Annotated in this window: 45 protein-coding genes and 3 pseudogenes; 28 read left to right on the top strand and 20 right to left on the bottom strand. The window is 59.5% G+C overall.

Annotation, left to right across the window (positions count from 1 at the left end; translation table 11 throughout):
* Window positions 1-70: 70 nt before the first annotated feature.
* From DDA93_RS13685 to DDA93_RS13665, 5 genes and pseudogenes are all read right to left on the bottom strand, one after another.
* On the bottom strand, window positions 71-1,087 hold the full coding sequence (locus DDA93_RS13685; RefSeq protein WP_019483015.1) for a putative sulfate exporter family transporter: 1,017 nt from the start codon (window positions 1,085-1,087) through the stop codon (window positions 71-73).
* An 86-nt stretch (window positions 1,088-1,173) separates the two neighbouring features.
* On the bottom strand, window positions 1,174-2,109 hold the full coding sequence (locus tag DDA93_RS13680) for an ABC transporter substrate-binding protein (RefSeq protein ID WP_116779078.1): 936 nt from the start codon (window positions 2,107-2,109) through the stop codon (window positions 1,174-1,176).
* A 31-nt stretch (window positions 2,110-2,140) separates the two neighbouring features.
* Window positions 2,141-2,866, bottom strand: a complete 726-nt coding sequence (locus DDA93_RS13675) for an ABC transporter permease (RefSeq protein WP_116779077.1) — start codon at window positions 2,864-2,866, stop codon at window positions 2,141-2,143.
* Window positions 2,867-3,086: 220 nt separating this feature from the next.
* Window positions 3,087-3,512 (bottom strand): annotated as a pseudogene (locus DDA93_RS13670) (ABC transporter permease subunit); the annotation flags it as partial.
* Window positions 3,509-4,570: an ATP-binding cassette domain-containing protein gene (locus DDA93_RS13665; RefSeq protein WP_116779076.1), complete on the bottom strand. Its 1,062-nt coding sequence runs from the start codon at window positions 4,568-4,570 to the stop codon at window positions 3,509-3,511. The gene DDA93_RS13665 and the pseudogene DDA93_RS13670, both read right to left, overlap by 4 nt.
* A 141-nt stretch (window positions 4,571-4,711) precedes the next feature.
* On the opposite strand from DDA93_RS13665, the gene DDA93_RS13660 reads away from it, so the two are divergent.
* A complete protein-coding gene (locus DDA93_RS13660) occupies window positions 4,712-6,178 on the top strand; it encodes an aromatic amino acid lyase (RefSeq protein WP_116779075.1) in 1,467 nt (488 codons plus the stop codon).
* Between the two features lie 19 nt (window positions 6,179-6,197).
* Here DDA93_RS13660 and DDA93_RS13655 read toward each other — a convergent pair whose 3' ends face one another.
* Window positions 6,198-6,785, bottom strand: coding sequence for a cysteine dioxygenase family protein (locus DDA93_RS13655; RefSeq protein ID WP_116779074.1), 588 nt, complete (start codon window positions 6,783-6,785; stop codon window positions 6,198-6,200).
* Complete coding sequence (locus DDA93_RS13650) at window positions 6,782-7,675, bottom strand: amidohydrolase (RefSeq protein ID WP_116779073.1); 894 nt, start codon at window positions 7,673-7,675, stop codon at window positions 6,782-6,784. Before DDA93_RS13650 ends, DDA93_RS13655 begins: the two co-directional genes overlap by 4 nt.
* 169 nt (window positions 7,676-7,844) lie before the next feature.
* Here DDA93_RS13650 and DDA93_RS13645 point away from each other — a divergent pair, with 169 nt between their 5' ends.
* The gene (locus DDA93_RS13645) at window positions 7,845-8,864 is read left to right on the top strand and encodes a LacI family DNA-binding transcriptional regulator (protein ID WP_116779072.1); all 1,020 of its coding nucleotides are present in this window, start codon (window positions 7,845-7,847) and stop codon (window positions 8,862-8,864) included.
* Here the strand turns inward: DDA93_RS13645 and DDA93_RS13640 are convergent.
* Together DDA93_RS13640 and DDA93_RS13635 are read right to left on the bottom strand one after the other, a co-directional pair.
* Window positions 8,809-10,344: an aromatic amino acid lyase gene (locus tag DDA93_RS13640; RefSeq protein ID WP_019483006.1), complete on the bottom strand. Its 1,536-nt coding sequence runs from the start codon at window positions 10,342-10,344 to the stop codon at window positions 8,809-8,811. The two genes, DDA93_RS13645 and DDA93_RS13640, sit on opposite strands and share 56 nt — an antisense overlap.
* 5 nt (window positions 10,345-10,349) lie before the next feature.
* The gene (locus tag DDA93_RS13635; RefSeq protein WP_019483005.1) at window positions 10,350-11,375 is read right to left on the bottom strand and encodes an ornithine cyclodeaminase family protein; all 1,026 of its coding nucleotides are present in this window, start codon (window positions 11,373-11,375) and stop codon (window positions 10,350-10,352) included.
* Window positions 11,376-11,486: 111 nt separating this feature from the next.
* On the opposite strand from DDA93_RS13635, the gene DDA93_RS13630 reads away from it, so the two are divergent.
* From DDA93_RS13630 to DDA93_RS13615, 4 genes are all read left to right on the top strand, one after another.
* Window positions 11,487-12,338, top strand: a complete 852-nt coding sequence (locus tag DDA93_RS13630; RefSeq protein WP_019483004.1) for a MurR/RpiR family transcriptional regulator — start codon at window positions 11,487-11,489, stop codon at window positions 12,336-12,338.
* Window positions 12,335-12,922, top strand: a complete 588-nt coding sequence (locus DDA93_RS13625) for a HutD family protein (protein WP_019483003.1) — start codon at window positions 12,335-12,337, stop codon at window positions 12,920-12,922. Before DDA93_RS13630 ends, DDA93_RS13625 begins: the two co-directional genes overlap by 4 nt.
* A gap of 378 nt (window positions 12,923-13,300) precedes the next feature.
* Complete coding sequence (heR, locus tag DDA93_RS13620; protein WP_026041102.1) at window positions 13,301-14,104, top strand: heliorhodopsin HeR; 804 nt, start codon at window positions 13,301-13,303, stop codon at window positions 14,102-14,104.
* A 23-nt stretch (window positions 14,105-14,127) separates the two neighbouring features.
* Entirely contained in the window at window positions 14,128-15,246 is a 1,119-nt protein-coding gene (locus DDA93_RS13615; RefSeq protein WP_019483000.1) for a winged helix DNA-binding domain-containing protein, read from the top strand.
* Here DDA93_RS13615 and DDA93_RS13610 read toward each other — a convergent pair.
* A complete protein-coding gene (locus DDA93_RS13610; RefSeq protein ID WP_019482999.1) occupies window positions 15,191-15,571 on the bottom strand; it encodes a hypothetical protein in 381 nt (126 codons plus the stop codon). The genes DDA93_RS13615 and DDA93_RS13610 overlap by 56 nt on opposite strands.
* Before the next feature lie 288 nt (window positions 15,572-15,859).
* Between DDA93_RS13610 and ribA the strand changes: the two genes are divergently transcribed.
* Window positions 15,860-17,272, top strand: a complete 1,413-nt coding sequence (ribA, locus tag DDA93_RS16870; RefSeq protein WP_019482998.1) for a GTP cyclohydrolase II — start codon at window positions 15,860-15,862, stop codon at window positions 17,270-17,272.
* A gap of 336 nt (window positions 17,273-17,608) precedes the next feature.
* On the opposite strand, the pseudogene DDA93_RS17145 reads toward ribA, so the two are convergent.
* From DDA93_RS17145 to DDA93_RS13580, 5 genes and pseudogenes are all read right to left on the bottom strand, one after another.
* Window positions 17,609-18,079, bottom strand: a pseudogene (locus tag DDA93_RS17145) (lysylphosphatidylglycerol synthase domain-containing protein); the annotation flags it as partial.
* An 80-nt stretch (window positions 18,080-18,159) separates the two neighbouring features.
* The gene (locus tag DDA93_RS13595) at window positions 18,160-19,032 is read right to left on the bottom strand and encodes an SAM-dependent methyltransferase (RefSeq protein WP_116779070.1); all 873 of its coding nucleotides are present in this window, start codon (window positions 19,030-19,032) and stop codon (window positions 18,160-18,162) included.
* Window positions 19,029-20,081 (bottom strand): glycosyltransferase family 4 protein, encoded by a 1,053-nt coding sequence (locus tag DDA93_RS13590; protein WP_165802643.1) that lies wholly within the window; start codon window positions 20,079-20,081, stop codon window positions 19,029-19,031. Before DDA93_RS13590 ends, DDA93_RS13595 begins: the two co-directional genes overlap by 4 nt.
* A 7-nt stretch (window positions 20,082-20,088) precedes the next feature.
* Window positions 20,089-20,487 (bottom strand): 6-carboxytetrahydropterin synthase, encoded by a 399-nt coding sequence (locus DDA93_RS13585; RefSeq protein ID WP_116779068.1) that lies wholly within the window; start codon window positions 20,485-20,487, stop codon window positions 20,089-20,091.
* Between the two features lie 77 nt (window positions 20,488-20,564).
* Window positions 20,565-21,572: a zinc-binding alcohol dehydrogenase gene (locus tag DDA93_RS13580; protein WP_116779067.1), complete on the bottom strand. Its 1,008-nt coding sequence runs from the start codon at window positions 21,570-21,572 to the stop codon at window positions 20,565-20,567.
* A 71-nt stretch (window positions 21,573-21,643) separates the two neighbouring features.
* Between DDA93_RS13580 and DDA93_RS13575 the strand changes: the two genes are divergently transcribed.
* From DDA93_RS13575 to DDA93_RS13565, 3 genes are all read left to right on the top strand, one after another.
* Complete coding sequence (locus tag DDA93_RS13575) at window positions 21,644-22,078, top strand: SRPBCC family protein (RefSeq protein ID WP_116779066.1); 435 nt, start codon at window positions 21,644-21,646, stop codon at window positions 22,076-22,078.
* 17 nt (window positions 22,079-22,095) lie between these two features.
* Window positions 22,096-22,812, top strand: coding sequence for a CDP-alcohol phosphatidyltransferase family protein (locus DDA93_RS13570; RefSeq protein ID WP_116779065.1), 717 nt, complete (start codon window positions 22,096-22,098; stop codon window positions 22,810-22,812).
* Between the two features lie 146 nt (window positions 22,813-22,958).
* A complete protein-coding gene (locus DDA93_RS13565; protein WP_116779064.1) occupies window positions 22,959-24,005 on the top strand; it encodes a BTAD domain-containing putative transcriptional regulator in 1,047 nt (348 codons plus the stop codon).
* A 4-nt stretch (window positions 24,006-24,009) separates the two neighbouring features.
* On the opposite strand, the gene DDA93_RS13560 is transcribed toward DDA93_RS13565, so the two are convergent.
* Together DDA93_RS13560 and DDA93_RS13555 are read right to left on the bottom strand one after the other, a co-directional pair.
* Window positions 24,010-24,948: an aldose 1-epimerase family protein gene (locus DDA93_RS13560; RefSeq protein WP_116779063.1), complete on the bottom strand. Its 939-nt coding sequence runs from the start codon at window positions 24,946-24,948 to the stop codon at window positions 24,010-24,012.
* Complete coding sequence (locus tag DDA93_RS13555) at window positions 24,948-25,424, bottom strand: DUF3515 family protein (protein ID WP_116779062.1); 477 nt, start codon at window positions 25,422-25,424, stop codon at window positions 24,948-24,950. The genes DDA93_RS13560 and DDA93_RS13555 overlap by 1 nt, the downstream gene beginning before the upstream one ends.
* A 116-nt stretch (window positions 25,425-25,540) precedes the next feature.
* Here DDA93_RS13555 and DDA93_RS13550 point away from each other — a divergent pair, with 116 nt between their 5' ends.
* Complete coding sequence (locus DDA93_RS13550; protein WP_116779061.1) at window positions 25,541-26,575, top strand: LCP family protein; 1,035 nt, start codon at window positions 25,541-25,543, stop codon at window positions 26,573-26,575.
* A 117-nt stretch (window positions 26,576-26,692) separates the two neighbouring features.
* Here DDA93_RS13550 and DDA93_RS16500 read toward each other — a convergent pair whose 3' ends face one another.
* Window positions 26,693-26,851 carry a hypothetical protein gene (locus DDA93_RS16500; protein ID WP_207771349.1) on the bottom strand — a complete coding sequence of 53 codons (159 nt, stop codon included), beginning with the start codon at window positions 26,849-26,851 and terminating at the stop codon, window positions 26,693-26,695.
* Window positions 26,852-26,871: 20 nt separating this feature from the next.
* Here DDA93_RS16500 and DDA93_RS16360 point away from each other — a divergent pair, with 20 nt between their 5' ends.
* The 12 genes from DDA93_RS16360 (at window position 26,872) to DDA93_RS13490 (ending at window position 43,537) form a co-directional block, all read left to right on the top strand.
* Complete coding sequence (locus tag DDA93_RS16360; RefSeq protein ID WP_165802640.1) at window positions 26,872-27,303, top strand: hypothetical protein; 432 nt, start codon at window positions 26,872-26,874, stop codon at window positions 27,301-27,303.
* A 116-nt stretch (window positions 27,304-27,419) separates the two neighbouring features.
* Window positions 27,420-28,544 carry an S-layer homology domain-containing protein gene (locus tag DDA93_RS13540; protein ID WP_116779060.1) on the top strand — a complete coding sequence of 375 codons (1,125 nt, stop codon included), beginning with the start codon at window positions 27,420-27,422 and terminating at the stop codon, window positions 28,542-28,544.
* Window positions 28,545-28,653: 109 nt separating this feature from the next.
* Complete coding sequence (locus DDA93_RS13535; protein WP_116779059.1) at window positions 28,654-29,853, top strand: glycosyltransferase family 4 protein; 1,200 nt, start codon at window positions 28,654-28,656, stop codon at window positions 29,851-29,853.
* Between the two features lie 391 nt (window positions 29,854-30,244).
* Window positions 30,245-31,600 carry a glycosyltransferase family 4 protein gene (locus DDA93_RS13530; protein ID WP_243400639.1) on the top strand — a complete coding sequence of 452 codons (1,356 nt, stop codon included), beginning with the start codon at window positions 30,245-30,247 and terminating at the stop codon, window positions 31,598-31,600.
* The gene (locus DDA93_RS13525; protein ID WP_116779058.1) at window positions 31,600-32,487 is read left to right on the top strand and encodes an ABC transporter permease; all 888 of its coding nucleotides are present in this window, start codon (window positions 31,600-31,602) and stop codon (window positions 32,485-32,487) included. Before DDA93_RS13530 ends, DDA93_RS13525 begins: the two co-directional genes overlap by 1 nt.
* Window positions 32,474-33,352, top strand: a complete 879-nt coding sequence (locus DDA93_RS13520; protein WP_243400638.1) for an ATP-binding cassette domain-containing protein — start codon at window positions 32,474-32,476, stop codon at window positions 33,350-33,352. Before DDA93_RS13525 ends, DDA93_RS13520 begins: the two co-directional genes overlap by 14 nt.
* Before the next feature lie 221 nt (window positions 33,353-33,573).
* Window positions 33,574-35,262 carry a glycosyltransferase gene (locus DDA93_RS13515; RefSeq protein WP_347693772.1) on the top strand — a complete coding sequence of 563 codons (1,689 nt, stop codon included), beginning with the start codon at window positions 33,574-33,576 and terminating at the stop codon, window positions 35,260-35,262.
* A 10-nt stretch (window positions 35,263-35,272) separates the two neighbouring features.
* Complete coding sequence (gene wecC, locus DDA93_RS13510) at window positions 35,273-36,556, top strand: UDP-N-acetyl-D-mannosamine dehydrogenase (protein WP_116779056.1); 1,284 nt, start codon at window positions 35,273-35,275, stop codon at window positions 36,554-36,556.
* A 7-nt stretch (window positions 36,557-36,563) separates the two neighbouring features.
* Complete coding sequence (locus tag DDA93_RS13505; RefSeq protein WP_116779055.1) at window positions 36,564-36,971, top strand: hypothetical protein; 408 nt, start codon at window positions 36,564-36,566, stop codon at window positions 36,969-36,971.
* A 1-nt stretch (window position 36,972) separates the two neighbouring features.
* Complete coding sequence (locus DDA93_RS13500) at window positions 36,973-39,600, top strand: glycosyltransferase (protein WP_116779054.1); 2,628 nt, start codon at window positions 36,973-36,975, stop codon at window positions 39,598-39,600.
* 338 nt (window positions 39,601-39,938) lie between these two features.
* A complete protein-coding gene (locus DDA93_RS13495; protein WP_165802642.1) occupies window positions 39,939-42,446 on the top strand; it encodes a heparinase II/III family protein in 2,508 nt (835 codons plus the stop codon).
* Window positions 42,447-42,469: 23 nt separating this feature from the next.
* Window positions 42,470-43,537 (top strand): glycosyltransferase family 4 protein, encoded by a 1,068-nt coding sequence (locus tag DDA93_RS13490; RefSeq protein WP_165802641.1) that lies wholly within the window; start codon window positions 42,470-42,472, stop codon window positions 43,535-43,537.
* Window positions 43,538-43,632: 95 nt separating this feature from the next.
* Here DDA93_RS13490 and DDA93_RS16210 read toward each other — a convergent pair whose 3' ends face one another.
* Both DDA93_RS16210 and wecB read right to left on the bottom strand, forming a co-directional pair.
* The gene (locus tag DDA93_RS16210) at window positions 43,633-44,958 is read right to left on the bottom strand and encodes a hypothetical protein (RefSeq protein WP_207771348.1); all 1,326 of its coding nucleotides are present in this window, start codon (window positions 44,956-44,958) and stop codon (window positions 43,633-43,635) included.
* 262 nt (window positions 44,959-45,220) lie between these two features.
* Window positions 45,221-46,378 (bottom strand): UDP-N-acetylglucosamine 2-epimerase (non-hydrolyzing), encoded by a 1,158-nt coding sequence (gene wecB / locus DDA93_RS13480; protein ID WP_116779050.1) that lies wholly within the window; start codon window positions 46,376-46,378, stop codon window positions 45,221-45,223.
* Window positions 46,379-47,146: 768 nt separating this feature from the next.
* On the opposite strand from wecB, the gene thiL reads away from it, so the two are divergent.
* The 5 genes and pseudogenes from thiL to DDA93_RS13455 form a co-directional block, all read left to right on the top strand.
* Window positions 47,147-48,151, top strand: coding sequence for a thiamine-phosphate kinase (gene thiL, locus DDA93_RS13475; protein ID WP_116779049.1), 1,005 nt, complete (start codon window positions 47,147-47,149; stop codon window positions 48,149-48,151).
* A gap of 132 nt (window positions 48,152-48,283) precedes the next feature.
* Window positions 48,284-49,306 carry a glycosyltransferase gene (locus DDA93_RS13470; RefSeq protein ID WP_116779048.1) on the top strand — a complete coding sequence of 341 codons (1,023 nt, stop codon included), beginning with the start codon at window positions 48,284-48,286 and terminating at the stop codon, window positions 49,304-49,306.
* A gap of 308 nt (window positions 49,307-49,614) precedes the next feature.
* On the top strand, window positions 49,615-49,875 hold the full coding sequence (locus DDA93_RS13465) for a hypothetical protein (protein ID WP_116779047.1): 261 nt from the start codon (window positions 49,615-49,617) through the stop codon (window positions 49,873-49,875).
* Between the two features lie 10 nt (window positions 49,876-49,885).
* On the top strand, window positions 49,886-50,926 hold the full coding sequence (locus tag DDA93_RS13460; RefSeq protein ID WP_116779046.1) for a DAK2 domain-containing protein: 1,041 nt from the start codon (window positions 49,886-49,888) through the stop codon (window positions 50,924-50,926).
* Window positions 50,916-51,203 (top strand): annotated as a pseudogene (locus tag DDA93_RS13455) (ATP-dependent DNA helicase RecG); the annotation flags it as partial. The gene DDA93_RS13460 and the pseudogene DDA93_RS13455, both read left to right, overlap by 11 nt.

Here is a 51,203-nt window from a genome sequence, read left to right as displayed (position 1 = left end):
ATCTTGGCCTCCGATGTCCAGGTTCCTCACCAAAGCCGAGGTGGGACCCAGGAACGGACCAGACCAGAACCTAGGCGGTGACGAGTACTGCGCCGGCGAGGGTGATGCCGCCAAGGAACACGGTCGAGATGCCGCCCAGCGCAAGGTTTTTCCCGCCGGTGCGTGCCAGGTGTGGAATGTCGATCCCGGTGCCGAGGCCAAACATCGCGGCGGCCAGCAGCAGGGTGGCCGTCAGGGAGGCGGCGTCCAGAACGGGCTCGGGGACCACCCCGGTGGAGCGCAGGAGCACCAGGGCCAGGAATCCGACCACGAACAGCGGCACGATCGGTGCCACCCGCCCCGGAACTGACGGCTGGGCGCCCTCGGCCCGCCGGATACCGATGGAGACAAACGCAGCGACGGGGGCCAGCAGCACCACCCGGCCAAGTTTCACCACGGTCGCGACGGCGAGCGCCACAGCCCCCGCCGTGCTGGCGGTCGCCACCACCTGGGCCACCTCGTGGACGGCGAGCCCGGACCAGATACCAAACGTTTCGGGGGAGAGCCCCAGCAGGTTGCTGATGAGTGGCAGCCCCAGGATCACGGCCGACCCATACAGGGTGACCATGGCGATGGCGCTGGCCACTTCGTCGTCGTCGGCGTTCACAATGCTCTGCATGCCAGCGATCGCCGACGCGCCACAAATGGAGAACCCGGCCGCCATCAGGGTCGACGCGGCCCGGCTGAGTCCCAGCCGTTCACCGATGTACCGCGTGAACAGGAAGCTGATAAACACTGACGCAATGATCAGGGCGAGGACGGGGAACCCGAGGCCCAGGATCTCGGGAAGGGAGAGTTGCAGGCCCAGGACGACGACGCCGAGCCGCAGGAACCGTTTGGTGGCCCGTTGAATGCCGGGCCGGATCCGCGGATGGAACAGCCCGGTGTTGCGGACCAGCAGGCCGAGGGCGAGGGCAACCACCAGGGCGCCGATGAAGCCCTGGAGGCTGGCAATGAAGAGGGAGAGGGCGACGGCGGCGGCCATGACCAGTACTCCGGGGAGCAGGTTGATGACTGCCGCGGTGGCGGCCGAGCGCTGTGTGGTCACTGGTTTACTTTCAGGGCGCTCGGGTGAAAGGGCTGACAGAAAGAGCAAGGCCCATCCCGGCCGAAGCCGGGATGGGCAATCGCTACCTACAGCAGGTCGTACTCTTCAAGGAAGGCCGTGGCGACAGTCGCGCTGGACTCCTTGTCGACCTGAACCCGTGCGAGGTACTCGGTAAGGTTCTCGGTGGTGAGGGCAGCCGACACCGCGTTGAGCGATTCAGTTACCGCGTCGGTCACCTTGGCTTCGCGCACGATCGGCACGATGTTCTCCGACAGGAACAGATTCTGGGTGTCCTCGAGGACCACCAGAGACTCGGTCTCAATCGTCGAGTCGGTGCTGAAGATGTTGGCTACATCAACTTCGCCGCTCAGCAGCGCTTCGCGGGTCAGCGGTCCACCGGCGTCCAGGGGACGGAACTCGGAGAACACGATGCCGTAGACCTCTTCGAGGCCGATCAGGCCCTGGAAGCGCTCGGAGAATTCAGGACCGGCCGCGAGCGTCAGCTCACCAGCAATGTCGGTCAGGTCGTCCATGGTTTCCAGGCCGAACTCCTCGGCGGTCTCCGGGAGAACCGCAAGGGTGTCCTTGTCCTCAGCCTCGGACTGTTCCAGTGCGATGATGCCCTCGGGCAGCACCTCAACCATGGCGTCGTACACTTCTTCGGGGCCGGTCACACCCTCGGGGGCGCCACCCTCCACGAGGGACGAGTACAGTGCACCGTTGTACTCGGGGAGCAGGTCGATTGACCCGTCCTCGAGCGCAGCCAGGTACAGGTCGCGTGCACCGATGTTGAAGCTACGCTCCACCTCGATGCCTTCGGCTTCCAGCACCTGCGCATACATCTCGGCGAGGAGTTCGCTTTCGGGGAAGTTTGCTGAGCCAATTGCGATGGTCTCTGCGTCAACTGACTCTCCGCCGGCGTCGGACTCAAGCGGATCGCCGCCACAAGCGGACAGAGCGAGGGCCGCTGCTCCGAAGAGCGCAACGCTACTCATCAGTTTGGTTGAGCGTTTCTTAATCATGGGTCGTGCCTTTCGGTCAGGTTTTACAAGCTTATCCCGCAGGCGCTGGTGACGTCTCCGCGGGGGTGGTCGAGGGTTTGTTGGTGGATCGGGTCAGTGCGCGCCCGGATACGCCGGGGGATACCACCAGCCGCTGCAGACCGGAAGCGATCAGGTCCAGGATGATGGCCAAGAGGGCGACGACGACGGCGCCGGCAATCACCCGGTCGTACTGATTCAGTGCCAGACCGTCAACCAGCAGCCGGCCCAGTCCGCCGAGGCCAACATAGGAGGCGACGGTGGCGGTCGAGACTACCTGCAGGGTGGCGCTGCGCAGACCGCTGAGGATCAGCGGCAACGCCATCGGAATTTCGACCCGGAACAGGATCTGGATGGGCCGCATGCCCATCCCCTTCGCGGCGTCCACCGACGCGGGGTTGATCGCCCGGAGCCCCGCGTAGGTTGATGTGAGGATGGGCGGGATGGCGAGGATCACCAGGGCAATCACCACCGGCAGTAGCCCGAAGCCGATCACCGTCACCAGCAGGATGATCAGGCCCAGGGTCGGCAGTGACCGGCCGGCGTTCCCCGCGTTGATCGCCACAAACGAGAACCTGCCGGTGTGGCCGATGTACAGCCCCACCGGGATGGCGATCAGTGCGGCAATGACGAGCGTCAGGACCGTGTAATAGAGGTGTTCGCCGACGAGTGACGGGATGTTCCCGTTCATGGCGAGATCCCAGTGCTCGGGATCCAGCAGATATTCGAGGTAGTCCATCAGGCTCGTCCTCCCGCACGCACCCATGGCGTGAATCGTCGTTGAACCAGCACAATGATGATGTCGCAGGTGGCCGCCAGCAGCACTGACAGGATGATTCCCACCCATATCGGCGCCAGGTAATCGAGCTGCAGCCCGCGGAGGAACAGGGCACCCAGCCACCGACGCCGATGAGCGCACCAACGCTGACGATGCTCACGTTCGCAACCGTCGCAACCCGGAGTCCGGCCAGCATGACCGGCAGGGCGATCGGCAGTTCCACCCGTAGGAGGCGCTTGACCCGGCGGTAACCCATGGCGGTGGCGGCCTGGGTGATGGCCGGATCAACCGAGTTCAGGCCGTCGGCCACCACTCTGACCATGAGCGCAACGCTGTAGACGGTGAGGGCGATGATGATGTTCAGGGGGGAGAGGACGCCGGTACCGATAATCGGTGGCAACAGGAGAAACAGGGCCAGCGAGGGGATTGCGTAGAGAATGCTGCTGATGTTGACCAGCGGATAGTAGAGCTTCTTGTAGCGGACCGCCAGATACCCCAGCGGCAGGGAGATGATGACCGCCAGGATGACGGGGATCAACGCCAGGTACAGGTGCTCCTGGAAGGCGGTCCAGATGATGTCACGGTTGCCGGAAATGTAGTCGATCATGCGGTGGTCCCCGCGCGCAGCCGACGTCGTTCATCCAGTTGGCGGACCAGGCTCGGGTGCCGGATGACGCCGTCGGCCACGCCCGATGCGTTGACCCGGACCGCGATGCCGACGGGAGAGCTGATCGCGAGGTCGGTCACTACCCGCAGGGAATCCTCAGCGGTGAAGGTGCCAGCGACCGAGAGGGGCGAGTTTTCGTCGGCGATCCCCGGGCCGGCCCAGCCGCGGGGGCGCCCGGCGTCGTCGAGGACCAGCACTTCATTGCCCACCCGTACCGAATCCACGGGGTCCAGCTCGAGCACCTCGGAGGAGTCGAAGGACAGGCTGCGGAAGCCGCGGTCCCGGCCCACGAAATCGGCCACGAAGTCGTTGGCTGGGTTTTCCAGCAGCTCCTGCGGGGCGGCGTACTGGGCAAGATGCCCGCCTTCCCTGAAGACGGCGACCATGTCACCGAGCTTGATGGCCTCGTCGATGTCGTGCGTCACGAACGCAATCGTTTTGCCCAGCTCGCCCTGCAGCCGCAGGAATTCGGTCTGCAGGCCGGCGCGGACAATGGGGTCGACGGCGCTGAAGGGTTCGTCCATCAGCATCACGGGGGGATCGGCGGCCAGGGCGCGAGCAACTCCCACGCGCTGTTCCTGACCCCCCGAGAGCTGTACCGGGTATTTGTTGGCCATGCTCTCGGTGAGCCCCACCCGAAGCAGCAGCTCCATGGCAGTGGCCCGCGACTTCTTCTTGTCGGTTCCGATCAGATTAGGCACTGTCATGACATTTTCAATCACTGTGCGGTGCGGGAAGAGACCCGCATGCTGGATGACGTACCCGATGGATCGGCGCAGCAGGGCCGCGTCCTGCTGGGTGACGTCCTGACCATCGATCAGGATGCGGCCGCCGGTCGGCTCGATCATGCGGTTGATCATGCGCAGTGAGGTGGTTTTGCCACAGCCGGAGGGGCCCACAAAGACGGTGATCTTGCCGGTGGGCAATTCAAAGTTCAGGTTGTCGACGGCGAGGGTGCCATCCGGAAAAGTCTTGCTTACCTTGTCGAACGTAATCACGGTGGCTCTCCAGTTTCCTTGGCACCAGCCTCAATAGCAGGCAGTGAATAAGTTGATTCATAGTTTCAGCGAATGAATAGACAGTCACCCCGAGATGTGAGAAGACTTACATATCGATAGCTAAAGGACGACGGTTCACCCATGACTTCCGAGGACAACATCGACCGGGTGGTGCTGGACGGCGCCTCGCTGACACTTGACGATCTTATTACTATTTCAACTGGTTCCTCCCGGGTAAAGGTTCCCGACGGCATTATCGACGGCCTGCAGCGGTCCCGGGAACAATTGGTTCAGGCCCGCGAATCGGGGCGGGTATATGGCGCCAATACCGGCGTCGGCGCAAATCGCGCCCTGAATGTGGAGCCGGGCGGGTCGCCGTCTGAGCGGCGGGCAGCTCATGCGCGGCGCCTGTTGCTGAGCCACTGTGCGGGGGCTGGTCGGGTCGATGCGGAGACCACGGTTCGTGCTGCCATGGTCGTCCGGCTCAACCAGTTCCTCGCCGGCGGGTCCGGTATCAGCCCCGGTGTCGTGAAGGGGTTGTTGGAAGCCCTCGACAATGGATCGGTCGCCACCATTCACAGTCTGGGCGGCCTCGGCACCGGGGATCTGGCGGCCATGGCTGAGCTGGCACTGACCCTGAGTGGGGACCGGCCGTGGCAGCTGGGGGGAATCGCCCCGGTGCAGTTCGAGGACACCGATTCGCTGCCGTTCATGAGCTCCAGCGCACTGACCCTCGCCACAGCGACGCAGGGTGCCGTTGCCATGGAGCAGCTGATGAAGAGTGCGCTGGTGGTGGCGTCGCTGACCATGCTGGCGCTGGAGGGCTCACCCGAACCGTATGCCGAGGCGGTTCACCGGGCGAGGGTGCACCCGCATCAGGTGGCGGTGGCGGCGGCGATGCGGCGCCTGACCGGACCCGATACGCCGGCCGCGCCGGCCAGGTTGCAGGATCCTTTCGCCCTCAGGGCGTTGCCTCAGGTGCACGCCCCGGCGCTCGATGCCCTCCAGCGGTTGCGCTCCATCCTGGAAACCGAGCTGAACGGTGCGGGGGAGAACCCGCTGCTGACCACTGACGGCCTGTTCCATCACGGCCAATTCCATCTGGCCATGCTGGCGGCGGCGCTGGACAGCACCCGAACGGCTGTCTACCCGGTGATTTCACTGTCCGCGGCCAGGCTGTCCCACCTGTTCCGACCGGAGCTGAGCAGTCTCCCGTCTTTCCTCTCGACGGGTCCCCGGGGAAGTTCTGGCCTCATGATTGCCGAGTACGTCGCCCAGGATGTGCTGTCGATCCTGCGTACCGCGGCGACGCCGGTGAACGGGCCGGGGATCAACGTCTCGCTGGGCCTTGAGGAGCACGCCGGTTTCGCCACGCAGGGCGCTCGCCTGCTGCGCCAGTTCGCTGCGGAGGCTCCCGTGGTCGTCGCGCTCGAAGCAGTTGCTGCGGTCAGGGCGCTGCGGATGGCACCCCAGCGGCTGGGGACCGCTCCGGCGCGGGCCGCGTTTGACTATCTCGCGGCAGGGCTGGACCCGAGCCAGGAGGACCGGCCGCTGGGGGAGGACCTGGCCGCAGCGCAGGCGCTACTGCCAGGCCTCGCCGGGTTCTAGGTCAGGAAGCGATCGAACCCTAGCGCCCCAGTTCGTCGGTGACTGACTGGAGCTGCTTGTACTTCTCGATGACGCTTTCGTCGTCCATGGGCCGCAGCTCATCGGCGTAGCTCATCGACATGCGGCGGATCACCCCGTTGCGGCCGATCGCGTACTGTCCCATCCGCCACAGCGGCGGGGAGTAGGCGTGGATGGAGACGGACCCGTCCACGGACCCGCCCATCCGGTGCACGTGGTCAGGTCCGAAGGAGAAGGACCTGCCGGCCTCCACCACGCGCCGGACGGGTTCGCCATTCATCCGCGGGTTGGCTTCAGTGACGGCTCCCTGGGTGACGACGACGGCGCCGGAGGAGATGTCGTGATCGTGCCAGCCGGTGTCGTCCTGGGTATTCCAGCACAGCAGCCAGACGTCGATGTTGGAGTCCCGGTACACGGAGGCATAGTGGCGTTCGCCGCCCTCGTGGTTGATGTGGTGTTCCCACAGCTCGGGGCGGGCAGCGAGGGTGGTGACCCAGTCCTGCAGTTCCTTCTGGCTGAGGGTGCGCCCGGGCAGGGCAGGAACGTCTGATTCAGTGAGGGCGAGGCCCTGGGGAGGTGCAGTGGTCATCGTGGAGTTCCTTTCAGGAGATGCTGAGGGTTGGCGGAAAAAAGCGCGTGGGTGAAGGCATGCCCGAGGCCCGGGTCGCGTGGCTCGGCGTAGGGCCGGTCGGAGCCGTGAATGATCGGGTCGACGCCGACCACCCGGATGGTCGCATCAATCGCCCGGGTGTCGTAGGAGGAAGTTTCGTAATAGACCAGCGGGTCGACGGCGCCAAACGTGCCGCCGCGCGCAGCGAGACGTTCGTGGTGCAGTGGCGCGAGCCCGGCCAGGGCCACGAAGGCGACCCGGAGTGTGGGGTGCTGGGCGCGGCCCACCGCGTGCCAGGCCAGCCAGGAGGCGTGCAACTGGGCAACATACGGCACCAGGGCTGGCCACCAGGACGGGGTTCCGGCGGTGACCGGGGCCGGCCCGGGATGGATCAGGAGCGGCTTGTCGGCCGCCTGCACCACGTCAAGGATTGGCCGCATCCGGTGGATCGCTTCAGGATCGGCCAGTGCGGTGGCGGGCAACTGCAACCCCACCACCCGGTCATAATCCAGAATCTGGGCCAGACCGTCGAGATCGAACTCGCTCACCGGTGTCGCCGCCCAGACCAGGAATGGGTCGCCGAGTTCCAGCGCCGACCTGTGCCAGATCTCGATCAGCTCACGTGCTTCGTCGAAGGGTAGGTGCTCAATTCCCAGGGGGCTCGAGAGCGACAGCAGCACCTGGTCCTTCCCCTCGCGGGTTTCGCGGGTCCGGCGGACGTCGGTGTCATGGGCGAGGGGGTCGACGGCGTAGGGCGCCTCGCCGTCGATGAGCAGCTCCCAGCCGTTCAGCCGGGGGGTCTGGGTGCGGTTGCGGAGTGCATCGACGAACGCAGTCGGCCACAGGTGCTGGTGGCAATCGGTGCGCATGATGCCCTTTCGCGGGAGATGATCGGATGAGGTGTGAAGTGCTCAGCAAACTGATGATGTGAACCGGTTCACATCATTCATTGAACCGGTTCACACGAGCCTTTGTCAACCGAGTCCCGGGGAGAACGCCCGGGGGCACCGCGGTTCGGGTCGCACGTATGCTGGTCTGATGACCGGGGCCCAACGCAAAACACTCCAGGACATCGCCGACGCCGCCGGATTGTCGAAGGCCGCGACGTCCTATGCGCTGCGTGGCCTGCGGGGCTCGGAGGCCACGCAGGCGCGGGTGCGTGCCATTGCCGAGGAGTTCGGCTATTCGGCCGATCCCATTGCCCGGGCCCTCGCGAGTGGGCGCAGCGGCAACGTCGCCATCGTCGGATCACTCCGCGACCTGTGGCGTCAGGGGCTGGCCGTGATGCTGTCCGAGGCCCTCAGGGCGCAGGAGCTGTCGTCAATCATTGCCGACGTCGACGGCTCGCCCCAGCGCGAAGAGGAAGTGCTCCGCTCCCTGGCGGCCCAGCGCGTCGACGGGGTGATTGCGCTGCCGGTGGATCCATCGGCGAGCTACTGGGCCGATGTCCCCAGCCAAACCCGCATCGTATCGATCGGAGACGCGCTCACGGCCCGCCCTGAATCGGAAAGTGTCCTCTTCGACAACGAATACGGGGTGGGCACCGCGCTGCAGCACCTCGCCGATCTGGGGCATCGCTCAGTCGGCCTGCTCGCGCCCAGCCTGCCGTCCACTCCGGGCCGGCCCGCCGAACTGCTGGCGCAAAGTCTCGGGGATTCGATGGGCCTGACGGTCACCGTGTCGTCGTCGCCGTCGTCGGTCCACGGCGCCGCGCAGGCCGCTGCACAGCTGCTGGTGGGGGACCGCCGGCCCACCGCCCTGTTCTGCCTCGGCGATTCGATCGCTTTCGGCGCCTACCGCGCCGCCCGGGACCTCGGCCTGTCGGTGCCGGGCGACCTGTCGATTCTCGGCTTCGATGACAGCGAGCTAGCGTCGCTGGTCAGCCCCGAATTAACCACCTTCGGCTGGGACGAGCAGGCTATTGTCGACGCCGCAGTCGGCGCCCTGACCTCGCCCGAGGGCACCGGAACTGCCGGCGGCCAGATGATGTTCAGGCCGGTCTTTATCGCCCGGGCATCGACAACCCGTCCGTCGCGACCCAACGCCCCCAGCCGCTAGCCAACAGATCGTTCAGCACGGTGATGTCCTTGCCGAACGCACGGTCGTCGGTGCCGGCGGGCAGCAGCTCCGAGGCGTCCCCCACCAAAGTTCTGAGGCGGGGGTCGACGGCGGCCAACGGACGTTCGGACAGTCTCACCCCCTGGATGACGGTCAGCAATTCACAGGCAAGCACGTCGCGCAGCCCGGTGGCAGCGTGGCAGCATGCCTCCGCCGCCTCGGACGAGAAACTTTGGACATCCTCCTGGCCGAAGGACGTTTCGATGGCCCCCAGGCTCGAGGGCCGGGCGGCCGCCACCAGTTCGTGGACGACGCCGACCGTCCGTTTGTGCACAACCACCATTCCTGCGTGCAGGCCGGGCTGCCCGGAGAGCTGCCGCGGAAGTCCGGTGAACTTCTCGTCCAGGAGGCGGTGCACACGCGCCGCAGACGTCTCGGCGACGTGAATCATTGACAGCCTCAGCCCGTCCAGTGCCGCGGCAAGATCAAACCCGTCGAACCCGGCCGTCCCGATGAACCGCCCGTCCAGATAGGCCGGCGAATCGGTGACACCGTTCAACGCCCGCTCAACAGACGCCTCCACCGCGGCGATGGACCGCAGCAGTTGAGCCACCGCCGCCCCGAGCACCCTGAAGGAGAGCGGCGATTGCAGGGTACGGGGGTGCGGGTCGACGCCGGTGAGCTGACGGATAGCGGCCAGTACGGTGCCGAGCTCGACGTCGGCGCGGGCCAGCGCCGGGTCGAAGGGGTCGCGGCTGGCCCCGACCAGGCAGACCTCGGCGGCGGTGAGGGCTACAGCCTGCGCGGCGAGCAGCCGGGCGTCGTTCGCTCGAAGGATGGCGAGGGCAGTGGTGACGGGTATCCCCTGAATCAACGCCACACCTTCCTTGGTCCCCAACGAGTACGGCTTCATTCCGGCGGCCGACAGCACGTCGACGGCGTCAACGGCCGCACCGTTTACCAGGAATTCCCCCGATCCGGTGAGCGCCCCACCCAGGTGGGCGAGGGGAATGATCTCACCGGCAGCGCCGATCCGGGTGCGGGGGATGGCAGGGAGCATGTCTGCGGTCAGGAGTTCGACCAGCCGGACGCAAAGGTGCTCCGATACCCCGGCGTCCCCGGCGAGGAAGGTGCGGAGCCGCACTGCCAGGACAGCTCGGGTTTCCGGGTCAGTCAGCCAGGGTGACGACCCGACGGCGCGGCCAAGCATGAGGTTGTTTTGGTGCCGGGACTGGGCGATGTGGTCGAGGCGCACCTCGCTGGCTGCGCCCATTCCGGTGTTGACCCCGTAGACAGGATCGCCGTCGGTCAGCAGCTCAAGCACCTCCCGTCGGCGCAGTGAGACCCGGTCCAGCAGTTGTTGCTCGAGTCGGAGGGGCCTGCCAGCGGCAACTTCGGCGATGGCTACGGCGTCGAGCTCTTCGGGGTTGGCGAGCCGCAGCACCGGGAAGTGGGCGGCGTTGGTATGCGGGAGATGCATGATGGTTACCGGTACCTCAGCATGGTTCCGGTATCGGCGTGCTCCGCCTTGGTGAGGATCAGGTGCGCCACGGCGACGTCGAGGATGGACAGGCCGCGGTGCCAGAACAGGATCCGCTCGTCGTCGGATTCGCGGCCGGGCTTTTGTCCGCTGACAATGTCGCCGAGCTGCGCGTACAGCGTTTCGGGGGAGAGGCGGCCTGTGTCCACGTGTGGTCGGAGCGCGCCGAACCTGCCCGATTGCGCTTCACGCCAGTCGTCCACCACCACCTTGTCCATCACGTCCAGCAGGTCGAGTTCGACGGCGCTCACCGTGCCATAGGGAACCACGAAGGCGCCTGGCTTGACGGCAGCGGTGCGCAGCAGTGGGGTGGGTTCGTTCAGGCGGGAAGCCTCCACCAGGATGTCGGCGTCATCGAACGCCTCCTCGGCGGTGTCCACCACCCGCACCGGGGTGCTGATCTCGGCGCGTAACTGCACCGCGAATGCTTCCCGGGATTCGGGCCGCTTGCTGGTGACCCGGATTTCGTCGAAGTCGAACATGCTGTCCAGCATCGTCACGTTGGAGAACGCGGTGCCGCGGGCACCCACGTGCCCCAGAATTTTCGAATCCTTCCGGGCCAGGTGTTTGGCGCCGACGGCGGTCATCGCGCCGGTCCGGACCTCGGTCACCAGGGTGGCATCCATGACGCAGAGTGGGACTCCGGTTGTCGGGTCATACAGGGTGGCCATCGCGAGTTCGCTGGGCAGCCCCTGCAGGTAGTTGGGGACAAAGTCACCCACCACCTTGACGCCGCTGACGCCGTTTGCGCCCAGGTTGGACACGTGGCCGCGCAGCACATTGAAGTGGCCGATTCCGCCGTTGTTGGGCATCAGATGCATGCGCGGTTCGAAGACGGTTTCGCCCCTGCCATGCGCGGCGACGACGTCGTCCACTGCCTTGATGATCTCTGGGCGCGTCAGCTGCAGCGAATCAATATCCGGGCCGGAGAGGAACCTCAACCAGATTTCGCGCTGAGCCTGCTGCGACATCCAAACCTCCCCAAAATGAATTGTTTCATGCACAGGATTCGACTGTGTATCATGCTATTCATAGTGAGCGGGATCACCAAACAAGGATGTTACCGAAACCGGGGGCCGACCGTGCTGAGCGACCAATCATCGGCTGACCGCGCTCATGACTGGCTGGTGAACCTGGCCCATCAGCATCGGGTCTCACCCACCCAGCGGCGCGTGATCCAGTACATGCTTACTTCCCTGCCGGATGTGGCGTTCGCTTCGACCATCGACGTCGCCGAGGCGGCCGGAGTCAGCCAGCCCACCGTCACCCGGCTGGCCACCGCCCTCGGCTACCCCGGCTATCCCGAATTCCGCAGCGCCATTCGCGACATCGTGCGCGGCAAGTCCGCTGCGCTGAACGGCGAGGGGGTGGAGCGGCCCGCCATTCTCGAATTCGAGCAGCAGAACATCGGCGCACTGGAACGCACGGTCGTCAGCGAGCAGATGCAGCGCGCCGTCGACCTCCTGGCCGACACCCAGCCGCTCGGAATCATCGGTCTGCGGGTCTCGGCGGCGCTCGCAGAGTACCTCGGCTATTTCGCCCGCCGGGTGTTACCGGATGTCCATGTCCTGTCGGACGCGGCGTCGATGGATGACGCGATCCTGCAGCTGCACCGGAACGGCGCCACCGCGGTGCTGGCGTTCGTGATGCCCCGGTATCCCGCGGCGACGGTGCGGGCGTTGGCGCAGGCCCGGTCACTCGGCATGGCCACGGTCGCGATCGTCGACAGCCCGCTCGTCCCGTTTGCCAACGACGTCGACGCCCTCCTGGTCGCCCCGGTCGGCACCGACCTCGTCTTCGACTCCCACGCGGCCGCCGTCGTCCTCTCCAGCTCGCTGCTGGACACCCTCGCCGCCCGTGATCCGCTCCGCACCCAGGAACTGCTCGAGGCCCACGAGGGACTGGTCGAGCGCTGGGCCCACACCCAGCAATGAGCGCCCTCCTCCTGCCCGCGTCAGCGCGCCAGCGGGTGCCATGGAAGAACGGCGGCGGCCACACAGCAGAGGTGGTGGTGATGCCCGACGACGGCGCTGCCCTTGCCGCGGGCAGCTCTGCCTTTGATTGGCGGCTCAGTATCGCCACCGTTGACCGGGACGGCGGCTTTTCTTCATTTCCCGGGGTGAGCCGGTCGCTGATGGCGTTGTCTCCCCAGGGATTGGCGCTGGTCGACAACGGAAATCCGGTCACCCTTTGCCAGTACGACGTGCACCAGTTCTGGGGTGAAAACGACGTCGCGGCGGTGGACGTTACCGGTCCGACCCTTGACCTAAACCTGATGATCCGGCGTGAGGCGTTCTCCGGGGATCTGCGGTTTGGGGAGATGACCGGAGACGATCTTGTGGGCACCGCCGCGGGTCACACCGTCGTCGTCCTGTTGTCGGGTGAGCTCAGATTTGAGGGCCGGCTCCTGCAGCCGCATGATGCAGTGCTGATGGGGGACGGAGGTGCCGACGTCACCGGCTACGCCCAGGTAGCCCTCGCTTCGATCTCACCCCGTGACCCGCTGGCGACGGACTGAGCCCGCCGTCACTACGGAACAGCCTCAAAACCACCCCTCTCAGCGCCGCAGCGCGGCCCGCAGCTCGCGTTGTCTGCTCAGGGCGACGCTGGCAATGATGATAAACCCGCCCACCGGCTGGTTCCATGACGGGGATTCACCGAGCACCAAGATTCCCGCGTGTTCCACAGGTACGCCATCCCGTGCTCAACGCGCCAAGCGCCAGCATCGAAATCACCACTTGTGGGGTCGAGGTGAGGGGGGTCAGTGAAATGAACGGCGCGGCAAGGAGCACGACGACGGCGCCCATTCCCCAAGGTTATTGATCCCCGGTGAAAACCTGTAAGTGTTACCGTGATCACCACGGACGGTGAACGTCCACTGGTTGAGGAGATCCCCATGGCGCGCACAACCCGTACACCGGACGACAGGATTCGTCGTCTTCGCCCGTACAACCTGGTGGCTGGGTCTCTGCATCTTGTGCAGGCCATCGGCTTTGGGGTCATCCTTGCCATGCTGGATACCCAGGTCACCTTCGGTGTGACCGCCGATTATCTGGCTGGTCCACCGGGTTTCCCGCTACCCCCCGAGCGGGTGGATCTCTTCGCAGTGAATGTTGGTGCCGGAGTGGTCCTGTTCCTGGCGCTCTCCGCGCTGTTCCATTTTGCCGTCGCATCGCCGGTGTTCTTCCCGCGCTACGGGGCCGGGCTGAGGGCAAACCGCAACTACTTTCGATGGGTCGAGTACGCGCTCAGCTCGTCGGTGATGATCTGGCTGATTGCCCAAACGACGGGGATCTCCGACGTCGCCGCACTCATTTCCCTGTTCGCCGCCAATGCGGCGATGATCGGGTTTGGGGCCCTGCAGGAAAAATACGAGGAGCCCGGCAGCGGCAATTTCCTGCCTTTCACCCTCGGGTCCCTGGTCGGGTTGGTGCCGTGGATCGCCATCCTGATCTATTTCCTGTCTCCCGGGTCTACCAGCACAGTGGAGCCGCCCGCGTTCGTCTACGGCATCATCATCTCGCTGTTCCTTTTCTTCAACACGTTCGCGATCAACCAGTGGCTCCAGTACCGCCAGGTGGGGCCGTGGAGCGACTACCTCTTCGGCGAACGGGTGTACATCACGCTCAGCCTCATTGCCAAGACCGCTCTCGCCTGGCAGGTATTCTCGGGCGCCATCATCCCGGCGCTGACCGGCTGACCGGCTGACCGACCCTGGGTGCGATGAGCAACGTGGTGGACCGGAAGCGGCTGCTGCAGTATCGCCTGGCCGCCCAGTTGATCCGCGACGACGACGACGCCAAGCCGGATGCCCGGGACGTCGTCGAGCGTCTGCTGGCGATGCAGGCGCAGGACTTTAACCAGGCACTGTGGGCCATTGGTCTGCGGTCGCCGGGCTCAACCCGGGATGACGTCTTCTCGGCGCTCCAACGCGGCGACATTGTGCGGTCGTGGCCAATGCGCGGGACCCTGCATTTTGTGTTGCCGGCCGATCTTCGCTGGATACTCGGGCTCACCACCCACCGGCTGCTCGCTGGCGCGGCCACCCGGCATCGGGCGCTGGGGCTTGACCAAACGACGTTTGAGAACGCGCGCAATGTGGCCATGACGGTGCTGGCGGGCGGCGGGCAATTGGTCCGCAACGAGTTCCTCGCCGCGCTCAATGAGGTAGGCATCGATACGGCCAACCAACGCGGCTACCACCTGATCTGGTATCTCGCGCAGACCGGCACACTCTGCTGGGGGCCGCCTGCCGGCACCCAACAGGGGCTGGTGCTCCTCGATGAATGGGTGCCGGATACGGGCCAGCCGGAGCGCGACGAAGCGCTGGGCCGGTTTGTTCTCGGGTACTTCACCGGACACGGTCCAGCAACACTGCGGGACTTTGTCTGGTGGTCCAAGGTGACCGTTGCCGACGCGAAGATCGGGTTGGCGCTGGCCCGCGACCAGCTGACAGAGCTGACCTATGATGACACCACCTATTGGATGGCTGCGGACCGTTCAGGGGACCCACCTCCCGCTCCAGGCCTGGTCCTGCTGCCGGCCTTCGACGAGTACGTGATCGGCTATCAGGACCGCACACCGGTGCTCCGGCCTGAGTACGCGCAGGCCATCGTCCCGGGCGGCAATGGGGTATTCAAGGCAACCGTGGTGGTGAACGGCCGAGTCACCGGCACCTGGCGCCGGTCCGCGGACCGGTCCGGCGCCCTCCTCGTCGACCTGTTCGAGCCGCTGACGGCACAGGAGGAGCGCGCCCTCCTCAGAGCGGAACACTCCTACCAGAGCTTCAACTCCGCAGGCGTGCCTGGTACAGCCGGTCGTCGAGTTCTTCAAGATCCTTGACCGCCGCGCAGAGCAGCAACTGTCCAAAGCTTGGGGTTCCGAGGACGGGTGCGCTGCCAACCGCACTCGAGGCCACGGGGTCGAGCGGAGCCTCTGCGGTTCGTTCGCACAACTCGCGGGCGTCCATGACTGCCTGCACCAGCGGGTTGCGCAACGCCTCCAGCCCGGAAAGTCGCCTTTCGGGGGTCTCGTTCCGGCCACGCTGAATCCGCGAAGCCGTCGGAAAATCGGGGGCGTCAGCGCGGATCGCCAGGCTGCCTGCCTGTGCTGCGTAGGACCGTGCCAGGCGGCGTCCAGTGTCCGGTGATGGCCGTTTCGATTCCATGCTGCCTTACGTCGAGTTGAGTCAGCACCCCAGCGGGCTGACCGTCGTACATCACCGGCATGATCAGTTGTTGCCGGATGGCTTAGCTATTGGGGTCAACGTCCCGAATGCCCAGCCGGTTCCTGCCTCCGACCATAGCGAGTCCGGCAGGACCCTTCAATAGTCAGCATGCTTTCTTTATATGACTGTAACCGATCTGGGCCCGTTTGTGCTGAATCTGGAGATGGGCTCACCGGTGGATGTTGCGTCTGGGGATGACAGGTCCGCCAAGTCGCCTATTGTGGATTTATGTCGATCAATTCGGCTCCCGGCTGGGGCGCCTCACAGGTAGAACGTGTTGTCGAGACGGTGTTACCAACCCGTCACGGCGTATTCCGGATGGTCGGATATCGCGATTCCGAGAATAACGAGCATGTCGCGTTGGTGCAGGGCGACATTGCGGGGTCCGTCCCGTTGGTCCGGGTGCATTCCGAGTGCCTCACCGGCGACGCGCTCGGCTCCTATCGTTGCGACTGCGGTGAACAACTCGATGCCTCGCTTCAGCGCATCAGCGAAGAAGGCACCGGCGTCGTGATCTATGTCCGGGGCCACGAGGGCAGGGGGATCGGCCTGCTTGAGAAACTCCGCGCCTACGCCCTGCAGGACCAGGGCGCCGACACCGTTGACGCCAACACCTCGCTGGGCCTCCCGGTGGACTCGCGCGACTATCAGCAGAGCACCGAAATTCTCCTCGACCTCGGCGTCACCCGCATCCGCCTGCTCTCCTCCAATCCGGCCAAGCAGGAGGCACTCGAAAGCGGCGGGATCACCGTCATGGCACGCAGCGGGCTCAACATCGCCCAGCGCCCCGAGAACGCCGGCTATATCGCCACCAAGCGCGCCAGGATGAGGCACGACGGCGAACCGGTCCAGGATGTCTGGCGTCACCTCACCGAAGGAACAGTCCCGCAGGGGTCAGTGCACGGCCTGGCAGCTGAACTGCTCACCCGGTACGGACCGCTGGTCCAGGCAACCCGTCCCGACGGCCGGCTCGTGATCGGTCAGCTCGGCCAGAGCCTCGACGGATTCATCGCCTCGCGCACCGGAGACGCCCGCTTCGTCACGGGCACCGAAGACCGGGAGCACCTGCACCGGCTCAGGGCCCTCGTGGATGCCGTCATCATCGGTGCCTCAACGGTCACCGCCGATGACTGCCTCCTCACGGTCCGGGCAGTCGAGGGACCCAACCCCGTCCGGGTCGTCCTAGATCCGAGTGGCCGCATCCCGCAGGCATCCGCCGTCCTGACCGACGGCTCGGCACCCACCCTGTGGCTGGTCGGCCTCGAGGCCGTCGTCCCGATCGGCCTCGCCGAGCATGTGACCGTCCGGCGCCTGGCCGCTGGGGACTTTGAACCACATCGTCTCCTCGGCCTGCTGGCGGATCGCGGGTTCTCACGGGTCCTGGTGGAGGGCGGCGGGCACACCGTGTCACGCTTCCTCGAAGCCAGCGCGCTCGATCGGCTGTACCTGACCTGCGCACCGATCCTGGTCGGCGACGGCGTCCCGGGCATCCGGTTCACCGGCAGCGACGCCTTGTCAGACGCCCTCTCCGCTCCGGTGCGGCGTTTCGAGTTTGGCAGGGACATCTGCACGGAGTTCGACTTTTCGGCTGCCGTTCCCGCCCCGGTCGCCAAGGAACCCGCGGACAGCCAGCACCAGTAGCAGCGCGGCGCCCGGTAGCACCGACACCAGGGCCAGTAGTCCGTAGCCCACCGACACCTCAATCCCCAGCGGGCCCGGATAGCCAAACATCATGAACGCCAGCGCTGTGACACCCTCCCGCGGACCCCAACCGCCCAGGCTCAGGGGAATGGACATTCCGGCCAGGCTGATCGCAGCCAGCCCGACGACGTCGACCACTGCCAGGTTGGGTGCGGTCAGCGCGGCCGAGACGGCGAACAGGGCCGCAAACGAGGCCCAGCCGAGCACCGAGAGCGCCCACACCGCGGCGACGGTCCGGTTGGGCAGGCGCCGCAGTGATGGTCGGGCAGCGAGCAGCACCAGCACTGCACCCAGGGCGACGATGCCGGCAAGCCGCCAGTCAGCGGCGAGCAGCGCTGCAGCAGCAGCGAGGAGCACAACCACCGTGCCGGCGAGGCGTTCGCCCAACACCGAGCCGATGCTGCTGAGCCAGCTGGACCGGTGAGCCGCCCGTTGCCGGGCGGTGCGAATGGCGTCCCCCGCCAGACCGCCGGGGAGGATGGCGTTGAGGAATGATGCTTCGTAGCACTGGGCGAAGGCGCCGCCGCGGGGGAGGTGCATCTGGAATCCGCTGGAGACCAGCCGCCACCGTTGGGCCTGGGCTGCCGTCCCGATCAGGCCGAGGGCCAGCGCGGCGGCGACCGAGGGGACTGTCAAAGCTCCCAGCCCGGCGGTGAAGGGTCCGGTGCCGAAGACCATTACCAGGTAGTAGATCAGGGCAGCGGCGCAGAGGGCCTGGAGGAGTGCGAGCCAGCTGCGGCGTCTCACGGCACGGGCGTCATGGTCGGGGTATCACTGTTGGATCGTCACGGCTGAATCGTCACGGTCGGGGTGTCACTGTTGAATCGTCATGGTCGGGGTGGCAGGGCCAGCAGGTCCCGGTGGCCGATCGTCAGCTGCAGCGTGCCGTCGGCGGCCTGCTCGGATCGCCGTTCCAGCCACTGGCTGACGTCCCCGGCGAGGCCTGGTTCCTCCTCGAGGACGGCGTCCGCCCGGTCGTTCAGGAACCGGGTGATCAGCTCCGAGTGATCCCCGGTGAGCTCCCACGGCGTGTCGACGGTGGTGACGGTGAAGCCGGCCTTGGTCAGGAACTGCTCCGTCAGGTCAACGCCCCGTGCCCCGGCCCGGCCGCCACGGTTCTGGTGCTGGTTGAACGCGTCGTTGAGGGCGGCATCCAGCGGATCCGCAGGCTCGATCGTCATGGTGCCGGTGACGCTCAGACTGAACAGTGCTGCTGTCTGGGATTCGACCAGTGCCGAGCAGAGGGTCTCCAGCTGGTCCGGCGTCAGCAGATCCAGCAGGGCCGAGCAGGTGACAAACCGCTGCCGGGAGGCTTGGGGATCGGCGTCGAGGATTTCTCCCAGGTCTTCGATGCCGGCTACCACTGCCTCGGTGCCGACCACGCCGTCGATCGCTGGTGCACCCATTGTGAGTTCCAGCAGATCCGGGTCATGGTCGATGAGCGTCCAGTGCTGCGGCATGTGGAGGTGCGGTGCAAGCCATGCCTGGTTGGCACCGGTGCCAGCACCGAGGTCAAAGATCCGGACCGCCTGGTCGTCAGCGTCATTCACCTCTGCATCGGAGGGCGCCGTGCCCGGGGCCAGAAAAGCCTGTAACTCCGTGAGGAGGGGAAGGCTTGCCTGTCGGGCGGCTTCGTCGGCGGGACGGCGCAGGGAGAGCCAGTCGCTGGCAATCGGGCGCGGTGCGTCGGCGTCGGTCACGGGTGAATGATTTCCAGGAGCGTTGTCGCTGTGTTGGCCCATGTCGGCAGTGTATCGCGGCGGCTGAGCGCGGCGGCCCGCCAGGACTGGCGCAGCGACGAGTCGGTGAGCCAGTCCCGCAGCGTCGCAGCCAGTTCCTGCGGATCGTGGGGGTCGACGACGGCGCCCGGCAGCTGACCTGCCGTGCCACCGGTGAGGGCTTCGACGGCCCCGGTGCCCCGGCCCACCACGCCGGGGATGCCGCGGGCCAGACCCTCGGTGACTACCATCCCAAAGGTTTCCGCCAGCGACGGTAACAGCAGCAGATCAGACCGTGCCCATTCGGCGTCAAGCGCTGGTCCCTGGAGTACGCCCGGGATGGTGATGCGACCCGGCTCGAAGGCGGCGGCCTGATCGTGAAGCATGGCGACGTGGGAGCTGCCCTGCGGGCTGGCACCGCCCACCAGGGAAGCGGTCCACGGCAGGTCGGCAAGGTCGGCGAGCGCCGACAGCACCATTGAATGGTTCTTTCGGGGCGTGAGCGATCCGAGCATCACCAGGTGCAGCGGGGCGCTGCCCGTTGCAAGCCCCGCCGGTTCGGTGCCCGGAGGTACCACGTGGACCTGGTCCAACCCATAGCGCCGGATCAGGTCGTCCCGGGCCCACTGGCTGGTGCAGATCGCCCCGGAGGCGTGTCGGAGGGCCGCTTCCTCGGAGGCAGCGAAAGCCTTCATCTCCTGATCTGTCAGACCGGTCTCAGCGGGGAGCGGCAGGTGCAGCAGCACCCAGACGGTACCGCCGGCGTCGACCGCTGCCCGGATCGCCTCGGGGGCCGCCGACGCCATGAGCCCGTCGACCACCACCGGGCCGTCCGTTCTGCCGGACGTCTTCCCGAGTGCCTCGGCGAGCTTCTGGTGATCGGCCGGCGAACCATTGGGCCAGTCACCACGGATCGGTGTCATGGTGACGCGGTGCCCGGCCTCACCCAGCGCGGCGGCCAGCTGGTCGTTGTAGATGCTGCCGCCACTCGGTCCGGGCAGGCCGCCTGGAATTACCAGACCCAACTCCATACCGGAGTTAGCCCTGGACGTCGGCTGAGTCGAACTCCACCGAGTAGCCGGCCCACGCATCGGGGTGTTCGCGGAGCACCACGTCCAGCCCGGCGAAGGGCGCGGTGTCGAAGCGCGTGCTCAGCTGGTCGGCGATGTAGCGGGCCACGGCTTCGGTGGTGGAGAGGACACCGGCAAAGTCAGGGTGCTCGTCAAGGTTCTTGTACCGCAGCCCGTCCAGCACCTCGCCGAGCATCGCGGTCGCCTCGCCGATGTCGATCACGACGGCGTGTTGGGTCAGTTCCCGACGCCGCCAGGTCACCTCCACCACGAGTGTGGCGCCGTGCAGTCCCTGGGCTGGGCCAAAGAACGGGTCGGGAAGGCTGTGGGCGATCATCACGTGGTCGCGGACGGTCAGACGGTACATGGGTCTCCTGTGGTCGTGGTGGTCGTGGTGGTCGTGGTGGTCGTGGTGAGGTGAGGACAGTGCGCGGTGCGGAGGACTTAGGTGGCCGGTTCGTCGGCGCCAGGGTAGGCAATCACATGGCACAGCGCGGCCAGAGTGCCGCTGGAGAGGTCCCGCATCACGTTCGGCAGGTCCTCAAACGGCGAGGTGCCGCTGAGGAGCGCATCAAACGCCGGGTCCTTCAACGCGTCCAGGGCGGTAGCGAGCCGATCCTGATGGGTCCGGCGGGCGCGACGCGGGGCGGCGATGGTCCCCACCTGGCTTGCCCTGATGCTCAGCCGACGCGCGTGGAAATCGGCTCCCAGCGGCACCTCAGGGGAGCGGGTGCCGTACCAGGACATTTCGATCACTTCACCCTCGTCGCCGAGCAGGCCCAGCCCCAGGGACAGGCCGGCCGCTGTGGAGGAGCAGTGGAACACAATGTCGCAGTTGCCGGCCGCGTCGACGGGATGCACCCAGTCCACGCCCAGCTCCGCTGCGAGCGCGGCGCGGGAGGGATCCGGGTCCACCAGCTGGAGGCGTCCCAGCGGGAACCGGCGCAGCAGCGTCGCGAGTGCGGCGCCGATCATGCCACCGCCGACGACGGCGATCCGGTCGCCCATGCAGGGCCGTGCATCCCACAGGGCGTTGACCGCGGTCTCGACGGCGCCCGCCAGCACGGCGCGCTCGCTGGGGACGTCGTCGGGAATCACCGTCAGAGCGGACACCGGGACCACATAGCGGTCCTGGTGCGGGTAGAGGCAGAACACCCGCTGGCCCACCAGCGAGTCGGGTCCTTCCTCGACGACGCCGACCGAGAGGTAGCCATACTTCACCGGGCCTCCGAAGGTGCCCTCCTGGAAGGGGGCCTCCATGAGGGCTGCCACCCCGGGAGGGATGCGGCCGTCGTGGACCAGCGTCTCGGTGCCTCGGCTGATCCCGGAATAAAGGGTGCGAACCAGTGCCTGCTCGGTCTCCCGTTTGGGCAGGGGAGCGGTGCGGAGTTCGCCGTGTCCGGGCCGGGTGGTCCAGTACGACTGGCTGTGCTCGGAGGAGGTGCAAGACATAACTCGATTATGCCCTGCAGCCTGAAGGACGCGCCCCAGCTTGCTGCACAGCTCATCAGTAGACTGGGCAGATGATTACTGTCAAGGGAACCATCAGCACGCCCCTCTCACCCGCACGGGCTTTCGCCTTCCTGAAAGAGTTCGAGAACACCAGCGAATGGGATCCGGGCACGCCAGTGGTGGAGAAGCGCTCCATCGGCCCGGTAGCCGTGGGCCACCGGTACCATGCAGAAGCTGAATTCCGGGGCAAGCGCCAGTCCATCGGGTATGAGGTGACCGAACTGCGCGAAGGCCACATCAAGCTGCGGGGCGAAAACAAGACGCTGGTCTCGTTCGACTCGATCGACGTCGTCCCCTCCGGTTCGGGCAGCGATGTCACGTACACGGCCGAGTTTCAGCTCAACGGATTCCGGCGGATTGCCCAGCCTTTCCTGAAGCCGGCTTTCAACACGCTGCGCGACCCGGCGTTGAACGGGTTGCGCGACAAATTGAACTCGCTCGTCTAGTTCCGGCAGGTAGGCCAGTGGCTCAAGTCAGCAGGCGTGCCCTGTTCGATGCGTCAGGCGCTGTCGTGGGATCGATTGGCGTCGGCATCACGCTGCTGGCCCTGAACGATTCCCACAACGTCACCAACCTCGCGGCGGTTGTTGCCGGTCTCACGCTGGTGACCGTAGCGGCGCTCAGCGTGGTGCGCCGTCGGCCGTCCTATTCCGGCCCGGCCGACCGGGTCACGCTGTTCCGCGCGGTGCTCGCGGGCGGGTGCGCAACCATCGTGGTGCTGTCGTTGTGGGGGACTGTGCCCACCAGGTCCTGGTGGCTGGTGCTGTTGGCGGCGACCGCTGTGCTACTGGACGCCGTAGATGGAGCCGTGGCCCGGTGCACCGGCACAGCCACCAAGGCTGGCGCTCGCCTGGACATGGAAACCGACGCAATCCTGCTGCTGGTGCTGTCGATCCCGGTGGCACTGACCGTCGGCTGGTGGGCGTTGCTGATTGGGCTGATGAGGTACCTCTATGTCGCGGCGTCCTGGGTACGCCCTGCGCTCAGAAGCGAACTGGAGTTCAGCAGCTTCCGGCGGGTCGTCGCCGCCACCCAGGGTGTGGTGCTGGTAATCATCCTGGTCCCGGTGACTCCCATCGCGCTCGCGGTCCCGGTGACGGCCGCTTCCCTGCTGTTGCTGGCGGTGTCCTTTGGCCGGGACGTGGTGGCCCTCGAGCGGTCGGCTGCCCGGCACCTTTGAGACACGCTGGCAGTGGACTACTTGGGACTACTCGATAGAGGTTTCCCTCACTCCGAGTGAAAACCGAGTAGTCCGAGGGTTGATCCTGAGAAAGACGGGTATGGACCACTCGTGTAAGAACCCCAAGGAATTCATAGGTTGGATTTGTGAACATCTATACCGAATTAGGGGTTTCAATTATGGTTCAGTCAGTTGATTTCGCCGCGATTCAACCACCACTGGATGTGCCGTCCGCCCATCCGTGCCGCCTGAAAATCCAGATCATTGGAAGCTTGCAAGTCAGGCGTGGTGACGTAGTTCTGGACGCGCGGCAGCTCGGCGGACCTAAGCCTCGGCAGATCCTTGAGTTGTTACTCCTGCAACTCGGACGCCCAGTCTCGAAAGATCGGCTCATCGAGCGACTGTGGGGCGGACATCAGCCGGCTGAAGCATTATCGACCCTTGAAAGCTACGTAAGCGTTCTTCGCCGTCACATCCAGCCAGGCGCTCGGAAAGCTGGGCCCCTGCGCACCGTTACGGGCGGATACGTCATGGATAAAGAACTCGTTGATCTCGACCTTGACCATTTCGCTTCACAGATCAGTGCAGCCCACCGATGCACCGAACCGTCCGCGGCGTACGAATTGCTTTGCAGCGCACTGCTTCTGAATCATTCGCCGCTACTCGGCGACGAACTTCAGCCTACGTGGGCAGATGAGGCACGAGCGGATCATGCCGCGCGAGTTGCTGACGCATTTGTGCTCGCCGCCGAAACCGCGGCATTTCTGGGACGGGCCAATGAATCCGTGTCCTGGGCCAAGCAAGCATTAGCAGCGGATCAGCTTAATGAACGCGCATGGACTGCACTAATCCTCGGGCTGGAGCAGAATTCCCAGTTCGCTGAAGGGCTGCTGTGCTACGAACAGTGCCGTCTGACGTTCGCCCGGGAATTGGGCTGTACTCCAGGGACCGTCCTACTGGATGCCTACGCGCGGCTCCTTCGCGCCACGGCCGCGGGAGAGAATGAGTTGGGACCTCTTCTTTCCGCCTTGCTTGTCCTTCATCGGCAGCTCACCCAGCGTTCAAATCCTGAGGCTTCCGGGATGCTGCATTCCAATTTTTCGGCTCGGAGTGCTCTCCTGGACGCCGCTGACGTGACGGAAGCAACCAAAATCATACATTCGTTCCTTATTCGAGCCGTCCCTGCGGCGTAAAGGTTCAGGAATCAGCCTGGATAGCGTGGATCGTCCACTGCGTAGTGTGGCTGGCGCCCGGCTGCAGCACTAGGAGGTCGGTTCCCGAGTTGAACGCATCCGGCGGGCACGTCATCGGTTCGACGGCGAGGCCCCGTCTGCTGTCGGCCGGATCTTTGGGCAGGTCTCCGGTATGGACCTGCACCCACGGGCAGCCGCTACCAAACGAGACCGCTGCGCCGTGCCCATCCGGACCGGTCACGGAAACCGTGGCGGCGCCGTCGTCGTCGTACTGGACGTCGGTGAAGGCATGGTCGAGGAACGTGTCGTAGATCCGTCGCGGCGTAAGGAAGTCGAAGTGGCCGGACACGCCAGTCAGAGCGGTGGGGATGAGCCGGTCCTTAGTCACTTCCAGGACGGTGTCGGCGGGAATGGTCAGGGTCCATTCATCCACCAGTCCGTCACCGGCCACCAGATAGGGGTGGGGTGCCACACCGTAGGGGGCAGCGTCGGGGCCGGTATTGGTGGCGGTCACCGTGGTGGTGAGGCCGTCGTCGTCGAGTGTGTACGTGACCTCAAGGGTGAGCCGGAAGGGGTAGCCCTCCTGCGGCACCACTGTCGCGCGGAGCCGGACGGAGGAGCCGCTCTGGTCGTCTGTCTCCCAGTCCTCCCAGGCGAGGAGCCCGTGCAGGGCATGACTACGCTCGGGTTCGGTGAGGCTGAGCTGATGGGTGGCGCCGTCGAACGTGTAGGTACCATCGACCACCCGGTTTGGCCACGGGGCCAGGATTGCGCCGCGGTAGTTGGGGCGGATCTCGTCGGCGTCGTAGGAGCGGATCAGGTCGCGTCCGCCGAACCGCAGTTCACGCAGCGACGCTCCCACACTGGCGACGACGGCGCTGTAGTCACCGTGAGTCAGGTGCAGTTGGCGTCCGGACAGGGGAGTGGGGGCGGCGTGATTCATCATGAACCTTCGGGTAGTTCCAGTTCGTCGTCGACGCTGAGACATTCGGAATCCTGCTTGACCACCGAGACGGCCGTGCCCAGATCAACCAGGATGGTGCTCGACGGCACTTCGTTCGGGTTGAACAGCACTTCTACCGCCGGGTCGCGGCCGTAGGTGGTGGCTCGCCAGACCTCTTCCTCTTCCTGGATGATCCAGTCGACGCCGTTCACTGACGCGCAGGCATCCGTGGTCGGACCGGGAACGGCGACGCCGCACCGGAGGAGCACCTGCGAGGGGTCGCCCCACGCCGCGGTCGCCTGGCTGTTGGTTTCGCGCAACTCGTTCTCGGCAACCAGGTCCGGCAGCGACACCATGACCGACGCGCACTCTGGGTTGGCGGCGTCGGCGGCTGCCTCCACCCCAACGATCGGCGAACACGCCGTCAGGCCTAGAGCGACGACGATGAGCGGGGCTAAGAGACGGAAGGCACGCATGGTGCCAGTTTAGTAGTCACAACACCGGCGGCCGATCCTTCTGGTTGCGCCTCCCAGCTTCTTCCCACGGTTGATGGTTAGGATGGGGAGCTGTCTCAGGTCAGGGGAAACCAGACGTGTCAAACTATCTCGAAGAATCCGTCCAGCGGGGCGGCCGCAAGAAGCGCCCGGTACGGATTGTGCTCATCTCCGTGCTCGCTTTGGTGCTGGTAGCAGGCCTCGTTGCCGGCGCGTATTTGTTCAACCTCGCGAACACGTACAACACGCAGACCAAGACCATTGAGGAAGTCTTCCCCGAAGGCACGGATCGTCCCACTCGGACTGCAGCAGCCGAGGGAGCTCAAACCATTCTCCTCCTCGGCAGTGATGAGAACGGCGGCAGCAGCGAAACCGAGAACCTGCCCGGCGTGCCGAATGCTGGCCGCTCGGACACCATGATGCTGATGCACCTTCCCGCCAACCGCGAGGGTGTGTCCGTCATGTCGATCATGCGGGATACCTGGACTGACATTCCCGGCCACGGCGAGCACAAGATCAACGCGGCCACAGCGCTTGGGGGAGTGCCGCTGCTCGTGCAGACGCTGGAGGGCATGTTCGATGCGCCCATTGATCACGTCGCCATCTTCGATTTTGAGGGGTTCACCGGACTCACTGATGCGTTGGGCGGGGTCACGGTGAACAACGAGATCGCGTTCCAGTCGCGCGGTGCCGACGGCGAATTCTTCGACCAGGACGAGATCAATTTGCAGGGTGAGTCAGCGTTGAAGTTTGTCCGTGAGCGGTATGCGTTTACCGACGGCGATTTTCAGCGGGTGAAGAATCAGCAGCTGTTCATCAAGGCCATCATGGGCAAGTTCCTCACCGCTGAGACTTTGACGAATCCGCTCAAGATCAATGAGATTGTCCATCAGGCATCGCCGTACCTGAGTGTTGACGAGGGTCTGGACGCCACGACCGCCGGCGGATTGGCGCTGTCGTTGCGGAATATCCGTGGTGATGATGTGCAATTCTTCACGTTGCCGAACCTGGGAATCGGCACCTCCGCGGATGGTCAGTCGATTATTCTGAAGGACGACGCCGCAATCGCGGACATTGCCGAAGCGCTGGACAACGACACCCTGGGTGACTATCTCCAGACCGCTGCATCGTAGAATTAGGACCCATGGGATTATTGATGCGCCGTGCTCTCGCCGGTCTAGCCGCGGCCTCGCTCTGTGTCGGAGCGGGTGTTGGGGTCGCGCACGCTACTGAAGAGCCGCCATTGCCGGTCACTCCGACCACCGAGCCGGCTCCACCGCCGGCGCCAGCACCTGCCCCGCAGCCCGCACCTGCACCGGCGCCGGCACCAGCGCCTGCCCCCGCACCGCAGCAGCCCGCGCCCGAACCAGCTCCTGAGGAAGATCCCGCTCCAACTGTCGATCCTGCAACTGGTTTCACTGTCGACCCAGTGACCGGATACCTCATCCACCCGCCCACGGGTTATCTGATTGAACCGGGCACCGGAAATCTCATCGATCCATCGAATTATTTCTATACAAATTTCCGCTGGATTGCGGAGACCGGCGCCGTGGTTGACCTGAACGAGGAGACCGAGGAACCGGAAGAGACACCCGCACCCGAGGAATCCGAGTCGGCTGAGCCTGAAGAGTCCGAGTCGCCTGAACCGACGCCGACGCCCACCCGCTCAGCAACGCCGTCGCCCTCTCCTTCCACAAGCGAGGCGGCCGTTGTCGATGCCAGCGCCGCCTCCGAAGAGACCTCAATTGGCTCCAGCCCGATTACCAGGGGCCTGGTAATCATTGGTCTTGTTGGCCTGGGCGTCCTCTATTACGCGAAGCTTCGAGGCGGGAATACCGCTCGTCCAAAACCGGGTAAATAGTCCGTTTCGCGAGTGACGTTTTGATTACGCTTCGCCTCAATAGCCCCTTACGTCCCATTTAGCCGGAATCTCACCCATACGATGAATCGATCATTCGTATCTGTAGGGGAGACAGTATGACCAGTGTCGAACCGGCGCGTCCAGGCAATCAGGCATCAATTCAACGAAGCGCCAGTCGGCGAACCACCGCCGTTTTCTCGGGCCTCGTCGTCTCAAGCCTGATGATGGGTGTGGGGGTTTCTCCGGTTTCTGCAGCTGACGATTTCGGTCAGGTCACCGGGACGGTGCTTGGTTTGGGGTCGGACGATCAGCTCTGTGTTTATGCGCTTCCCGCTCCTGTTACAAACTCGGAGCCTGGTGTCTCGCCGTCCACCGGGCAGCTGCAACCTATCGTGCCGCCTTCCACCGAAGGACCATGCGCTGATACGCCCCTCGCGGTGGAGTCGCAACTGGTAGTTGACGGTACTTACACCTTTGAAGCGCTTGAACCTGGTGCCTACCGGCTCTACCTTGATGATCCTCGACCTGATGAATCAACGGTTACGGGTGCGTCTCAGTGGGTTCCCGGCAAGGTCCTCAAAACTTCGGCTCAGATAGTGACTGTCGAAGCTGGCGCATCGGTTGTCGCGCCGAGCACCACCGCATTCCCTGCCCGGTATTTTAATGATGTTCCGCCGACGCTGCAGTTCTCCAAGGAGATCTCATGGTTAGCGTCGACTGGCATCAGTACAGGCTGGACTGGGCGCGACGGGACATCAACCTTTCGACCGGTGACACCCATCGCGAGGGACGCGATGGCAGTGTTCATCTATCGACTGGCTGGATCCCCGGAGTACACGCCACCGACAATCTCACCGTTCGCCGATGTGCCGACGGACAACGTGTACTACAAAGAGATCGCCTGGCTAGCTGCCGAAAAAATCAGCACTGGCTGGCCCCAGGATGATGGTTCCCGAATCTTCCGGCCGCTGAGCCCGGTGGCTCGGGACGCTATGGCCGTCTTCCTTTACCGGTTTGCCGATCGGGGGGCGCTTGAGGACACCGCGGCTGCGCCGTTTGAAGACGTACCAACTGACAATGTCTACTTCAAACAGATCTCCTGGCTCGCTTCGACCGGCATCAGTCGAGGGTGGACCTCCGCTGACGGTACGAGCATCTTCAAGCCTTATGCCGCGATCAATCGTGACGCCATGGCCGCCTTCATGAAGCGGTATGCCCTAATGACTAACACGCAGTCGTAAGCGAAGACCATGCCAAAAGACTGCGGAGCAGGGGCATGGTTGCCTGAGGTCTACACTTGATCCTGATCCTGATTGACACAAGGCAACCTGAACACTTTGGGGGTGTACGTTGCGCATTTTATTGCTGACGCATTCTTATGCCCCGGAGCACAGCCCGCCGCAAAGAAGATGGACTCAGTTCATTCGTTCCTTCCGTGCCGCCGGATGGGATGTCGATGTAGTTGCTCCGGTGGCGCATGCGCCTCACGGCCGACGAACTCTGCCCCGCAGTGTCGCAGGAAGGCCATTCCTTTGTTCCTTGGGGGAATATGGCGAACGTATCCGTAGGGTTCCGTTTCTTTGGCATCGCAACACTCGCCTGGGCCGGTTGGGCAACCACTTGTTTTCGGCGGCCTGCACTGTGCCAGCCGCGTTGATGGCCAAGCGGCCCGACGTCGTTGTCGTCACTGTGCCCAGCCTCCCTATCCTTGGGGCCGGCTATGTTGTCTCTCGGATCCTGAAACGACCGCTCGTTGTCGATATGCGGGATGCCTGGCCGGACATTGCCCGGGATGCGCGACTCATTCAGGGCAGCGCGAAAGGCGTTGTGGAGCGCATTATCATGACGATCCAGGACCGAGCCGAACTCGTGGTGACCGTAACCCATGGATTCGCTCGGACGTTGCGTGAGCGTGGCCTGAAGAACGTCGCCACTGTGAGCAACGGAGTTGACCTGCACACCCTGGACAAACTTCCGCCACGTCCGATCAAATCGGACCGGCTTGAAGTGCTCTACCTCGGAAACCATGGTGAGAGCCAGCGCCTGGATGTACCGATCAGGGCCGCTGCGCTGGTGGGCAAGCAGATGCGACTCACCATGGTGGGCAACGGAGTGCAGCGGTCCGACCTGATGCTCCTGGCCGAGGAACTGAACGCACCCGTCGACTTCCACCCACCCGTTCATGGTCCCGAAGTGATGGGGTTTTACGATCGATCCGATAGCTGCATCGTGTCTCTACGGGACGACTGGAAATCCTTTGAGACCACCATTCCCTCCAAAACCTACGAGGTTTTGTCGCTAGGTCGGCACATCACGGGGATCGTGCTGGGCGAGGCGAGGAAGATTCTCGAGGACGCAGAATCAGGTCATGTCGTCCGATCCTCGCCCGAAGAACTCGCTGGAATGTGGAAGGCGCTTCAGGCCGATCGATCGCTGCTTCAGGTGAACGGTGCCGGGCGTGCCTGGGTGGAAAACAACGCAGATGTAGAGGCTTTAGGGCAGAGCTATATCGACCTGTTGGCTGAGGTTGCCGGCGGTCCTCACCGGTGAGGCCACTAGCGGTATTGCGCAATGCTCGGTTGTTGGGTGCCACAGTAATCCGTCATCTGGGAGACGACCCCTTCCTGCTTTTCTTGCAGGTTTCGCGGAGACTGCCCAGCGGTGTCGTTGATCGCGCGGCGGGATTGGCCTCGGTCGTCGGTCGTGGCCCCTTGGTGCAGGCCGTAACGTCCTACCTCCAAGGGGACAGGGCGCGCACCGAGCAGGTGCTCACAGCGGTGCTTGAGGCCGGTGAGCCACCGTCCCGGCCCGCGTTGCTGGCTGAGGTAGCTTGGCAGCTGGATACACCGCCTTGGCAGACAAGTTCATTACTCTGGCACAGGTTCCTGGTGCCCGGGATGTTAGCCGAACGGTTGCCCGACGGCGTTGGTACGACGGCGACATGAGCGGTGCCATTGAATCGCTTCAGGCTGCTGACCGATTCAGCGCCGCGGAGCGTCTAGCCTCCGAGCGCAGGGTTTTTGAGGGGTGGACGCCCACGCTCACCCTGGTGAATGGGTATGCTCCCCTTCCACGCACCGTGCTGCATGTGCTGACCAACTCCTTGCCCCATACCGGTAGCGGCTACGCTCAACGGTCGCATTCAATCCTTATGGCTCAGCGTGATGCACGCTGGTCCGTACACGCTGCCACACGGGTCGGCTACCCGGTACAGGTGGGCAAATTGTTCGCCGCAGACGTCGATGTCATCGATGGTGTCGTCTACCACCGATTGCTTCCTGGGCGACTTGCGAAGGGTTTTGATGCCAGGATTCAGCAGCAGGCGGAGCAACTGCTAGCTCTTGCATTACGGGTCCGTCCCGCGGTGTTACACACCACAACTCACTTTGTTAACGGGGTGGTCGTGCGCGAAGTCGCGCGGGTCCTCGGGATCCCCTGGGTCTACGAGGTGCGGGGCCAGCTTGCTGACACCTGGGCGTCGAGCCGGCCGGATGCGGCAAAGCAGAGCGAGCGCTATAAGCTTTTCAACGAAAGTGAAGCGCAGGTTATGCAGAGTGCCAGCCTGGTGGTGACGTTGGGTGAGGCTATGAAGCAGGACATCGTCAGTAAGGGAGTGGAGCCTGACAGCATCCTGCTGTGTCCCAACGGTGTAAGTGACGAGTACCTCGACGAGCCTATAGAGCCAGCCGAAGCACGGAAGATGCTGGGTTTACCGCATGAAGGAGTATACATAGGTACCGTTAGCAGCATCGTTGACTACGAGGGACTGGAATATCTACTCCGTGCGTTCGCAGGTCTGGTGCCCCGCTATCCCGGCCTAAGGTGCCTAATAGTCGGCGATGGGGTAACGCTGCCTTCCTTGAAAACCCTGGCTCAGCATCTGGAAGTGTCCGGGCTCGTTACGTTCACAGGAAGAATACCTCGAGAACAAGCCAGGCTCCACCATATGGCGCTAGATATTTTTATGCTTCCGAGAAAAAATTCAGATGTCACGCGGGCAGTCACGCCGTTGAAGCCCGTTGAATCCATGGCATGTGCCCGACCGGTTATAGCAAGTGCCTTACCGGCGTTACGTGAAATTATTGTTGATGGGTTGACCGGAACCTTGGTGCCCCCCGAAAAGATTGAGCCGATGATTAAAGCGTTGTGTAATTTGATTGATGAAAGCCAGGCGAGAAGCTCATTTCAGGGTCGCGAAATGGGGCTTGCCGGCCGTCGAAGGGTTCTGGCGCAACGCACCTGGTCTCGGTCAACAGTTGCTGTCATCGAGGCATATGATCAGCTGGCGGTATCCTAATGACCGGCAAAAGGACGGATTTGCCTGGCCCTGCTCAGACAATTTCACTGCCGGTGGACACCAGAGGGCTGGTCAGAGTTGGAGCCCGTCCGCCACTTCTAGAGTACTTGGTAAAGATTTGGGATCACCGAGCGTTTGTTTTTTACGATGCTAAAGCTCGTGTGCAAACTGGAAACAGGAAGGACCGACTTGGTAGCGCATGGATGATTTTAAATCCAATTTTTAATGGATTGACGTTTTATCTAATATTCGGACTGCTTTTACAGACTGGCAGGGGAATAGAGAACTTCCTTGGCTATCTCATCGTCGGAGTATTTCTATTTCAATTTAGCTCTAGAAGCATAATGGGCGGATCAAAAAGTATCCGGAGTAACCTCGCTCTAATACAGGCTTTCGAATTCCCCCGTGCGGCACTACTTCTGTCAGTAAATATACGGGAAATGATTGCTATCGTTCCTGTACTACTAACGATGCTCGTACTGGTTTTGGCGCTACCTCCCGAAGAGACCGTGTCGTGGCTTTGGTTCTTTCTTATACCGGTAGTTGCGCTTCAGGCCGTGTTCAATCTCGGGGTTGGCCTTCTCCTAGCCAGACTGGTATCCCAAATAGCAGATGTAGCCAACCTTTTGAGTTTTGCGATGCGTCTGTGGATGTATGGGTCGGCAGTCTTTTTTTCGTATGAGCGATTTATTGGGAACGAGGTTCTGTTGTCAATAGTGCAATGGAATCCAATGTTTCAAGTCCTGGATATTGCGCGTGACTGCATTCTCTATGAGACAGTTCCCGACCTTCGTTCATGGTTAATTCTATCGATTTGGGCTCTAGGGGCGCTTGTCATCGGACTTATTTATTTTTGGAGGGGTGAGGAAACCTATGGGAAGGACTAATCATCCGGCAACCGGTGAGATGGCTAATGTCACCGTAGTCATCGATCGCGTATCGATGAGTTACAAGGTGAGATCCAATAAGTCAGACCGATCGAAGTCTACTGTTTTGAAACGTGTCTTGCGCCGCACCGATAACAGGGTGGCGATCAATGCGTTGAATGAACTCTCCTTGATCGTTACTCACGGTGAGTCAGTTGGCGTAATAGGTCGTAACGGTTCGGGAAAAAGTACGCTGGTGCGACTTATCAGTGGGCAAACTCAGCCAACTAAAGGTGCGGTGTACGCATCCAACACGCCGATTATGCTCGGCGTGAATGCTGCTCTCATTCCAGAGCTCGCTGGTGAGCAAAATATAGTTCTGGGGTGTCTTGCAATGGGAATGCCGCGATCCGAAATAGATCGGAAAATGAATTCGATCGTTGAGCTGTCCGGGCTAGATAGTGCAATTTATCTGCCGATGAAGTCTTACTCTTCCGGGATGTCTTCAAGACTACGATTTGCAATTGCAGCGAGCATAGATCCCGAAATATTGCTAATTGATGAAGCCTTGAACACCGGCGATGCGCAGTTTCGAGATCGGTCGAAGGAACGAATGGATGAACTTCGCGAGAAGGCGGGCACGGTCTTTCTCGTTAGTCACAGTCTCGGGACCATCCGGGAAATGTGCTCGAGAGTCGTTTGGCTAGACAAAGGAGATCTCCTCATGGACGGCGATCCAGAGGAAGTTTGTAGTGCTTACAAGGCGTTTACTTGGCATTTAACTAAGGGCCACCACCCTTATGCAGAACGTCTGCGCTCGGAAGCAAGGGCGAAACTCGTCGCTACCGAGGTGTGGGATCGATTGCCTGGAAGGCGGAGTGCATGATGCGTAACGTTATGCTTCCCCTGCGGCGAGCGATTTGGCATTTTCGCCAAGGAGGGATGGCCCAATTACATGTTTTCAGGTCTCGCAAACTTACGACGCCAGGTGATGTTTCTGTGCCAGGGTCGCTTGGTGCTCGGGCGAGGCTGGTGCGGAATTTCGAGGGAAGATCGCTGGCATTTGACTCGACAAATCTTCCGGAGTCATTGCCTAGGAGGCATGATTTGAATGTCGGGGTAATACTCGATGAGTTTTCAAGTCTGGCTTTGAATTACGAATGGAATTCCATCGTTCTAAAGCGGGAAACTTGGCGTCAACAACTCACTTCCCAGAAAATAGACTTTATATTTGTGGAATCCGCGTGGTCGGGAAATAGTGGTAACTGGAAGTATCAGCTAACCGGCACCTCGGGTCCAAAGTCCGATTTCCTAGAGATGATTCGTTGGTGTAGAGCGCAACAAATTAAGACAGTAATTTGGAACAAAGAAGACCCGCCACATTACGAGGATTTCCTTCCTGCTGCAAGGGAGTTTGACTTCGTCTTCACATCCGACTCAAACATGATTCCTAGATATGTCGAGGACCTAGGCCACCAACGGGTCTTCCCCTTTTCTTTTGCGGCGCAACCTAGAGTGCATAATCCAGTCCGACCGTCAACTGGCTGGCATGAGCGAGAGGTCGCTTTCGCTGGGATGTACTTCGCACATAAATTTCCAGAACGCCGGGAACAGATGGATATGCTATTGCAGGGGGCTGTCAGCGCGTTGAAGGGCCAGAAAGCGGATCTGGAGATCTTCGCGCGTTCTGCCGGCAAAGATCAGCGATACCGGTTTCCCGACGGTTTGTCCGAGCATGTGGTGGGTAGTCTTCCTTATGTTCAAATGTTGACGGCCTATAAAGCTTACAAGTTGTTCTTGAATGTAAACTCGGTCGTTGACTCACCAAGCATGTGCGCACGCCGAGTGTTCGAGATCAATGCTTCCGGAACAACCGTTCTTAGTGCACCCAGCGCCGCAATCTCTTTATTGTTTAATCAAGATGAAGTTCCCACTGTGAGTTCCAAAGATTCTGCAGTGGTAATGACTAAAGCATTGCTGGAGAGCCCCGAGTTATCAGAAAGAATGGTTCACAAAACCCAGAGGAAAATCTGGGACCGCCATACTTATGCACACAGGGTCGAATCTGTGATTGAGCAGGTTCTCCCCGATAAGGTGCTTCCTGTTCGGTTACCTTCGATTTCAGTGTTGGCTTCGACCGTTCGGCCAAATCAGGTCGAACAACTCATGCGCACGGTTGCAGAACAAGACGGAGTCTCGGTCCAACTAATCTTAATGACTCATGGATTTGAACTTGGCCGAGGCGAGTTCGACCGCCTGTCTCGCTTGTATGGGCTTAAGAATGGCATTCTGCTTAATGCTTCAAGACTAGTTAGTCTCGGTCAGTGTCTGAACGAATGCGTCGCAGTTGCGGACGGTGACGTGTTGGCGAAAATGGACGATGATGATTTTTACGGAAAGAACTATTTGAAAGACCAAGTGAATGCATTAATGTTCTCGCAAGCGGATGTGGTAGGTAAGCAGGCGCATTATATGTATCTAGAGGACCGCAACGCAACTATTCTTAGGTACGCAGGTTTAGAACATAGGTTTACAGATTTTGTTATGGGACCGACTTTGACTGCCCGTCGCGAAGCATTTGTACAGTTTCCTTTCCGCGACCTAGCCGCCGGTGAAGACACAAGGTTCTTGTCAGACGCCAGATCAGGTGGAGCGTCCGTCTATTCCGCGGACAGGTTCAATTTTTTTCAACAAAGAGGATCGCAAAATCACACCTGGCAAATTAGCTCAAATGAGCTTTTGGCCTCGGGCAGGGTCGTACTATTTGGTCGTCCCGATCAGCATGTAACAGTATGAGGGAGATATCATGAATATTATTCAGAACGTGGCTGTGATAGGTCTAGGCTATATAGGGCTTCCAACGGCAGCCATCTTGGCCACAAACGGGATCAATGTTGTCGGCGTGGACGTCAGCACGAGGACGGTAGAAGCGGTGAATAGGGGGGAAGTCCCTTTTGTTGAACCGGACCTGAGCGTCCACGTCGCGGGCGCGGTGGCGCAGGGTCGGTTGAAGGCAACCAAAGAAACACCCAAAGCTGAGGCATATATTGTGGCTGTGCCCACGCCGTTCAATGCTGATAAGAGCGCGGATCTATCTTATATTGAGGCAGCCGCCCGTGGTATCGCACCTCAGCTGTCCGGTGGAGAACTGATTATCCTGGAATCTACATCGCCCCCTGGAGCAACACAGCATCTGGGCGACTACCTAGTTAGGCTACGTCCCGACCTCAGCCTTGAGCAGGGGCTCGGTCGGCCCCAGATTTTGATAGCTCATTGCCCTGAACGCGTGTTGCCCGGGCGGGTCATGATTGAGCTGGTGACCAACGACCGAATTATCGGTGGCATCACACGTGATGCGGCCCTTTCGGCGAAGGCACTTTACGAGACTTTTTGCCAGGGAGAAATCCACCTCACTGATGCGACGACAGCCGAGATGGCTAAGCTAGTAGAAAACTCCTTTAGGGACGTCAATATTGCTTTTGCAAATGAGCTTTCGATTATTAGTGACAAACTGAATATTGACGTATGGGAACTTATTGAATTGGCAAATTATCACCCACGGGTGAATATCTTGCAGCCAGGACCCGGGGTTGGGGGCCACTGCATCGCAGTCGATCCATGGTTTATTGTTGCAGCAGCGCCCGAGGAAGCCACCCTTATAAGGCAGGCGCGACTGACCAATGACGCTAAGCCGGATTGGGTAGTTGAACGCGTAGTAACTGAAGTTAAAGATCTTCCTCCCGGTGCTTCGGTTGCCGCTCTTGGTCTGTCTTTCAAAGCAAATATAGATGATCTGCGCGAGTCACCCGCAATTGATATTGTCATCAGCCTTGCTAGCCGGCTTCCGAATACGCGCATTCTGGTGTCGGAGCCACATATAAATGGCCTTCCTTCCGTGCTGGGGGATCTTTCAAACGTGTACCTAGTGGATAGTACTGAATCAGCCATCGCTGATGCCGAGGTGATACTGTTGCTCGTCAACCACGATTCTTTCGCAGATGTGGATCCTAAAGTTCTTGAGAGCAAAAGAATTATCGACACGAGAGGGATTTGGCGCAACAGTCAAGCAGTAGAAAGTCTTGAGCTGTAGGTAGGGGATGAAACAATTGTCTACTGAAACGACGGAGTCGGCTCTCGTGAGCGATTTGGCTCGGGAAGCGATCCGAGTATCGGCCGTGAGGCAACGTGAAGAAATTCATAAGCTTTCCCGCGAGCTTCTCGCGGCCTACCGAGTCGCATTAAATACAGAACCCGGATCATACTCCTCGCCGGACAACGAGTTGGAACTCAGCACGATAGCTGTGGAACGACGTGTATTTAGTTCTCAGCTTTATGCGAAGAAGAAGGAATTGAAAAAGCTTCAGAGCCGGCATGCACAGACCCTTTCCCAACTATCGGAAACGACTGGGAAGTTGTTTGCTCTTTCGAACTCTTTATTAGGTCGGACCCAGATCAAATATTGGCGCCTGCGTGCGAAAATCGCCACATCTATAAGGAAGGTCTAGAGTGTCAACGAGCGATCAGGCGAATACAGTAGAGGCTCGGATTAAAGAACTGGAGCGTAGTTGCGCCGAGTATGAAGGTGATGTGAAATTCTACTCGTCAGACTATTACGTCGACTCCGTTCTCAGCGGTTCCCCTCTTAGCCCTGCTTCAAGCAGTGAAGAGTATCTCGCTCGATCTGATCGTTTAATTACTAGAAATTATCTTGACTCCTTTGCCACCATACTTGAGGACATCCCCATCTCAATGGGTAGCCGGAGTTTGGCTCCTCATCCGGCTCGAGTAGGCATCATCGCGGATGAGTTCCTGTTCAAAAGCTTCCATCGCACTGCTGATATAGTCGCGATAACACCTGAAAACTATATGGATCTGAGTGGTTCCTTAGATCTTTTGATTATAGCGAGCACTTGGAAGGGATTAGCTGGTGAGTGGAAGGGGCTGTCGGGCGAAAGATCTCGAGCTCGGAACATTTTAATTAATCAATTGATTCCTGCTTTTAGGTTGGCGGGTGTACCTATATCGTTTTATTCAAAGGAAGACCCTCCTAACTATGAACTGTTTGTCGATATAGCTAAAAATGCCGATTTCATTTTCACTAGTGCGGCCGAGGTAATCGATAGGTATCGGGCCGACTGCCCGGGCGTGAAGGCGGTTCGCACGCTAAGGTTCGGGGTAAATCCTCACCACCATAATCCGGTGGGGTCTCGAAAGTATCGTCGTGCTGAAGTAAGCTTTGCCGGCTCCTGGCACACACATAAGTACGAGGAACGCAGAGCGGCCGCAGAGCAGATTTTCGAGGGTGTGAATTTATCGAATCGACCACTGGTGATTATTGATCGCAACAGCGAACTTCGTAATGATAGATATTTTTTCCCGGAGTATTTGCTACCGTACGTCAGCCCCTCCATAAATCATGACACCCTTCTGAAGATCCAGAAGATGACTGACTTCAGTATTAATCTAAATTCGGTATCTTCTAGTATGTCAATGTATGCGAATAGGGTTGTTGAATTGCAAGCCATGGGATCTCTAGTAATTTCAAATTACAGTCCTGGAGTTAACGATCAATTTCCAAACGTTTTTATATCGGAGAATGCACTAGAGGTCCGGGACTTCATTGACAATATCACGTCGGATGAAGCGTATCGCTCGCAAATGGATGGGCTGAGAAACGTATTCACGAATCATCTATCTTTTGATCGAATGGGCGAGATTTTGAGGACTGCAGGCTTGCCAGCAAGATCTTCTCGGCCACGAGTTGCAGCGGTGGGTGAGGATAGTGATGAGAACCGTGAAGTAGTTCAAACCCAGACTATTTCCAATGTTCCATTGCTCTCTGTTTCTGAAGCGAGGGTGAGAAAGCAAGACTTCGACATATACATCCCGATTAGTTCGGCCATGCGCTATGCCGCCACTCATTTCGAAGATATGGTGAATGCCTTCGCTTACGCGGATGTTGACTTTGTCACTAAGGGGGATCCTGAAGGTGACGGTCCTCTCGGGCACGCGCCGATCCATAATCTCTCAAATCCGCAAATTGGAGCTTTGTGGGTGAACAGTTCACCCTGCGATCTGTTCCTTAGCAATGAACAGATCGAAGGATCCGGCTATGTGATGGACCATTTCGGCTATTCAGCACGTGCGGAGACGGAAGTTCCTATTGACTACCCTCTGAGGAAGAAATTGTCCGTCATAATACCCGTTTATAACAACGGACGGTTCTTACGCGACAAGTGCTTCAGGTCATTGAAGAGGTCCTCCCTTTTTGGCGAAATGGAGATCATATTAGTAGATGATGGCTCTTCAGATTACGAGACGATTGAGGTGTTGAACTTCTTGTCGAGCAGTCATTCGAACGTAAGGCTGTATCGTTTTGAAAAGGGAGGATCTGGCAGCGCCTCTCGCCCAAGAAACAAGGGCCTTGAGCTCGCCTCGTGCGAGTGGGTCACCTATCTAGACCCGGACAACGAAGCGGTTAATGATGGTTACTCGAAGCTGGTCGCCCTAGCCTCGGAGCGCAAGTTGGAATTCGCGATTGGAGATATGGTCAAGCTTACTGATCGAACTCACCTGTCGAAGAATTCGGAACGGCTTATGGGAGCGACCGGGTTGGTTTTGGAAAATAGCGAATCGGGGAGAGCAGCTCTAACACGTATACAGTTTCACCCGATGAGCATACAGGCGATGGTCCTTGATGCGAGGTGGCTGAAGTCATTGAACTTGGTTCAGCCGGTAGGAGCACTGGGGCAGGATTCATATTTTTTCCAACAAATATTATTTCACGCGGGTCGTTTTGGTGGAATGAGTGTCCCCATACATGTTTATTACGGTGCGGTCAGTAATTCAATGGTCAATGTAGTGGGTCCAAGTTTTTTCCGGAAATATCTACCCCTAGAGAAGGCGAGAGTAGGTTGGTTGGAAGATGTCGGACTCATGGATGCATATAAGGAGAGTCGAGCACAAACTTTTATGAAGGGTTGGTATCTGAAAAAGCTTTCTGTGGTATCCCCTTCGGATCGGGAGGAGTGCGAATCGTTGGTTCGGCGGATTGCTGAGTTTTACAGTCCGATCGAATGGCGCGATAGTGAGGTACGCTCCTTTTTCCAAGCGTCCGAAAGGTTTGATAGCTAGTGGAAGTTTCTATGGAGTCGGCCAGGCGGCAATCTTTTGGTGCCCGCTACGAGGCCACTCGGCAGGACGCCGAACTGGTAAGGGCGCTCAAATCGGCGGAACTTCAGATGTCTCCCCATTCATTATGGAAACTACCTGAGTCTCTAGACTGGAGCGAGAATCCATTCAACGACGGTAACTGGCAGTTCCAGTTCCATTCACTAAGATGGTTAGATCCTCTACGTCGCGCGGCAGAACAGGGGGACTTGGAATCAGCGCAGCTTTGGGAACGGTACGCCCGGTCTTGGATTGAGACCAACCCCCCCGGTCGCTCAACGAGCAAATGGGCATGGATTGACATGGGTGATGCGTTGCGTACATTCGAGCTCACGTTTGCCTTACCTATATTTGGCGAAAAGGGCTGGCTTCTCGCTTCGTTAATCGAACACGCGGATTGGTTGTCTGATGAGGAAAATCTCGGGCACGGGAATCATGCTTTTCATCAGCATCAAGCATTGTTCGTCGTAGCTAGCGCTTTAGGACTATCGGACAAAAAGAGGTTGGCCGTTGAACGCTTGGGGGCCTTGCTCACCTCGAGCTACGACCTTGAGGGCGTGAATGAAGAGGGAAGCGTTGGGTATCAAGAGCAAAACTACCGGTGGTGGCTCGAGGCTTTGCGACGGCTCAAACTCGAGAATGTTGAGCCCCCTGAAGGGATACATCGGCTGTCGCTTGCGCCAGTCGCCCTAGCTCATGCGACACAGCCCAATGGAAAATACGTCAGAATAGGGGATATCGACGGAGGTGATGCCCGCGCCGTAGGGTCTCCCGAGACGGACTACGCTTACTCTAAGGGTTTGAAGGGCGTACCCCCCCAGGATTTAGTCAAGAAATATTCGGCCGGATATGTTTATGCACGTAGCGGCTGGGGTGAGACTGATCGGGCCTTCGAGAAAGAGACCTTTTTCTCGTTCTGTTTTGGTAGTCAGGCTAAAATCCACGGACACCAGGACGGGGGGTCGCTCACGTACTTCGCCGGCGGAGGCGCGTGGCTGATCGATACCGGGAAATACACTTACGGATCAGATCCGATGCGCTCGTATGTATTGAAGCGTAGTGGGCACAATCTTATTTTGCTCAGGAACCGTGACTATGACAGGAATACAAATGTCACGCTCACAAGGGAGGTCTCGACGCCCACCCATCTTGAATACATGATTCGTGACACCGGGTATTCTGGCGTTCTAATCAGTCGACGTGTTATCTATTCCAAGTTCGGGGAATACTTGCTTATCCTAGATGCTGTGTCCTCGAACGATAAGGTGACAGCCGAACAGCGATGGCACTTTGATCCTGAGTGCGAGTTGTCAGTCGCAGGAGCAACGGCTTATTTGACTCAAGGTGACCTATCGGCGCAAGTTCAGTGGTTTGGAAATCCCGGGAAGATTGAGGTGGTCAAGGGTCAAGATAACCCGTTAGATGGATGGACCTCGGTTGGCTGGAGAAAAAAGGAACCCGCTCCTGTCCTGCGGTCCGTTCGAAGCGGAACACAAATGAAATTTCTCACGCTAATCTCGCTGTCGACTGGCCAGACAAGCGAAATTGCATCGTACGAGGAATCCGAAGACCGAGCCTTTCGGCTCCGAGTCGAGTCTCCATTTGGAGCCGAGCACGTACTAGTTACGCCTAAATCTGTTGCGATGTCTCTTAAACCGTTTGAGAATATTTCGACATCAGGGGAGGGAATACCCGAAGTCGTTGAACTGAATTCAACTTTAGAGTTGCAGACTTTGTCTGATGATGCGATAAAACAAATCAGGCAGGAGGGCAGCAGACTACCCGATCGGTTAGAAGTACTGGATCCTAGTTCTCGGTTCATGATTCCGTTATCTAATCAAGGTAATCACGGCGGAGGGCTATTAGCAGCAGCGATTGATATCGCTGGTGACGAGTTGCAGCTCCCAAGTTATATTCGCCCGACCGGCGGCCAGCGTCGGCCAATTATAAACTGGAATCCCCTCAAGACGAAGACTAGCAGTGGGGAAGTACGGACCTATGCAAGTATCCGACAAGCGGGTCAGCATGCGTATTTTAGTGGAATGCAAACAGTGGGTATCGGCGCTCTCACCTTACCTATTTTCAGTACTCCGGGCCCGGGAAAGGTTCTACACGTGGGGTTCCATGGTGCACTGAATCGATCAAAGTACAGCCTTCCGCGATTTGAGCGCCTTACAGGATACTCAGAACGGGGCTGGGCTAGTTGTTTAATAGGAGATCCGACGCTGGACCTTTCGCCTGATCTAACTCTGGGCTGGTATCTGGGAACTCATGATACCGATCTTCATCGGGTCATCGCTGATTTTGTGATGGAACGAATGGAGGCGGGCGGGTATACGGAGGTCGTACTGGCAGGAAGTTCCGGAGGGGGTTTCGCTGCTTTGCAAATAGGGGCTCTTATCAAGGGAAGCAGGGTGGCTGCGTTCAATCCTCAGACAGATATCCGGAAGTACTATTCTAGATTCACAGATCTAGCGCTTTCTTCAGTGTTTGGAAACCCCAGATTATCCGACCTAGCGCCTATCGAGCGTTTGGATGTGGGAACTCGCATCATTAACCATAAGAGCAATACATCTATCTATTACGTGCAGAATACTGGTGATGTCTTCCATGAGACAAGGCATCGGCAGCCCTTTAGCCAACTCGTCTCCCAAACATCAGGAGTGGACGCAGCCTGGATATTAGAAGATTGGGGCGAGGGTCATCTTACGCCTTCAAACGATGTCTATTTCGCTCACCTAGAAAGGGCACTTGGCTGCAATCTAGGTGCGGCGGATGGCCCCAAAGCAGATAACGAGCCGTCGGCTTGAGTACTTCGTCTCCGAGCGTGTTGATGACGGCAGCCCCTCTGTCCTATTGGAGCGGCCTACACGAGAACGTTTACTATTCAGCCCTTGCTTTGAAAAATGGCGGATACCAGGTAACGGTTGCTTGCCCCCACGGTCAGCTTGATGATGCCCTAACGAAAATTTCAGTCGATACTATCGGTATCGATTGGGATGATTGGAAGTCATCCGTTGGAAAAGTGCGAGATAGATCATTTGATTTGGTGTATACGCATCCTTTTCGTTCGCGCAAGCTCGGCATGAATATAGCCCAGTATCAGAGTATTCCAATGGTTTCGCATTTCCATGGACGGTACCTCGATAGTATTTCCTTGTGGAAGAATAAGGTGTCAAGAGTAATATGTGTTTCCGAAGGACACGCGAAGTATATGCAAGCCGGGGCGGACGTAGCCGATCATACAGTGTCAGTGGTGAGAAATGGAGTCCTAGACAAGTTCGCTGAAGTCAAGATGGATTCGTTGGATTCGCGTACCTCGGATGGCAAAAGCGAAATTTTGGTATTATCGCGAGTTGATCCCGACAAGTATTATCTTTTGGATGCTTTGACTGAAGCAATATCGGGAGCCGTTGCTATTCGTCCAGATCTTCATTGGGTTGTGCGCCTTGCGGGGGGCGGTACTGCTGTCACTGGTTTTGAGGAACGAATAAAAGGGCTAGTCGAGGACAACGCGAACGTAACTATGGAGTCGCTGGGGTGGGTTCCACCTGCTGAAGTGCCTTCGCTGATAAGTTCCTCCAGTATGGTAGTGGCATCCGGAAGGGGCGCTGCCCTGAGCCTAGCTTTGGGAACACCAGTAATAGCCGCAGGGAGCAAAGGAATTGCGGGATTGCAGTACGGGAATAACCTTGAAGCTGGCGCATGGGGAAACTTCGGAGGAATGCCCTCCTCTATGGACCGATTTCAGAGTATTAGAGCAGATGTAAGGACTCTATTTGGTAGTCCTGATTTCTATAAAAATGTTTCGGTATCTGGCAGGGAGTATGCCAAAAAAAATCTTTTGCAGAGTATCTCAGATAATAGACTCAGGAAGGTCTGCGATGAAATTGTCAGGTAATGCTCATCCTCTGATTTATTGCTACGTTTAGATATACTAGGCCTCAATATCTCGGATACCATCTCGACTGGAAGGCACCCGTTTCGTCAAGGGTATCAGGCTGGGAAACTTTGCATTTTTCCATTCACCGGAACGTCGTAAAGTTCGGGCCAGGCTATTTGGATCAGGCGGTGATAGTGTTTCATGGACAGCCGATCTTCGGCTTTCTGTGAAAGACTCAGTCTCAGTATAAGTCTGCTATTAAAAAGCGAATGCGTATCAATAGCAATGTCACTTTCTGCGTTTATATTGCTTAGCCACGAACCGTTTCGTATTTCCCAAAAATACAAGTCAATAGGATCGTAGCCGTCAACCTCGAGAATTCCGGTTTCCTCCATGTATTGCTGAGTCGCAAGAAGGGTCTCTTGAGTATATCCGCCTCTATTTTGGGTCAGGATATCGGAAAAGTACTCAGCGGTGGACGGCTTGTCGCCAAATTTAGCGCGATAATAGAGAACGCCCACCTCGGCAATGCTTGAACGGAGGTGCACTTTTGCCCGGGAGAAACTCCTGAAATACTCAGCTGCTACTCCCCGTCCGCTATTAAACGGAGAGCTTCTCTTAAGGACATCAAATAATAGGCCGTCCTTCAGTGGTTCATTAATGTTCAGGACCGAATATTCTTGCAGCTTTGCATAGTCGGCTAGTTTTTTTGTGCCTTGAACGTCCTCGATAACGTATTTTAGTCGTGTTGAGTAATTCAGGGCATAGGTAAAATATTGGAAGTCGTTCTTGCGCGCTCCGATAGCAGCCAGGGTCGTGCGTGTATCTTGTCCCGCAGTGAGGGAAACGACGGTCGGCCCGACATCTACCAGATAAGGTACCTGCAACCGCATATAATGTAGAAGTTGTTCTGCGACCTCATCAGTGCGTAGAGTTTCCGGAGGGGCAAGAGGTATGCGACGAATTTCGAAGGTTCGCAGGGATAGTTCTGTATTCGGCGTAAGTATTCGCGCCCCTCGATAGATCGTTTCCAACCCGGGAGGAGCGAAAGCCCTATTGTTTAATTTCCATTCTTTGGACCCGAAGACTGAAAGCGGTAGATTACCTAAAGTTTCGGACAACAGATTTTGGTGAGATGCAACTACCTGGTGCTCTTTAGAATAGTAAGCGCTCAGGGTTCCTGAAGCGTCACCCTGAATCCATGTATCTTTGCCATCGGTGTCGATCACAATAAAGCGACCGACCATCGGTTCCAATGCTTGGATAAACTCTCTTCTTGATCGAGAGCGTGCCAAGTGCAGGTGAGCCGCCACTCTAACCGGATCCCAATCGTTTAGCACTAAATGCATGAATTTTCCCAGTATGACGATCGTCGTGCCTGCATCGGAATAACTGGTTATCTCGAGCAACGGATGACGGTTTATGGTCCAATCGCCCACACGCCAAGCTTCCCATTTGACATCGGGCACCTCAATTGGGTGTTTCGAAATTACATAGCCTCGGGCGAAGAGTAGGCTCTCGTATCTGGGTGGGTCAGAAATTTCTTTCTCTGAACCTATGTGTAGGTACTCTTTTGCCATTATCTTTGGATATGCTTTCCGGATTTGCTTTGATTTTAAGTGAAGGGTGCACGTTCTTGAACTGGTCCGCATTGGGCGTCAACAGTTCGCGGGACATCGGTTGAACAGGTATTGGAAACTTCTAATCTTTATTGGAATTTATTGCTGATTGATAGTCAAAGTCTGCAATGCGAGGTCCCTTGTTGAGGAGACACGCGATAGCGGCGACGGTTCGCTTGGCCGCTAGGCCATCTCCATACGGATTCACTGCGTTCGCCATCGAGTCGAAGTGTTCTTGATCATTTAGGAGCCGGCCAACTTCCGCTACAATGCGATCCTCGTGAGTTCCAATAAGGGCTACCGTGCCAGCGTGAACTGCCTCTGGCCGTTCAGTATTCTCGCGCATGACTAATACTGGCTTGCCCAGGCTAGGAGCTTCCTCTTGGACTCCGCCCGAGTCAGTAAGCACAACGTGCGACAGTGAGAGCATTCTTGTAAATTCACCATATGCGAGAGGCTCAGTCACAAATACATTCTTCTTACCATCTAACGCGGGCAAAACTGCTTCTCGGACAATGGGGTTCTTGTGAATTGGCAGAACAATTAGCAGTTCTGGCTCAGTGTCAGCAATTCGTGCCAAGGCGCGTCCTACGCCCCGCATAGCATCGCCTTGGTTCTCACGCCGGTGAGTAGTTACGAGTAATATTTTCCTGCCGTGTGAGACGAGGGTTTCAAGTGCGGAGTCCGTGAATGGGACTTTTTTCTCTACAGTCTCAAGCAGGGCGTCGATTACCGTATTCCCCGTGACGACGATGTCCCCTTCGCTGATGTTCTCGGCAAGCAGATTCGCCTTACTAGTGGAGGTTGGTGCGAGATGAAGGCTTGCAATCTGCGAGGTCATTTTCCGGTTCGCCTCCTCAGGGAACGGAGAGAACATGTTGCCCGACCGCAGCCCGGCTTCCACATGGATCACAGGGATACTGTGGTAGAACGCAGCGATTGCAGCAGCAGTCGAAGTGGTTGTGTCGCCTTGCACAATTACGGCATCTGGTTTGGCGGCGGAAAACATTCGATCTAGGCCATCGATAGTTTTCGTCATGATCGAGTTTAATGTCTGACCCTGCTGCAGAATGTTGAGGTCATAGTCGGGAACTATGCCGAAGAGGTCGTTAACTTGATCCAGCATCGCCCGGTGCTGGCCGGTAACGGTAACTACGCAATCGAAAATCTCTGATTGCTTAAGTGCCTCGACAATAGGGGCCATTTTGATGGCCTCCGGGCGAGTACCGTAGATGGGCATGATGACAGGCAAATTTTCCCCTTGGTGGTTTATGAACCATAACGCCTACATCTTAGCCCAATAGCAAGAGCAGCAGGATAAGTGACGGTATGGCTGCACAGGTTGCTACTAAGAAGGCGAGAGCGACGATCTTTTTTCGTCGATAGCTTTTGCTCCCCGTGGCGCGTTCAGCAGGCCGGAAAACCGTCTCAGGGGCTGGTCTCCTTGGAATTCTTTCGGTCCGCTGTTCGGACGGGGGTGTGCCTGGCTTCGATCCCGCCACGAGGTGGCGCGCGGCAGGCAGACCATTATCCGTTCTACCGCCCACACCGACACCATCCTGACATTCAGTTGCTCACTGCTATGAGACCCAATTTTCATTATAATCGTTGTGCTTGTGTGAGTTAATTGACGGTAGTCAGCTATGTCCATCGGTGTGCCGCTATGGTTCTCGTCAAGTAGCTGAAGGTGTTCAGGACGGCCCACGGCCCTGGTGCCCGGGGCTATGCCGATAGCAAGTAATCCGAAGGTGAGAATCCACGCGGGATCAGTCGCATCCTCAGAAGAAATTTCGCCAGCCACCTCTATCCTGCATGAACGCGCTCCACACCGCTTTCGACATGGTCCCGAGGACGGCTTTACCGATATCGAAGATTCGGATTCTGGGTGACTGGGGCGGCAGTCATGCCGGGCCAGGCAGGCTAGCACTCCCTTACCCTGCAACGGGAACGAGCTAAAAAGGAAGCTACCGGGGCGCCCCCGCTGGGATCGACAACGTACCGTGTAGCTATGTTCACTACAGTTTCAGAGGTTAGCGAAGCCGATCTCCTAAAGCGCATCTTCCCTCGACTCCCGAGGGCTTCCGGTGCACTTCTCGGACCGGGCGATGACGCAAGCGTAGTTGCAGTGCCCGACGGCAGGGTGGTGATCTCCATTGACACATTGGTCGAGGAGAAGGACTTCAGACTGGAACGACCGAATGGGCATATCACTACCGGGTATGACGTAGGTTGGAAGTCTGCCGCACAGAATCTGAGCGACATCAATGCGATGGGGGGCCGTGCTACCACGATGGTCGTTAGCCTTACCCTTCCAGGGCAGACGGAGGTGCAATGGGTTGAACAACTAGCAGACGGCCTGTGTGCGGCGATTGTTGATCTGGGAGCCGACGGGTGCGGGGTCGTAGGCGGCGACCTTGGCGGTGGACGAGAGATTGTAGTCACAGCCGCGATCACGGGATCCCTCGACGGCGGTGAACCGATCCTGCGCGCGGGCGCTCAGGTGGGGGACGTCGTCGGGCTCGCTGGAACTGTGGGATTCGCTGGGGCCGGCTTAGCTCTGATGGAATCGGACCATCCAGCCCAATCGTTGGATCCACACTTCTTGAAGTTTGTGGAGATTCAGAAGCGTCCACGGCCGCCTCTCCAAGCTGGGCCAGCCGCGGCAAGAGCGGGAGCAACGTCAATGCTCGATGTATCAGACGGATTGCTCAGAGATGTGGGCCGACTGGCGCAGGTCAGCTCGGTGAGAATCGAATTGGATCAGTATGCTTTGAACCAATTAGCCGAGCCCCTGCGCGAAGTGGGTAAGCTCCTGTGCGTTGATCCGATGGAATGGGCGCTTGGCGGGGGTGAAGACTATTCCTTGCTCGCCACCTTTTCGCCCGCCGTTACTCTCCCTGAAGGGTTCACAGCGGTAGGTTCGGTATGTGCCGGGCTACCCGGCGTGACCATAGGAACGCAGTCACCCGCCATCATGGGATGGGATCACTTTGAGGGCAAGAATTACCGGTAGCTATAGGGTTTGCGGGTGATTTTGTGCGATGGTCTTGTAGATCAGTTTGTCGTTCATGGAGAAGAAGTCGAGAGAAATCGTAATTTTGATTTGTCTCGTCGTCTATGTGAAGCCTTTCAAGAAGGGAATTGAATGACAAGCGGTCTGCACTCCTACGAAATCAAGAATAAGAAAATTCTTGTTGTTGGACATGACTTGAAGTTCGCACACGCCATCATTCATCAACTTCAGGCCGATGGATATCAAGTCGACATCGACAGATGGGAAAGTCATACTCGTCATGACGAAGTGCAAAGCATGTCTCTATTGCGCAAAGCAGATGTGATCTTCTGCGAATGGGCATTGGGCAATTCAGTTTGGTATTCAAAAAATAAGCACCCATCTCAGAGACTTGTGGTGCGAGTGCATTCGCAGGAACTGTTTCAGCCTCATCTTGGATTGTTGAACATGGCCGCGGTGGATTGCTTTATATTCGTTGGCAAATATACCGAACAACTCGCGAAACGGAAATTTGGTATTCCGCCGTCGAAGTCGCAAGTTATTCCAAACTCGGTTGATTTGGGCGAATTAGCCTATTCAAAACTAAGCAGTAGCCGCTGGAATATCGGGATGGTGGGGGCGGTTCCTCAAAATAAGCGTCTGGATAAGGCGTTGGATGTCTTAGAGGCGTTGCGGATCCGGGAACCCCGTTTCCAATTATTCGTGAAAGGTAAAAGTCCAAAAGATTTGCCTTGGATGATGACTCGGAAGAAAGAAGTGTCATTTTATGATGACCAGCGCGCGCGGGTAGAGGTCAGTCCGCTCCTACAAAACGCTGTGACCTTCGAACCTCATGGAGATGACATGTCAGATTGGTACACAAAGATTGGAGTAGTCATCTCCTTAAGTGATTTCGAATCGTTCCACCTTACATTGGCGGACGGCGCCGCGAGTGGGGCGGTCGCTACAAGCCTGAACTGGCCTGGAGCGGACCTGATTTACCCAGGATCCTGGATATCGCCCGACATTTCCAGTATGGTCGAGCAAATCTTATCGAAGACTTCAACCGAGCACGTATGGCGTGAGAGCGCCGCTCAATGCAAGCAATTCGCATCTGAGAGCTTTGACGAGCAAATAATATTCCCCATTTTCAAGAATGCGATACTTGGCGACTAGATAGGTACCCTGATGTGCAGCTAATCTCAGTTATAAAAGGACGCTCCGTTACGACTCATTTGGGAGACCGGGAGCCGCAGGCAGGTGCGGCGGGAATTTATGGCAGTATCGAGATTCCCTAGATTGCCACTTGACCCGAATACGGTCGGCAACACGGCAGCGTAGGTTAGCGGTGTCGCAACTGTCCTCGACCTCGAGTCGAAGCTGGGCCAACCGCGGCAAAAGCGGGAGCAATGTTAATGCTCGATGTGTCGGACGAATTGCTCAGAGATGCTGGACGACTGGCACAAGCCAGCTAGGTTAGCTTTGTGTTAGACCAAGACGCGCTAGAGAAGTTGGCTGAGCCGCTACGGAAACTCGGCAAATTCCTGGGCGTGGAGCCAATGGACTGGGTGCTCGGTGGGGGAGAGGACTACTCGCTGCTCGCCACGTTTCCGTCCACCGCTACTCTCCCTGAAGGGTTCACTGCGGTAGGCTCGGTATGTGCCGGATTGCCCGGCGTGACCGCAGCGCCGCAGTCACCCGCCAACGTGGGATGGGATCACTTTGCAGACAAAGATCACCGCTAACGCAGCTGCGATGAGGCGATGGTTGAGCAAGGCCGAAGAGTCCCTGGGCAACCACAGCGACCGCCTCAACGCCATCAACATTTTCCCAGTGGCAGACGGCGACACCGGCACCAACCTCTACCTCACCGTTCGCGCCGCCTCCCACGCCGCCTCGGCATCCGACACCGCCGATCTCGGCGTACTGCTCCGAATCGCCGGTCAGGCCGCGATGGAAGACGCACGGGGTAACTCAGGCACCCTCTTCGCCGTGTTCCTCGCAGCCGTGGCCGAACCGCTGCACCACCACACCAGACTTTCAGGCCCCTTGCTGGCCACCGCATTGCAGCGAGGCCAGATCCGCAGTTGGTCTGCCCTCAGCGACCCAGTGCCCGGCACCATGCTGTCCGTCCTTGAGGCGACAGCCCGCGGTGCAGCCATGGCCGACGGCGCGCAGAACGGCGACGACAGCAACCACGCCCTCGCCCTCACCCTGCAAGCCGCCGTCGAAGCCGCCCTGGAAGCCGTCATCCAGACCGAAAGCCAACTTGGCGTCCTCACCGCGGCCAAGGTGGTGGATGCCGGGGGAGTGGGATTCCTCCTGATCATGGACGCGCTACGTGCCGCCGCTCTCGGCGAGGAACTGCAGGACGAACTCCTCGACGGACTCCACGGCTACGACATCCAGGCTCCCCACATACACAACGGCGGCGATGCCGAGGGCGTCGAAGTCATGTGCACCATCAACCTCAGCCCCCTCGACGCCGCTACGTTGCGGCTCCACCTCGATGAACTCGGGGACTCAGTGATTATGAGCGCCGTCACCGAGGTCGAGGAAGGCTACCGGTGGCGTGTCCACGTCCACGTGCCCACGCCCGAACCGGCGCTGAAACTCATCCAGGAAGCCGGCCATCCAATCAACGTGTCGGTGACCCAACTGGCATCGCCCCGCCAGTCCGACTCGCCGCAATACGGCGACGTGACCCAACTCAAGGACCCCTCCGCACTTGGTGACTCCTCCCCACTCAACGAATCAGCACAGCTCAGTGAAGCCCAAGAGGCCAGTGGACAATAACAGTACTGAGGAACTCAACGTTCCCCTTGCGGGGCGAATTGGTCTCAAGAACGCCACACTGTTTGCCGAGCATCTCCACCTTCATACAATTGGCCATCTGCTCAACCATGTGCCGCGCGCCTATTTCAAGCGGGGCGAGCTGACTCCGGTCAGCAGCGTGCCGTTGGGGGAGGACGTCACCCTGATCGCCCGGGTTCAGTCCGCCAATAAGCGGAAGATGCAGACTCGCAAGGGCTTCCTGTGCGAGGTGGTCATTACCGACGACGACGGCGGACGC

Origin of the sequence: Arthrobacter sp. Bz4 (genome assembly GCF_003075455.1) — a bacterium.
Classification (GTDB): Bacteria; Actinomycetota; Actinomycetes; order Actinomycetales; family Micrococcaceae; genus Arthrobacter_D.
This window is presented reverse-complemented; position numbering and strand designations above follow the sequence as displayed.

Excerpts from the sequence above, each read along its gene's own strand:
- DDA93_RS13680 (WP_116779078.1), bottom strand. The coding sequence starts at position 2,109 with ATGATTAAGAAACGCTCAACCAAACTGATGAGTAGCGTTGCGCTCTTC.
- DDA93_RS13675 (WP_116779077.1), bottom strand. The coding sequence starts at position 2,866 with ATGGACTACCTCGAATATCTGCTGGATCCCGAGCACTGGGATCTCGCC.
- DDA93_RS13660 (WP_116779075.1), top strand. The coding sequence starts at position 4,712 with ATGACTTCCGAGGACAACATCGACCGGGTGGTGCTGGACGGCGCCTCG.
- DDA93_RS13655 (WP_116779074.1), bottom strand. The coding sequence starts at position 6,785 with ATGACCACTGCACCTCCCCAGGGCCTCGCCCTCACTGAATCAGACGTT.
- DDA93_RS13650 (WP_116779073.1), bottom strand. The coding sequence starts at position 7,675 with ATGCGCACCGATTGCCACCAGCACCTGTGGCCGACTGCGTTCGTCGAT.
- DDA93_RS13645 (WP_116779072.1), top strand. The coding sequence starts at position 7,845 with ATGACCGGGGCCCAACGCAAAACACTCCAGGACATCGCCGACGCCGCC.
- DDA93_RS13640 (WP_019483006.1), bottom strand. The coding sequence starts at position 10,344 with ATGCATCTCCCGCATACCAACGCCGCCCACTTCCCGGTGCTGCGGCTC.
- DDA93_RS13635 (WP_019483005.1), bottom strand. The coding sequence starts at position 11,375 with ATGTCGCAGCAGGCTCAGCGCGAAATCTGGTTGAGGTTCCTCTCCGGC.
- DDA93_RS13625 (WP_019483003.1), top strand. The coding sequence starts at position 12,335 with ATGAGCGCCCTCCTCCTGCCCGCGTCAGCGCGCCAGCGGGTGCCATGG.
- heR (WP_026041102.1), top strand. The coding sequence starts at position 13,301 with ATGGCGCGCACAACCCGTACACCGGACGACAGGATTCGTCGTCTTCGC.
- DDA93_RS13615 (WP_019483000.1), top strand. The coding sequence starts at position 14,128 with ATGAGCAACGTGGTGGACCGGAAGCGGCTGCTGCAGTATCGCCTGGCC.
- DDA93_RS13610 (WP_019482999.1), bottom strand. The coding sequence starts at position 15,571 with ATGGAATCGAAACGGCCATCACCGGACACTGGACGCCGCCTGGCACGG.
- ribA (WP_019482998.1), top strand. The coding sequence starts at position 15,860 with ATGTCGATCAATTCGGCTCCCGGCTGGGGCGCCTCACAGGTAGAACGT.
- DDA93_RS13590 (WP_165802643.1), bottom strand. The coding sequence starts at position 20,081 with ATGGAGTTGGGTCTGGTAATTCCAGGCGGCCTGCCCGGACCGAGTGGC.
- DDA93_RS13585 (WP_116779068.1), bottom strand. The coding sequence starts at position 20,487 with ATGTACCGTCTGACCGTCCGCGACCACGTGATGATCGCCCACAGCCTT.
- DDA93_RS13580 (WP_116779067.1), bottom strand. The coding sequence starts at position 21,572 with ATGTCTTGCACCTCCTCCGAGCACAGCCAGTCGTACTGGACCACCCGG.
- DDA93_RS13575 (WP_116779066.1), top strand. The coding sequence starts at position 21,644 with ATGATTACTGTCAAGGGAACCATCAGCACGCCCCTCTCACCCGCACGG.
- DDA93_RS13560 (WP_116779063.1), bottom strand. The coding sequence starts at position 24,948 with ATGAATCACGCCGCCCCCACTCCCCTGTCCGGACGCCAACTGCACCTG.
- DDA93_RS13555 (WP_116779062.1), bottom strand. The coding sequence starts at position 25,424 with ATGCGTGCCTTCCGTCTCTTAGCCCCGCTCATCGTCGTCGCTCTAGGC.
- DDA93_RS13540 (WP_116779060.1), top strand. The coding sequence starts at position 27,420 with ATGACCAGTGTCGAACCGGCGCGTCCAGGCAATCAGGCATCAATTCAA.
- DDA93_RS13530 (WP_243400639.1), top strand. The coding sequence starts at position 30,245 with ATGAGCGGTGCCATTGAATCGCTTCAGGCTGCTGACCGATTCAGCGCC.
- DDA93_RS13525 (WP_116779058.1), top strand. The coding sequence starts at position 31,600 with ATGACCGGCAAAAGGACGGATTTGCCTGGCCCTGCTCAGACAATTTCA.
- DDA93_RS13520 (WP_243400638.1), top strand. The coding sequence starts at position 32,474 with ATGGGAAGGACTAATCATCCGGCAACCGGTGAGATGGCTAATGTCACC.
- wecC (WP_116779056.1), top strand. The coding sequence starts at position 35,273 with ATGAATATTATTCAGAACGTGGCTGTGATAGGTCTAGGCTATATAGGG.
- DDA93_RS13505 (WP_116779055.1), top strand. The coding sequence starts at position 36,564 with ATGAAACAATTGTCTACTGAAACGACGGAGTCGGCTCTCGTGAGCGAT.
- DDA93_RS13495 (WP_165802642.1), top strand. The coding sequence starts at position 39,939 with ATGGGTGATGCGTTGCGTACATTCGAGCTCACGTTTGCCTTACCTATA.
- DDA93_RS13490 (WP_165802641.1), top strand. The coding sequence starts at position 42,470 with ATGACGGCAGCCCCTCTGTCCTATTGGAGCGGCCTACACGAGAACGTT.
- wecB (WP_116779050.1), bottom strand. The coding sequence starts at position 46,378 with ATGCCCATCTACGGTACTCGCCCGGAGGCCATCAAAATGGCCCCTATT.
- thiL (WP_116779049.1), top strand. The coding sequence starts at position 47,147 with ATGTTCACTACAGTTTCAGAGGTTAGCGAAGCCGATCTCCTAAAGCGC.
- DDA93_RS13470 (WP_116779048.1), top strand. The coding sequence starts at position 48,284 with ATGACAAGCGGTCTGCACTCCTACGAAATCAAGAATAAGAAAATTCTT.
- DDA93_RS13460 (WP_116779046.1), top strand. The coding sequence starts at position 49,886 with ATGAGGCGATGGTTGAGCAAGGCCGAAGAGTCCCTGGGCAACCACAGC.